Origin of the sequence: Curtobacterium sp. MCPF17_002 (genome assembly GCF_003234115.2) — a bacterium.
Classification (GTDB): Bacteria; Actinomycetota; Actinomycetes; order Actinomycetales; family Microbacteriaceae; genus Curtobacterium.
In genome coordinates this window covers 114,612-170,354 of sequence record NZ_CP126251.1, presented here as the reverse complement: position 1 = coordinate 170,354, position 55,743 = coordinate 114,612, and the positions used below count along the sequence as shown (strand labels likewise).

Sequence of the window (55,743 nt, the reverse complement as noted above, 5' to 3'; positions counted from 1 at the left end):
TGGGGCGACCCGACCATTTCTGCTCACGACGCAAGCGCTGGCGACACGGCGCGCGGGGCGCGGCGCGGCGCCCGCTCAGCGCGCGGCGAGCACCTCGGCCAGGGTGCCGATCGCCAGGCGGACCTCGTCGTCGGTGACGACGAGGGGCGGGGCGAAGCGGATCGTCGACCCGTGCGTGTCCTTCACGAGCACACCGCGGTCAGCGAGGTCCTCGGAGATCGCCTTGCCGGTGCCGAGCGCGGGGTCGATGTCGATGCCGGCCCAGAGCCCGGCGACGCGGTGCGACACGACGCCCTTGCCGAGCAGGTCGTCGAGCAGCCCGCGCAGGAGCGGTTCGCCCTCGAGCGCCCGCTGCTGGAACGTGCCCTCGCCGAGCATCGCCACGACCTCGGCACCGACGGCCGCGGCGAGCGGGTTCCCGCCGAACGTGGAGCCGTGCTCGCCCGGACGGAGGACCCCCAGGACGTCGCGCGACCCCACGACGGCGGACACCGGGACGATGCCGCCACCGAGCGCCTTGCCGAGCGTGACGAGGTCCGGTCGGACGCCCACCCGCTGCACGGCGAGGGTGTGCCCGGTGCGACCGAGTCCGGACTGGATCTCGTCGGCGACGAAGAGCGCGCCGAACTCGTCGCAGATCGACCGGACGTCCGGCAGGTACGAGGCGGGCGGGATGACCACGCCGCCCTCGCCCTGGATCGGCTCGAGCAGCACGGCGACGACGGTCTCGTCCATCGCCTCACGGAGGGCAGCTGCGTCGCCGTAGGGCACGGTGCGGAACCCTGGCGTGTACGGCCCGAAGTCGTCGTGCGCGACGGGATCGTCCGAGAACGAGATGATCGTCGTCGTCCGGCCGTGGAAGTTCCCGGACGCCACGATGATCGTCGCCTGCTCGGCCGGGACGCCCTTGACGCGGTAGCCCCAGGCGCGGGACACCTTGATCGCGGACTCGACGGCCTCGGCGCCGGTGTTCATCGGGAGCACCATCTCGGTCTCCGTCAACGCAGCCAGCTCCGACGCGAAGGGCCCGAGCTGGTCGTTCACGAACGCGCGCGAGGTCAGCGTGACGCGGTCGAGCTGCGCCCGCGCGGCGTCGAGCAGCCGGGGGTTGCCGTGGCCGAAGTTCACCGCCGAGTACGCGGCGAGGCCGTCGAGGTAGCGCTTGCCGTCGACGTCGGTCACCCACGCGCCGTCGCCCGAGGCGATGACGACGGGCAGCGGGCCGTAGTTGTGGGCGAGGGCACGGTCCTCGACGGCGAGCGCCGCCGCGGTGTTCGTCCCGAGCGAGGCTGCCGCCGACATCACGACACCCCGAGCGAACGCACCACCGAGGTGCCGGTGCCGACCGGGTGCAGGTCGAGCGTGCAGCACTTCACGCCGCCGCCGCCGAGCAGCAGCTCGGACAGGTCGACGCCGATGGGGTTGTAGCCCTTCTCCCTGAGCTGCGACGCGAACGTGGTGGCGCGCGAGGCGATGACGATGTTGTAGCCGTCGGAGTACGAGTTCAGGCCGAGGATCGCGGCGTCCTCCTCGGTCGCGATGATCGCGTCCGGGAAGCGCTCGCGGAGGATCGTGAGCGACGCCTCGTCGAACGCGCTCTCGAGGTACGCGATGTTGCTCGTGCCGTCGGCGGCGGGCTCGGGGTCGAGCACCGCGATCGCCGTGTCGAGGTGGTAGAAGCTCGGGTTGATGAGCTTGAGGGTGACGACCTCGCGGCCGTAGATGCGGGCGAGTTCCTCGTGCGACGTGCTGTCCGAGCGGAACCCGGTGCCGGCGAAGATCGTGTCGCCGACGAGCAGGAAGTCACCCTCGCCCTCGTTGGTCTCCTCGGGCACGGCGACGGTCAGGCCGGCCTGGCCGAACCAGTCCATGTACGCCGGGCCCTCGGGCTGGCGCTCGGGGTACTGGAACTTCGCGCCGTAGGCGATGCCGTCGAGGACGAACCCGCCGTTCGCGGCGTAGACCATGTCCGGCAGGCCCTCGACGGGCTCGATGTACTGGATGTCGAAGCCGAGCTGCTCGTAGACGTCGACGAGGGACTGCCACTGCTGGACGGCCTTCGACGTGTCGGTCGGGTCCTCGGGGTGCATCCACGGGTTGATCCGGTAGCTGACCGTGTAGTGCGTCGGCTTGCACATGAGGATCGAGCGCTTCGTGGCCGTGCGGGTCAGCGCGGTGCTGGCTTCGGGGGCGGGTGCGGTGTTCGACATCAGTCCTCCTGGAGGGACCGGGGCCCGAGCCTGCCAGGAACCACCACTCTGGATGACGTGCTCCGGCGAGATGCAGGCTCACTCGCCGTAGCGGACCAGGTCGACGCCAATCCGAAGTCTGGCACGAACCGTCCAGCAAGTGCAGCACCGCGGGCGATCGGACCTACCACCCATTCGGGTGACGCACGTTTCGTGCGCGGAACCCACCAGGCGTGCAAGAAGTCGGCGTAGCATGGGTGCAATGGATTCGCTCGACCACCGCATCCTGGACCAGCTCCGGGAGAACGCCCGCGCCGGCTACGGCGACATCGGGTCGGTGGTCGGACTCTCGGCCTCGGCCGTGAAGCGTCGCGTCGACCGGCTCGTCGCGGACGGCGTGATCCAGGGCTTCACGATCAAGGTCGACCCCGCTGTCGAGGACCGTGGCACCGAGGCCTGGGTGGAGCTCTACTGCCGCGGCACGGTCTCCCCCGACGAGCTCCGCTCCCTGCTCGACACCGTGCCCGAGGTCATCGACGCGGGCACCGTCACCGGCAGTGCCGATGCCGTCGTGCACATGCGCTCGAAGGACCTGTCGGCACTCGAGGAAGCACTCGACAAGGTCCGCCTCGCGCCGCAGGTGGACCACACACGCTCTGCGATCGTGCTCTCCAAGCTCGTCAGTCGCGAGACCGCGTAACGTCCCGCACATGGGACGGAAGGCGACGGCCTGGAGGCGCGTGGGGCCTCCCGCCGGATCGGTGACCGCCCGGCGTCTGGTCACCGCCGCGACCGTCGCGTACGTCGCGAACTGCCTGTGGGGCACGGCCGTCGCGGTCCGGCTGATCCGGACGAAGAAGCTCCGCGTCGTGCACCACGGCCTGTTCGTCGTCACCGCCACGCTCACCGGCGTCGCCGCGACCACCCCCGTCTGGACGCGGGACCGCACGGCGCTGTTCCTGCTGCCCGCACTGGTGCCCCTCGCGGCCGCACCACGCACGAACCCGCGCTCCGGAGCACACTGGAGAGTCGCGGTCGCCGCTGCACCGTCCTACCTGGGGGCGCTGCTCGCACGGCGCTGACCGCGACGACGAGACACGAGGGAAGCAGTGGAGCTCTTCGAGGCCATCCGACGCCGACGCACGACCAACGGGGCATTCCTGCCCGATCCGGTCTCCGAGGAGCACCAGCGGCTCCTCGTCGAGCTCGCCGGTCGGGCGCCGTCCCAGCTCAACAGCCAGCCGTGGCGGTTCGTGCTCGTCGAGGAGCGGCCGACGATCGACCGCGTCGCGGAGATCAGCGGCAGCTCGATGACCCGCACGATGGCGGAGGGGACCTTCTTCCAGCGCTACAAGCCGTACTTCCGGTTCTCGAAGGCCGAGATGGACGAGCGCCGCGACGGGATGCTCTTCGACAAGCTCCCCGGGCCGCTCCGACCGTTCACCCGGCAGGTGTTCACGAAGCGCGGGCAGATGCTGATGAACACGCTCCGGGTGCCGCAGACCCTCGGCGAGGAGAACCGGAAGCTCGTCGCCGGCTCGCCCCTGCTGCTCGGGGTGATGCTCGACCGCCACGAGTACCGGAAGGAGGAGCTCTCCGGCTTCTACTCGGTGTTCAGCATGGGTGCCGCGATGGAGAACATCTGGCTCGCCACCACCGAACTCGGGCTCGGCATCCAGTTCGTGTCCTTCCCGATGGAGACCCCGGGCGCGTGGGCGGAGATCGAGGAGCTCCTGCGGGTGCCGGCGGAGCTCGAGTTGATGGCGGTGTACCGGATCGGGTACCTGCCGCCCGAGCGTCGGCGCCCCGCGATCGACTGGACGTCGAGCGAGCGGAAGCGGCCGTCGCAGTTCGTGTTCCGCGGGACCTGCGACACCCCGCAGCAGGGGTGGGACGACGCGCCGGTGGCGGGGCACATCGCCCCTGAGGCGACCACCCCGTGACCGCCGCGGAGCCTGTCGGGGGCACCCCGCCGACCTCGCAGGCTCGGTCGGCGCGTTCCGCGCGCCGCTCCGCGACGCCGCCGAGCGGAACGCGCCAGGCAGTGGCCCCTGCACTCACCGGACGTCCGTGGATCGAACAGGCGTGGCGGGACGTCGTCTTCGCGCACTGGCGGGTGGACGTGTCCGCGGTCGCACCGCTCCTGCCGGCCGGGACCCGTCCGGACACCCTCGGGGCGGACGGCGTCGACGACGGCGTGACCACCTGGGTCGGACTCATCTGCTTCCGGTTCACGGACACCCGTTTCCCACCGGTCTCGGTCGGTTCGATCGGGGACTTCATCGAGGTGAACGTCCGCGTCTACACGGTCGACGAGCGCGGGCAGCACGGCGTCGTGTTCCTGTCGCTCGACGCGGGCAAGCTCGCACCGACCGTCGGCGCTCGCGTGGCGACGGGTCTGCCGTACAAGTGGGCCGTGGCGGAGCAGCGACGGCCCGCGCCGGACCGTGTCGCGTACGCGATGCGGCGGCACGGAACGCACCTCCGGTCGCTGCTGGACGTCCGGGTCGGGCCTCCCGTCGAGGAGCCGACCGCGCTCGAGACCTTCCTGACGGCACGTTGGGGCATGCACGTGCGACGGCTCGGCCGGACCCGGTTCTGGCCGAACGAGCACGAGTCGTGGCCGTTGCACCGTGCCTCGGTGGTGTCGCTGCGGGACGACCTGGTGGGGGCCGCTGGGCTGCCGTTCGGGTTGACGGAGCTCGAGCCGGACTCGGTGCTGTACTCGCCGGGCGTCACGACGCGGTTCGGTCGGGGGCGCTGAGCGGATCGTTGCCCGGCGGCTCCGGTCCCGGTTCCGGGTGCAGACCGCCGAAGTCCGGCTCCGCCCCGTCGAGGTCGGGGTCGGCCGTCTTCGACGCGGCTCGCCAGTTCAGCACCGCGACGACGACAGCGACCGGGATGACCAGGATGCTCCACCCGATCCACCGCGATGACTGCGCTTCGTCGACGACCGGGACTGCCAACGCCACGACCGCGTACACGGCCGCCACCACCGAGACGGCTGCCGACGCCACCGCACGACCACGCCGCTCGAATCGCGTCGGTTCGTCCCGCCGCATCGTGTAGAGACCCGTCGCGGCGACCACGTACCCGATCAGGAGCGTCTGCGCTCCCACCGCGAAGGCGAACACCGCCAACGCGACGCCGACCGCGTTCCACACGACGACCCGGGTGCGATGCAAGTCCCAAGCCGCCGCGCGACTCGGGTACCAGTACGCCCGTCGTCCGGCGACCGCGAGCATGACCGCACCGGCCAGCCCGACGGCACCGACCGGGATCATCACGGGCAGGGCGGGACGCTGCAGCCAGATGCCGATCGCCACGACCGCCATCGCCCCGACTGCCAGAGCCGTCGGCGGACCCCACCACTGCTCGGGGAGGATCGGCGTCCGTCGGATCCAGCGCGGCTGCGGCTCCGCGTCCGGCTCGGGTTCCACGGGGTCGTCTCGCGTGTCCACGCTGCCATCATGCGCGCTCCGCCGCGTCGGGGGACAACGGCTGAGTGGTGCACGGCCACGCGCCGGTACAAGGGAGCCATGACTCGAGTGGCAGTGGTGACCGGTGGATCCGCGGGACTGGGACGGGCGACCGTCCGTGAACTCGCGGCTCGTGGGTGGGACGTCGCGGTCATCGCCCGCGGGCAGGACGGTGTCGACGCCGCGGCCGCCGAGGTCGTGGCCGCCGGGCGCCGCGGGCTCGCGCTCGTCGCCGACGTCTCGGACCGGGAGGCCGTCGAGGCCGCTGCCGACCGGGTCGAGCAGGAACTCGGGCCGATCGACCTGTGGGTGAACGGCGTGATGGTCGGCGTGTTCGGCCGCTTCCTGGAGACCGCGCCCGAGGACTTCGAACGAGCACTGCACGTGACGTACCTCGGCTTCGTGAACGGCACCCGCGCCGCCCTGTCCCGGATGGTCCCGCGCGACCGCGGTCAGGTGATCCAGGTGGGCTCGGCCCTGGGCTTCCGGGGCATCCCGCTGCAGGCCGCGTACTGCGGGGCGAAGCACGCCATCGTGGGGTTCACCGAGTCCGTCGTCTCCGAGCTCATCGAGCAGGGCAGCCACGTGCAGGTGTCGCGGGTGGACATGCCGGCGCTCAACACGATCCAGTTCCAGTGGGTGAAGTCGAAGCTCCCGCACCACCCGCAGCCGGTCGCACCGATCTACCAGCCGGAGGTCGGTGCCCGTGCTATCGCGGCCACCGCCGAACGGCCCCGCCGCCGCACCTGGGTCGGCGAGTCCACGGTGTACACGATCCTCGGCAACCGGATCAGCGGCCGGTTCGCCGACTGGTACGCCGCGAAGACGCTGGTGTCCGGGCAGCAGAACCCGGACAAGGACGGCCTGGAGCTCCGGGACAACCTGTACGAGCCGGTGCCGGGCGACCACGGGGCGCACGGGGTGTTCGACGAGTCGGCGCACGCGTGGTCCCCGCAGACGTGGTGGGTGGAGCACCGGCGGCTCGGCAACGGGCTCCTCGGAGCGGTCGTCGGCGCTGCCGGAGCGGTCGGCGCGGCGGCGCTCGCGGCGGGACGTCGACGATGAGCCGGCCGGACCGGGCGGTGACGGCAGGCCGGACGGTGGAGTTCGTGCGCGCCGGGCTCGGCGTCTGGCACCTCGTCCGCGCGCTCCGCTCCGGCGATGCCCACCCGGCGCTGGACCGGGTGCTCGGCGTGCGGCAACTCGCACAGGCGGTCGCCGTCGCACGTGCCGGCACGGCTGACGCGCACACGCTCAGCGCCCTGGTCGACGCGGCCCACGGTGCGACGATGGTGCCCCTGGCGCTCCTCGACCCCCGTCGCCGTCGGTTCGCGACCGGGCAGCTCTGGATCGCGTCGGCCCTCACGGTGGCCGAGGTGGTCGTGGTCGGACGAGGAGGCCGGCACTGACCCTGGCAGCGGGCTGCCCGTCGGCCTGTCGGCGGTCGTCGGTACCGTCCGGGCATGGCCACCACCTACTCCGTCGCCTCCTCGCTGGACGGGTTCGTCGCCGCCCCCGGTGACGACCTCGACTGGCTGCTGCAGTTCGGGTTCGAGCCCTTCCAGGAGCACTACGACGCCTTCTTCGCGGGCGTCGGTGCGATCGCGATGGGGTCGACCACGTACGAGTGGCTCCTCGCCCACGACGACACGTGGGCGTACCCGGCCCTGCCGACGTGGGTGTTCACGTCACGCGAGCTGCCCGTGCCCGAGGGTGCCGAGGTGCACTTCGTGTCCGGGGCGGTCGCGGACCACCAGCGGACGCTCGAGCACGCCGCCGGGGAACGCGACGTCTGGGTCGTCGGCGGCGGGCTCCTCGCCGCGCAGTACCAGCAGGCCGGACTGCTCGACGAGCTCCGCGTGACGGTGATGCCGATCGCGCTCGGCGCCGGGGCTCCGCTGCTGCCCGTGGCCGCACCGACACCGGTGTTCGAGCTGGTCGGCATGACGCCGTTCGGCGGCGGGGCGGTCGAGCTGCACTACCGATCCGCGCACGCGCGGACCCGTTTCCCGAGCACCTCGGCGTAGCGTCCGTGCCATGAGCGACAACGAACAGACCGAACCCGTCATGGACGGCGCCACCGACGCGACGAACCACGAGAAGCTCCGCGGACTCATCGAGCAGGTCGACCACGACCACCACGGCGAGGGTGCCGGCGCGATGGCCGACCACCTGCGCGACCGGATGGACGAGACCGGCGTCGAGGACGAGGACGCGGGCGACGCGCAGGACTGAACCGACGCGTCAGGTGACGGGCGCGCGGAAGGTGCGCAGGGCCTCCAGGTCGTCAGCTGCGAGACCGGACCGCTCGACGAACCGGGCCACGTCGAAGCCGTCGAGCGCGGCGCGGAAGGCCCCCGCGACCGTCGTGCCGTGCTCGGCGCACAGGGCCTCGATCTTCCCCTCGTTCGACGGCACCCCGATCGACGCCAGGAGCGCCGGCGCGTTGTCGACCGTGACGAGGTGGTCCGCGACGATCGCCTCGGGCTCGACGCCGGCGATCGTCAGCAGTGCGAGCGCGACGATCCCGGTGCGGTCCCGTCCGCCGGCGCAGTGGAACAGGACCCCGCCGGACCCGGCCTGCGCGATCGCCCGCAGCGCCGCGCCGGTGCGCTCGGGGAGTTCCTCGAGGTGCGGCCCGTAGTACAGCGGTGTGCCGACGAGGCCCGTCTCCCAGTAGGCCTGCCAGAAGGCCGGCGCGGCGTCGAGTCCGTCGTGGTCGACGACGACGGTCGTGAGCCACTCCGGTCGGACGCCCGTGTCCTTCGCGGTCTCGGACGGCGCCCGGAGGTCCACGACGGTCCGGATCCCCGCGTCGTGCAGCGCTGCCCAGCCGTCCGCCGTCAGACGGTCCACGCCCTCGGAGCGGAACACCCGCCCACGCGGAGTGGTCCCGCCACCGCGCACCGGCAGCCCGCCGAGGTCGCGGCCGTTGAACAGCCCGTCGGCGACCAGGGTGCGCCGGCCGGCAAGGTCGTCAGACATGCAGCTCCGAGAAGTCGGGGTCGAGGTCGCCGAAGCGGTGCGCCGTGATCGACACGGACTGCTCACGGAGGAACGGCAGCATCTCGATGATCCCCGCCTCGACCACGGGGGCGTCGTGGATCGCCACGTCGACGCTCGCGCCGAGGGCCTCCTCGAGCGCCAACGGGTCGCCGCCGACGAGGCGGATCCGGGCACCCGGACCGCCGAACGCGGTGTGCGCCGGACGCTCCTGCCCCTGCGACAGCACGGTCTCGAGGGCATCCTGCGGCTCGTCGTCGCCGTTCGACCAGGCCTGGCGGAACACGTCGCCGGACGCTGCACGGCGGAGGAACTCGTCGTCGGACTCGACGAGGTGGTCGACGACGTCGAGCGGCGACCGACTCGAGGCGAGCAGCTGCGTGAGCGGGCCGGGCAGCGGCCGGGCGCTGCTCAGCAGGATGTGGGCGCGAGCGGCGGTCGCGGCGACGAGCACGCGGACGAGGTCGCCGATGCTGGCGCCCTCGGCCTGCCGGACGATCACGGACTGAGGTCGCCAGCGCAGCACGTTCCGCTGCACCACGAGCGCGGACGGGTCGTGGGACACCCCGAACTCGGTCTCCCGCGCCCGCACGTCGCTGAGGGCACCCGCGCGGACCTGGTCGAACTCCTCGAACGACAGGCCGCTCCGGGCGGCTTCGATCACGGCGGTCACGCGGGGCGGCAGCCCGTGCAGCTGGATGCTCTTGTGGACGGTGCGCGGGATCGGCTCCCAGCGGCCGAGCGTCGCGACGTACATCGACCCGCCGGCCTTCGTGCCGGTGCCCACCGCGGAGCGCTTCCAGCCGCCGAACGGCTGGCGGCGGACGATCGCGCCGGTGATGCCGCGGTTGACGTACAGGTTGCCGGCCTGGACGCCGGCGATCCACTCGGCGACCTCGTCGACGTCGAGCGAGTGGATCCCCGCCGTCAGCCCGTAGTCGGTGCCGTTCTGGATCGCGAGCGCCTGCTCGAGGGTCTCGGCCCGCATGACGCCGAGCACCGGACCGGAGTACTCCGTCTGGTGGAAGTCGCTGCCGGGGCGCACACCGTCACGGATCCCCGGCGACCACAGCCGCCCGGAGTCGTCGAGGGGTACCGGCTGCACGAGCCAGGACTCCCCCGGACCGAGCTCGGTGAGCCCTGCGCGGAGCTTGCCCGACGGCTCGGCGATCACCGGCCCGACCTGCGCGGTCGGGTCGTCCGGCCAGGCGACCCGGAGCGTGCGGGTGGCGTCGACGAGCTGCCGGCGGAACCGTTCGCTCTCGCCCACCGAGCCCACGAGGATCACCAGGGAGGCGGCGGAGCACTTCTGCCCGGCGTGGCCGAACGCCGACTGGACGATGTCCTGCACGGCGAGGTCGAGGTCGGCGGAGGGCGTGACGACGATCGCGTTCTTGCCGCTCGTCTCCGCCGTCAGGGGCAGCCCGGCCCGCCACCAGCGGAAGGACCGCGCGGTGTCGGCCGACCCCGTGAGGACGATCCGGTCGACGGCCGGGTGCGCGATGAGCTCACGGCCGAGTTCGTTCTCGTCGAGGTCGACGAGCTGCAGCAGGGAGTGCGGCACCCCGGCGTCCCAGAGCACGTCGGCGAGCAGGGCGCCGCAGCGTCTCGCCTCGGGAGCGGGCTTCAGGACGACACCGCTGCCCGCGGCGAGCGCGGCGAGCACCCCGCCGGCCGGGATCGCCACGGGGAAGTTCCACGGCGGCACGACCACGGTGAGGCGCGGCGGCACGTACCGGGCGCCGTCGCCGTCCATGTCCGTCAGGCGTCGGGCGCTCTCGGCGTAGTGGTGGGCGAAGTCGATCGCCTCGCTCACCTCGGTGTCGGCCTCGGCGAGGGTCTTGCCGGTCTCGGACGCCATCACCTCGACGAGGTCGCCCCGGCGCGTCTCGAGCTCGTGGGCGATCAGGTCGAGGAGCTCGGCACGGTCGGACGGGTCCTGCCGCCCCCAGTTGACGCCGGCCTGGGCGGTACGGGCGACGATCCGCTCGAGCGTCGAGCGGTCGGTGATCCTCGCGCCGCGGATGGTCTGCGCGCCGAGCTGGGATCGGGGCACGCGGCGGAGGACGTCGAGCGCCCAGGAACGGTTGGCGGCGACGGCCGGGTCTGTGTCGGGGACGTTCCGGAACGCGTCGCGGTGCACGGGTTCGCCGATCGCCGCGCGGCGGTCCTGCGTCCGGTTCGTCGCCGGGACCGGTTCGTCGAGTGCCTGCACCGATGCGGCCCACCGGCCGTGCTCCCGCTCGAAGACGTGCTCGTCGTGGTCGATCTCGGCGACGCTCGCGATGAAGTTCTCCGGGCTGGCGCTCTCCTGCAGCCGTCGGGCGAGGTACGCGATCGCGGAGTCGAACTGGTCCGGCTGCACGACGGGTGTGTAGAGGAGGATCTGCCCGACGTCGGCGCGGACGGCATCGGCGTGCGCCGTCGCCATGCCGAGCAGCATCTCGACGTGGACCCCGTCGGTCACCCCGCGTCGCTGGGCGAGCACCCACGCGGTGGCGAGGTCGAAGAGGTTGTGTCCGGCGACCCCGATCCGGACCGCGTCGATCCGCTGCGGCGTGAGCGCCGCGTCGAGCAGTCGGAGGTACGCGGTGTCGGTCTCCCGCTTCGAGCCCCACGTCGCCAGGGGCCACTCGTGCAGGATCGCGTCGACCCGCTCCATCGCGAGGTTCGCGCCCTTGACGAGCCGGATCGTGATCGGTGCGCCCCCGCGGGCACGTCGGTCCTGCGCCCAGCGGGTCAGGGACTCGAGGGCACCGGCGGCGTCGGGCAGGTACGCCTGCAGCACGACACCGGCCTGGAGCCCGAGGAACTCGTCACGGTCGAGGAGCGCCCGGAACACCGCGAGCGTGACGTCGAGGTCGCGGTACTCCTCTGTGTCGAGGTTGATGAACTTCGGGACGGGCGAGGACGCCGCCAGCCGGTACAGCGGCACGAGGCGGTCGACCACGCGCTCGACGGTCTGGTCGAACGCCCACATCGACATCTGCGGCACGACCGAGCTCACCTTGATCGAGACGTGGTCGACGTCATCCCGGGCGAGGAGGTCCATCGTGCCCTGCAGCCGACGGTCGCTCTCCGCGCTGCCGAGGACGGCCTCGCCGAGCAGGTTCACGTTGAGTCGCGTGCCGGCTCCGCCCACCTTGGCGAGCGCCGGACCGAGCTTCGCCGGGGTCGCGTCGATGACGAGGTGCCCGGTCATGCGCCGGAGGATCTTGCGTGCGGTGGGGACGACCGCCCACGGGGCCATCGTCGCGAAGCCGCCGCCGAGCGTCACCGCGCCGCGGAGGTACCAGGCGAGGAACTCCGGGACGTCGTGGCCGACCTTCTCGAGGTTCTGCGCCGCCACCCGAGGGTCCTCGGGGCGGATCACCTTGTCGACGAACCCCCGCGTGAAGTCGAGTCCCTGCTCGTCGCGCAGGACCCTCGCGAGACGGGCAGCGCCGGGGTCCGGCTTCACCCCGGCGGACGCCGCCAGCCACCGGCGCACGAGGGCGACGGCGTCGTCGGTGCAGTCCTGCAGTCGAGCGCTCGGCATGGACCGATCGTATGCCGAGCCACCGACCGCACCTCGGAGTGAGCCGTGCGCGCCCCCTGAGTCATCCGGACGGATGATCCTCGTCGACTCCAGGTCGGAGGTGGATACGCTGGCGGCATGTCGAACCCGGGCGCCGAAGGCCATGACTGGGCCACGTGGGACGCCTACCACGACGTGTGGCGTCGACTCGATCGCGCGTTGGACCACGCCGTGCAGGAGGGCGCCGGGATCTCGATCCCGGAGTTCGAGATCCTGATCGGCCTGCACCGCGACCCGGACCACCGGTTGCGGGTGCGCGACATCGCCGCGGGCATCGGGTGGGAGAAGTCACGTGTCAGCCACCAGGTCACGCGGATGGTCTCCCGCGGCCTGGTGGAACGGGCGGACTGCCCCACGGACGGTCGCGGCAGCTGGGTGGTGATGACACCCGACGGGCGTCGCGCGGTGCTCGCCGGCATCCGCGCGCACACGGGTGCGCTCGAGGACCTGTTCTGGAGGCCCGTGGGGACCGACGCGGAGACGCTGCGGTCCGTCTCCGCGCGCCTCCAGGACGCGATCGGTCCGGACGAGCCGGACACGACCCCCGACGACTGACCCGCCGGACGACGCGGCTGGTCGACCGGGCTGGTCCGAGCGGGCTGGTTCGACCGGGCTACAGGTCGACGCCGGCGAGCACCCCGCTCGCACCGCGGAGCCGCACCTGCACGCTCGCGATGTCCGCCCGCGGGATGTCGGTCGACGCGGACAGCCCCTTCGCGTCCGCACCGGCTGCCGTCCAGGACGCCACCGTCTGGTCGGTGCCGTCGGTCCGGACCACGACGAGGTCGTACATCACCGAGCCGTCCGACGCCCACGTCCTGCCGCCGTACGAGCACCCCCAGTCGAACCGGGTCCCCCACGACTCCCCGCTCACCGCGAGGTCGACGTCGAGCCCCTGCTCGCCGACCATCGCGTACCGGTCGGCGACGGCACTCGCTGACGGGGTCACGCCGGCCTCGACGGTGTTCCGGTCCGCGGCCGTGCCGACGGCGAGTCCACCGAGCACGGCTGCGACGACCGCCAGCCCCGCGGTGGCGGCGACCCACACCCGGCGACGGAGGCGACGGTGTCGAACCCGGTGCGCGACGGAGGCGAGGGTGCTCTCGGAACGTGTGTCGGGCCTCCCGTCCGGTTCTGCGATCTCGACCGCCTGGTCGGCCGGCAGCTTCCCCAACAGGCCGGGCAGACCGACCAGCTCGGCGACGGCGGCCGCACAGCGGTCGCACGTCTCGAGGTGCCGCTCGTACTCGAGCCGCTCCTCCGGGGGCAGCGAGCCGAGGACGTACGCGGCGTCCCAGTCGGCGTACCGGTCGTCGGTCATCGGGTCACTCCTCGTTCCTGCAGTGCAAGCCGGAGGGCCCGCAGTCCGTAGTGCAGCCGTGACTTGACGGTGCCCTCCGGGACGTCGTGTCGTCGTGCGATCTCCGGGACCGTGTGTCCGAGCCAGTAGGCGTCGACGACCACGCGGCGGTGGTCGGGGCTCAGCGACGCGAGCGCGTCGGCGACCACGATCCGGTCGAGCACCGCGTCCGTGCGGTCAGCCTCGACCCGATCGACCTGGTGCTCGGTGCCGTGCTCACGCCGGCTGCGTGCCGAACGCGCGTCGTCGACCACCAGGTTCCGCGCCACCGTGAACAGCCACGCACGCGCGCTGTCCGGCGTCCGTTCCAGCACCGCCGGCCGCTGCCAGGCACGCACCATCGTCTCCTGCACGACGTCCTCGACCATCGAGCCGTCCCGCGTCAGGTGCCGGACGTACCGGGTGAGCGCGTCACCGTGCTCGCGGTACAGCGTCGCGAGCAGCTCGTCGGCGGACCGGCTCGTCACGGTCACTTGCCGAGGTCGAGGGAGAACTCGACCGCGCCCTTCCCGTCGACCGTGACGAAGCCGAGCGACGGGGCCTCGACGCCGTAGTCCGCGAAGGTGATGGGCACCGAGCCCGCGACCTGCACGGTCCCGCCCGCGCCGACGGCGACCTGGGCGTCCGCGGTCACGGGCTGCTCGACGCCGTGCAGGTCCATCGTGCCCGTCAGGGTGACGTCCTGCGTCGCGCCGTCGAGCGCCCCGGACACGTCCACCGGCTTCGTCAGCGTGAACGTCGCCGTCGGGAACCGGTCGGTCTGGAGCGCGGTGGAGCGGAAGTACTGGTCGCGGGCCGACTCCGGCGTGCTGATCTTCGCGACCTGGACCGTGACGGTCGCCTTCGTGAGCGAACCGCCGTCGACCTCGGCGGTGCCCGTCACGTCCTTCGTGCGTCCGACCACGTTCACATCATTCCCCTGCAGGACCTCGTGCACCCGGTACCCGGCGAAGGACGTGCCCCTGCTGGTCCAGGTGCCGTCGGCGTCGGTCGCGTCCAGGCTCGCGGACGAGGACGCCGACACGGAGGGCGCGGCGGCGGCCTGACCGTTGACGGTGTTCGCGTAGATGACCGGCCCGGCGATGGCCGCGGCGGCGGCGATCACGACGACGCCGGCGGAGATGCCGATGATGACCTTGGTGCGTGTGCGGAGTCCCATACCCCGACGACGAGGTGGCGGGGCGGATCGTTCACCCGGGGTTGCGCAGGGGGCGGGGCGCGGCCGGCTTTGCGGTGCGGCGGCGGGCGGCTTTGCGGCGGCGGGCGGCGGGGGGGGGGCGGCGGGTTTTGTGGCGCGGACGCGGTGCACAACGGAAGTCACCCCGAGCCGCGGCGATGCGCGGTTCGGGGTGACTTCGGTTGTGCGCGGGGCTCAGCCCTCGACGCCGGGGACGATGAGGACCCGGTAGTCGGCGGCCGCCTGCCGGTGCGGGAGTGCCGCCTGGTAGGCGGGGCTGTGGTACCAGTCGAGGGCGTCCTGGACGGTCGGGAACTCGTTGACGAGGATGCCGTCGACGGGCGTCCCCTCGAGGGTGGTGACCTCGCCGTACCCGATCACCGGCGTGATCGGGTGGCCGGAGCGGGCTGCACGGGCGGCCGTCGCGTACGTGTCGAACTCGTCCTGGTCACGGAGGGCCTCCCGGATCATCACGACGTAGGCGCTCATGCGGTCAGCGTCCCGAGCTTCGTGAGCAGTGCGTCAGCCGCGGATGCCGACGAGGCCGGGTTCTGGCCGGTGATGAGCAGGCCGTCCTCGACGACGTAGGGCTGCCAGTCGCCGATCTTGCTGTAGTCGCCACCGAGGCCCCGCAGCTCGTCCTCGACGAGGAAGGGCACGACGTCCGTGAGGCCGACGCCCGCTTCCTCGGAGTTCGTGAAGCCGGTCACGCGACGACCCTGCACGAGCGGGGTACCGTCCTCGTTCGTGACGTGGCGCAGGACGCCGGGCGCGTGGCAGACCAGCGCGATCGGCTTGCCCGAGCGCAGCGTGTCCTGGATGAGGCGGACCGAGTCCTGGTCCTCGGCGAGGTCCCAGAGCGGACCGTGTCCGCCGGGGTAGAAGACGGTGTCGAAGTCGGCGACGTCCACGCTGTCCAGACGGACGGTGTTCGCGAGCGCCTCGAGCGCCGCCGGGTCGTTCTCGAAGCGGCGGGTCTGGTCGGTCTGGTTCGCCGGCTCGTTGCTCTTCGGGTCGAGCGGCGGCTGTCCGCCCTTCGGCGAGGCGAGGACGATCTCGGCGCCGGCTTCGACGAACCGGTAGTACGGCGCGGCGAGCTCTTCGAGCCAGAAGCCGGTCGTGCGGCCGGTGTCGCCGAGCTGGTCGTGCGACGTGAGGACGAGGAGGATCTTCATGGTGGTTCCTTCGCTAGTAGACCGGTCAGTTATAAATGGATGCACTGCTGGCAGGCCATTTCGGGCCGTGCCAGTCAGGCGTGCAGGAGCTGGGCCGTCATCGCGAGGGCATTGTCCACCGGTGCCGTCCGGCGGTGGATCTTCGCCATCACGCTCGCCCCGAGCCAGAGGTCGTACAGGGTCTCGGCGGTGGTCGCCGGGTCACTGCCGACCGCGAGCGACCCGTCCGCCTGCCCCGCGGCGATCATCGTCGCGATGCGTTCGGTGATCGCGGTCGTGCCGTCCTTCAGCGCCAGGCGCATCGGTTCGGACAGGTCCGCGACCTCGGCGCCGAGCTTCACGGCCAGGCACTTGCCCTGGCAGTCGTCGAGGCTCTGGGTGTCCCGCCACTGCCGCCAGTACTGCATGAGGCGCTCGGCGGCGGGGACGTCGTGCTGGGCGAAGATGCCGTCCATGTCCGCCACGTACTCGCGGAAGTACTCCTGCATCATCGCCTCGCCGAAGGCGTCCTTCGAGGGGAAGTAGTAGTAGAACGACCCCCGCGGAACGCCGGAGACCTTGAGGATCTCGTTGAGCCCGACCGCGGCCCATCCCCGGTGGGCGATGGTCCGCTGCCCGGCGTCCAGGATGGCCTGGCGGGAGGTGGTCTCGGTGGGCATGTGGAGACCGTAGCACACTAGTAGACCGATTGGTTATCGCTCCGTTGTGGTGAGCGCAGCCGCCGTCGCCGCTTCGACGAACCGGCGCTTCACCGGGTCCCGGTCGCCCGGGACGAACGCGATGGACACCGAGCTCGGCGGTGAGTCCACGAGCGGGACGAACCGGATGGCGGGGTGGATCGTGCGCTGCGCGGCGAGCGCGGAGACGACGCCGACGCCCCGGCCCGCCGCGATCGACTCGAGCCACTCGTCGTAGTTGGCGGTCTCGACGAAGGTCGTCGGGCCGTCCCCGTCGGGCCACGACCACGGACCGACCGTCCCGGAGACGGCGTTGAACACGAACGGGTGGTTCCGGAGCCCGCTCCACGGCACCGGCTCGTCCTCCTCGATGCCGGACCGGACGGAGCAGATCAGCACGCGCTCCTCGTGGAGGAGCGGGAGGACGCGGACACGGTCCGGGACATCGCGGGGCTCCCGGAGGACCGCGACGTCGACGTCACCGCGGAGCAGCGCGGCGATCGGCTCGTCTGTCCGCACGAGTGCCACGGAGCCCTCACCCAGGCGCTCGTACTCGGCGATGGCGTCCTGGGCCCACGGCGTCGGGAGCAACCAGGTGAAGGCCAGCTGCAGCGGGGTCGGCGTCCGCACCGACGAGACCGCCCGGTCGACGGCCCCGACCGCCGACTGCGCCTGCTCGAAGAACCGCTCGCCGGCCTCCGTCAACCCCACGCGGCGGGTGTCCCGGTCGAGCAGGCGGACCTCGAGGAGGTCCTCGAGCTGCTTGATCGTCCGGGTCAGCGCCGGCTGCGTCACGAAGAGCTGCTCGGCCGCCCGGGTGAAGGACAGGTGCCGGGCGACCATCAGGAACGCCCGCAGGTGGCGCAGTTCGACGTCCATGACCGCCAAGCATAAGTCCGCCGTGTCCGGCAATTCCGCTCCTGATCGACCACTCGTAGCGTCACTGCTGCAGCCGGAACCGCTGCTCCACCGGACCACCGACAGACGGGAACCCCATGGCCATCACCGCCACCCACACGATCTCCCTCCCGTCGCTGCGGGTGCTCTCGCCCGCGATGGTCGTCCTGCAGGGCGCCGCGGCACTGGCGGCGAGCACGGGCATCGCCCGGTTCGTCTACACGCCGATCCTGCCGCTCATGCAGACCCAGGCCGGCCTGTCCGTCAGCGACGGCGCGGGTCTCGCCACCGCCAACTACGTCGGCTACCTGCTCGGCGCGCTCCTCGGCATCGGGGTGCCGGTCCTCGTCCGGTCGCAGTGGGTGATGCGGGTCGCGATGCTCCTCACGATCGTGACGCTCGCACTCATGCCGGCAACCTCGGACGGCACCTGGTGGACGGCCCTCCGGTTCGTCGCCGGCGCGACCAGCGCCCTGGTGTTCATCTACGCCACGTCGTCGATGATCTCCCAGCTCCGAGCGGTCGGGCCGCACTTCGTCGGGTGGGGCTTCGGCGGCATCGGCACCGGCATCGCGCTCTCCGGCATCGTCGTCCTCGTCGTGCGGGTGACGTCCACCTGGCAGACCGCGTGGTTCATCGCAGCCGGACTCACCGCGGCCCTCACCATCGTCGCGTGGGGGCTCCGTCCGGCGACGGTCGCGCCTCGGGTCGCCGCGTCCGACGGAGCCCCCCTCCCGCCGACGGGACACCGGTTCGCCGCGCTCGTGGTCAGCTACGGGTTCGAGGGCATCGGCTACATCATCGCCGGGACGTTCCTCGTCGCCGCTATCGGGCAGGACGGGCCCGCCTGGGTCGGGGACGGCGCCTGGGTCGTCGTCGGCCTGGCCGCCATGCCCGGGGCAGCACTGTGGACCGCGCTCGGACGCCGGTGGAGCCGCCCCACGCTCCTCACCGTCGCGCTCGGCGTGCAGGCCGTCGGTGTCGCCCTGACCGGGGTGCTCCCCGGGAGCGTCAGCGCCCTGGTGTCAGCGGCGCTCTTCGGCGGCACCTTCGTCGGCATCAGCTCGCTCGCCCTCGCCCTCGGTGCCCACCTGCAGGTCCCCCGGGCCGTGGCGCTCCTGACCACCGGGTACGCCGTCGGTCAGATCCTCGGACCGGTGCTCTCCCGCCCGCTGCTCACCGCCGGGTACAGCGGACCCCTGCTGCTCGGTGGAGCGGTCATCGCGGCCGCGGCCATCGCCGGACTCGCCGTGCGCTTCCGGTTCCCGCACCGCGTCGGCACCGCGATCGAGCCCTCGCGGTCGGCGCGCTGACACCGACTGCACGACCGCGACCCCGACCGGACGCCCGTCCGGTCGGGGTCGGCCGCGGCATACTCGGGGCATGCCAGCCGAGACCGTCCGACCGACCGACCACCAGCGCGGGACCGTCGTGATCGCCGGCTGCGGCGACCTGGGCACCGAGGCCGGGCTGCGGTTCGCCGAGCGGGGCCACGACGTGATCGGCCTCCGCCGCCGCGCCGAACTGGTCCCCGCACCGCTCATCGGCCGGAGCACCGACCTGCGGCGCGACGTGCCGGAGATCCCGGACGACACCGCGGTGGTCGTCGTGGCCCTCGCCGCCGGCAGCCGCGACGTCGACGAGTACCGCGCCACCTACGTCGACGGGCTGCGGAACGTGCTCGACGGGGTCGACGCCTCCGGCGCGAGTCCTCGGCTGCTCGTGGTGTCCTCGACCGCGGTCCACGACGTCGACGACGGCAGCGTGGTCACCGAGGAGACGCCGGCTCGTGCGGGTACCCCCACCGCCGGGGTCCTGGTCGAGGCCGAAGCGCTGCTCCGCGACCGCGCGCCCGACGCCGTGCTCGTCCGGCTCTCCGGGGTGTACGGCCCGGGCCGCGAGCGACTCATCGACCAGGTCCGATCCGGGTCGGCTCGTCTCGCGCCGGACACGTCGCCGCACACGAACCGGATCCACCGCGACGACGCCGCCGCGGCACTCGTGCACCTCGCGACGGTGCCGGACCCCGCGCCGCTGTACCTCGGCACCGACGACGAGCCTGCTCGCCTCGACGACGTGCTGCGGTTCCTGGCCGACGAACTCGGACTGCCCGAGCCGGTGCGGTGTGGAGGCGACGCCCGCCAGGCCGGGGGCGACAAGCGGCTGTCGAACGCGCTGCTCCGGTCGACCGGTTGGGCCCCGAGGTACCCGACGTTCCGCGAGGGGTACCGGGCCGTGCTCGCGGGCGACGGCACCCGCCACCCCTGACGCGCACGTCGCACTTGACGCGCACGTCCCGCCTGACGCGCGGGCGCAAGCGGCCAGAGCGTGCACGCTCAGGCGGCCCTGCCGGTCCTCCGTTCCTCCCGACCACGCCGGCGCGGCAGGAACGTCTCGTCCCGCAGCGACTGCTCGATCTGCTCGAGGGACTTCCCCTTCGTCTCGGGCACCCGGAGGAACACGAGGACCCACCCGAGCACGTTGAGGGCGGCGTAGACGAGCATCGTGCCGCCGAGCCCGATCCACCCGGTGAGCGTCAACGCCGTCGAGGTCACGAGCAGGTCGGCGGCCCAGAGCACCATCGCGTGCAGGCTCGTGGCGGCCGCTCGGATCCGCAGCGGGTACATCTCGGAACCGACGAGCCACCCGACGACCTGGATGCCGCCCGCCTGGAAGAACATGAACGCCAGGATCAGCACGATCGTGACCACCGGCGAGGGCTTGCCGTCCTGGATGAAGAACAGCGCGCCGAAGAGCCCGATGCTCAGCGCGGCACCGGGGAGCATCAGGAGGGTCAGACGACGCCGTCCGATCCGGTCGACGACCCGTGACCCGACGAAGGTCATCACGAGGTACACGACGCCGACGCCGACGTTCGCCCACAGGGAGTAGACGTGCGGGAACCCGGCGTCCGTGAGGATCGTCGGCGTGTAGTAGATCATCATCTCGAGCCCGGTGAGCTGCGTGAAGGCGGCGACGATGAGACCGGCGACGAGGGCGGGACGGACCCACGGCTTCCGCAGCTGCGCCCACTGCCCGGCACCGGCGTTCGGCTCGGCCCGGTCGAGCTCGCGGATGTCGTCCAGCTCGTCCTCGGCGGCACGGTGGTCCGGCCGCAACCAGCGGAGCACGCGACGTGCCGGGCCGATCCGGTCCTGCGCGACGAACCAGCGCGGGCTCTCGGGCAGTCGCAGCATCCCCAGCAGGAGCACGATGGCCGGCGCGACCGCGACGCCGATCATGAAGCGCCAGGACACGACCCCGTTGAGGGTGACCCCGACCAGGGCTGCGGCGAGGATCCCGACCCCGATCGCGCAGTTGAAGACGGTGACCAGGCTCCCTCGGCGGGGGCCGGGGGCGATCTCGGCGATGTACGTCGGGATGGTCTGGGTCGATCCGCCGACCGCCAGTCCGAGGAACAGGCGGCTGAGGATGAGGAACACCGGGCTCGGGGACACGGCGGCGAAGAGCACCCCGAGGGCGAAGACGGCGGCGATCACGAGGATGGTCCGGCGTCGGCCGATCTTCGCCGAGATCGGTCCCGTGGCGAACGCGCCGAGGATCGCGCCGACCAGGATCGACGCCGTGATGAACTCCTTGACGCTGGAGTCGATCGAGAACTCCTTGCCGATCTCGATGAGCGTCCCGGAGATGACGCCGGTGTCGTACCCGTAGAGCAGTCCACCGAGGGCGGCGACGAACGCGACCCGGGTGACGTGCCGCTTCGTCCTGCGGGCGGTCTCGGCGGAGCCGGTGTCGTCCGGGATCGCGGTGGGGACGCCGGGAACCTGCTCGTCCTCGTCGGTGGTCGTCGTCATCGCGTCCTCTCCTGCCGGGCACACCCCGGCCGGCGTCACGGTAGACGTCCGTGAGCGGGTGGCCGTTGAGGAAGCCCCAAGAACGCAGGAACACCGGAACGCGGGAACGCGGGAACGCAGGAACGCAGGCCGCTCAGTGGAAGCGGTGGTCCTGGATCGTCATCCGCGGCCCGAAGGCCGGCTTCCGGAAGCCCGAACCGCCGATGAGCCGCACGACGCGCTCCCGGTGCCCCCGCCACGGCTCGAGGAGCTCGAGCATCCCGTCGTCGTCGACCGGCCCCCCGGCGAGCGCCCACCCGACGAGCGCCGGCACGTGGAAGTCCCCGACACTCGGGGAGTCCGGGTCGCCGTGGGAACGCTGCGCGGTCTCCGCCGCGGTCCACTTCCCGATGCCGGGGACCGACTGCAGGCGCGCCGAGACGACCGAGCCGCCGCGACCGAGGGCCAGCGTGCGTTCGAGGGCGGGGGCGACGCGGAGCGCCCGCATCACGGTGGCCGAGCGGCCGGGCTCGATGCCGGCCTTGTGCCACTCCCAGCTCGGGATCCTCGCCCACTCGTCAGCGGTCGGGGGGACGGTCATCCCGGCGGGCGCCGGCCCCGGCGCGGGCGTGCCGTAGCGCCGGACCAGGTACCGCCAGGCCCGCCAGGCCTGGCGCGAGGTGACCTTCTGCTCCATGATCGCCGGCACGAGCATCGCGACGACGGTGTTCGTCCGCAGCAGCCGGAGCCCGGGCTGACGGTGCCGGGCCGCGGCGAGGAACGCGTGCCCGGAGACGTCGAGGTCGGACCAGTCGTCGCCGCGGCCGAGGAGGTCGGGTGCGTGTTCGACGGCCCACGACGCGCCGGTCCCCCACGAGGAGATCGCGATCGTGTCGCCGCTCCGCCGGATCGCGACGGACGCGGGCCCCGTGGGCGTGCGGAGCGCGAGCCACACGACGGAGCCGGCCACGGCGAACGCGGGGTCGCCGGACCCGCGCTGCAGGGGCCGCAGGGTCGACGCGACGTCCACCGCGCCTCCAGGCCGGTACACCGTGTCGACGCGAGCCGCGTCGACGGACGCACCAGGCGCACCCAGCGCGTCCGACGCACCCGACGCACCCAGCGGTTCAGGCGCACCAGGCGACGAGGCGGAAGCGAGCAAGGACACACGGGGATAGTAATGCGGAACCACCGTCAGTCATGATGGGGCTTGTCCCCACCCGACGACGCCAGCTCCTGTGAAAGAAGGCCCCATGCGCATCGGCATCCTCACCTCCGGAGGCGACTGCCCCGGCCTGAACGCGGTCATCCGGGGCATCGTCCTCAAGGGCATCGCCATCTACGGACACGACTTCGTCGGCTTCCGGGACGGCTGGCGCGGCGTCGTCGACGGCGACATCGTCCCGCTCGGCCGCAAGGACATCCAGGGGATCGCCAAGCAGGGCGGCACCATCCTCGGGACCAGCCGGACGAACCCGTTCGAGGGCCCGAACGGTGGCGTCGAGAACATCTCGAAGACACTGGAGCGGCACGGCATCGACGCGATCGTCGCGATCGGTGGCGAGGGCACGCTGGCCGCTGCGAAGCGCCTCACGGACGCGGGCCTGCAGATCGTCGGCGTCCCGAAGACGGTCGACAACGACCTCGGCGCCACCGACTACACGTTCGGGTTCGACACCGCCGTGGCGATCGCGACCGAGGCGATGGACCGTCTCCGCACGACGGGCGAGTCGCACTCGCGCTGCATGGTGGCCGAGGTGATGGGCCGTCACGTCGGCTGGATCGCGCTGCACTCGGGGATGGCCGCGGGCGCGCACGCGATCCTCATCCCGGAGCAGAAGACGAGCATGGAACAGATCGCGAAGTGGGTGCAGGCCGCCTACGACCGCGGACGTGCCCCGCTGGTCGTGGTGGCCGAGGGCTTCGTCCCGGACCACGAGGACAACGCGCACACGGAGCGTGGACTCGACGCCTTCGGACGCCCGCGACTCGGTGGCATCGGCGAGCGCCTCGCGCCGCTCATCGAGGAGATGACGGGCATCGAGACGCGTGCGACGACCCTCGGCCACATCCAGCGCGGCGGGACGCCGACGGCGTACGACCGCGTGCTGTCGACGCGCCTCGGCCTGGCGGCCATCGACGCAGTGGTCGAGGAGCGGTGGGGCCGGATGGTCGCGCTGAAGGGCACCGACATCGTGCACGTGTCCTTCGAGGACGCCCTCGGTGCGCTGAAGACCGTTCCGCAGAGTCGGTACGACGAAGCCGCCATCATGTTCGGGTGAGCAGGAGCGCGCGTCTCGCGGGCACTGCGCACATCGGCCTGGAGGCGCGGGTAGCGTCCGACGCGTGACCCGCGCAGTCCTCGTCTCCAGTTCCACCGCCCCCGCCGTCACCGAGATAGACGTCCCGGATCCGCGAGAGGGCGAGGCCCTCGTCGACGTCGCCTACTCGAGCGTCAACTACAAGGACGGGCTCGCCCTGGCGGGCGACCCCGGTGTCGCGCGCGTCGACCCGCTCGTCCCCGGCATCGACGTCGTCGGCACGGTGGCGGCGCTCGGTCCGGGTGTGCACGACGTCCGGATCGGCGACCGGGTGGTGCTCAACGGCGCCGGTTCGGGCGAGACCCGGCACGGCGGCTGGTCGGCGCACGCCGTGGTGCCGTCCGCCGCACTGGTCGTGCTGCCGGAGTCGATGCCGGAGGACTTCGCCGCCGCGATCGGCACCGCCGGCTTCACGGCGGCCCTCAGTGTGCTGGCGTTGTCGCGCTTCGTCGGTCCGTCCGACGGGCCGGTGCTCGTCACGGGGTCGTCGGGCGGGGTCGGCTCCGTCGCGATCCCGCTGCTGGCTGGCCGCGGGTACCGGGTGACGGCGTCGACCGGCCGGACCGAGCACGCGGACTCGCTCCGCACGCTCGGGGCGACGGACGTCGTCGACCGGGCCACCCTCGCGGAGCGCGGCAAGCCGATGCAGAAGGCGACCTGGGCCGGGGCGGTGGACAGCGTCGGGGGTGCGACCCTCGCGAACCTCCTCGCGTCGACGCGGTGGGGTGGTGCGGTGACGGCGTGCGGGCTGGCGCAGGACGTGCAGCTGCCGACGACGGTGCTGCCGTTCATCCTGCGCGGGGTGTCGTTGCTCGGCATCAACTCCGTGGACGCACCGCTCGGGCTCCGGCAGCAGGCGTGGGACCTCCTCGCCGCCGAGCTCGACCCGACCCTGCTCGCCGGTGTGACCCGCACGGTCGGTCTCGAGGGCGCGATCGAGGTCGGTTCGGAGATCGTGGGCGGCGGGGTGCACGGACGCACCATCGTCGACACGTCACATTGACGTTCTGGGATACTGTTGTTTCACAAGCGCTTGCATATTGACACGTTAGGATTGCAGTGCCAAACGCCCGTCATGTGAGGAGCCCTGGATGCCGGTCCCGAAGTCCACCGTCGAGAACTCCCCCCGGAAGCTCCTGCGCGACGTCGTCTACGACAAGATGCTCGCCGCGCTCCGCGACGGCACGCTCCAGCACGGCGAACGCCTCAACGACGACGAGCTCGTGCAGTGGCTCGGCGTCAGTCGCACCCCGATCCGCGAGGCCATCGCGAAGCTCGTCGACATCGGACTCGTCGAGATGGAGGCGAACCGGTACACCCGCGTCGCCACCCCGACGATCGACGACTGGGTCATCGCCACGCGCGCGATGGCCGGTTTCTTCGAGCTCAGCCTGCGCTGGGGCGTCCCCGACTACGCCGACGCCGACGTCGCGACGCTCGAGAAGCTCCTCGACCGCGCCGACGGACTCCGCCGGGTGCGCGACCACGGCTTCAGCGGCGCCGTCACCGAGATCGTCGAGTTCGCGATCGCCCACTCCGGCAACCCGCTCGTGCAGGTCGCGGGCGAGGGTGCGCTCGAGCGCGTGCGCTTCACGCTGAACCCGACGCCGGCGTTCGAGCAGTACGAGTCCGAGGCGTTCTTCTCGATCCTCCGCGAAGCCCTCGGCGAGCGTGACGGCGAGACCGCGGCCGAGGCCGGCCGGGCACTCACGCGCAACTTCGAGCAGCACATCGAGACGGTCCGCGCCGCGCGGAGCTGACCGTGGGTGACGCGAACTCGGGCGAGGGCCGGCGGCCCGTGTTCGACGACGCGTTCACGATCGTGCTCGCCGGGGTCCGGGACGGCACGCTCCGCGAGGACACCGCCTACGAGCTGCTCGAGCTCTGCGAGCGGTTCGGCCTGCACCCGCCCGTGCTCGAGGGCGCCCTCCAGCGTCTCGCCGACATCGGCCTCGCGCGGATCGACCCCGCCGACCTCGTGCGGTTCACCAAGCTCGACGCCGTCACCTGGGCCGAGGGCTCCTGGCTGCTCGTCGGCCTCGTCGAGGTGGCCATGCGCGCCCTCGCCCCCGTCGCGGACGACGCCGACGTCGCGCGCTACGAGGAACTCGTCACCGCGGCACGTCGCGCGGCCGCGGAGCGCGGCGACGAACTCGACCCGGCCGTCCTCGCCACCGTCGACTTCTGGGCCGAGCGCACGCCCGAGTCCTTCACCGGCCGGCTCCTCGTCCGGACGCTGCAGCAGATGCGGTACGGCCTGCCGGTCCGTCCGGTGTGGACCGTCACGGACGTCGAGTCGTGGCTGGCGTCGTCCCTGCAGTCACTCCGACTCCGGCAGACCAGCAGTGCGCAGCGCGCCGCACACGTATTCGGACGGCTCTGGCGCCGGTACCTCGAGGCGAGCGCGCCCGCGCTCGGGGTCGCTCCGGACGCGCTGCTGCACCCTGCCGGCGCCGCCTCCGGTGACCTGTACTGGGCCGACTGGCGGGCCGACGACGACTGGTTCGAGGTCCTCGGCTCCCTCCGGGACGGCACGCTCCGGCCGGGCCACGAGTACCCGCTGCGAGCGCTCACCGCGAGGTTCCGCGTCCCGCTCCGTCGCCTGCTGCCGATGATCCGGCGGCTCGAGGTGATGGGCCTCCTCGAGGCGGGGCCCGACCGCGACGGTAGCGTCCTCGTCACCGCCCCGACGGTCGACGAGTGGGCCGAGACCATCAGCCTCCTGCTCGGGCTGCAGGAGATGTGCGCCCGGTCGTGCATGCCCACGCTCACCGACGACGACGTCGAGGGACTCCGTTCACTCCTCCTACGAGCGCGGCGCGAGGGCCGTGTCCGGGACTACGCGTACACGAGCACTCTGCTCGAGATCACCCGGTTCCTGGCGGTGCGTACCCCGAACCGGGCGATGCGCCAGACGACCACCGTCGTGATCGCGCGGCTGGCGTACATCCTCCCCGAGCCGCCGACCGTCCGGCAATGGCAGGTCGAGGACTTCCTGCAGCTCATCGAGGAGGCCGCCGAGGCCCGCGACCCCGAGACCGCTTCGGAAGCGTGCCACGCGCTCGCCCTGCACTTCGACGCGCACGTCGTGGACGTGCACGCCCGGTACGGCACGATGGAGTCGTGAACGACGTCCTCATCAACGCGTCCGGCGTCCGGGTGACCCGGTCCGGCCGAGACCTCCTGCACGACATCGACCTGACCGTCCGGCGTGGTGAGCACTGGGCGCTCCTCGGGCCGAACGGCGCCGGCAAGTCGACCCTGCTCGCGGTCCTCGGCGCGACCGGACACCCGAGCGCAGGATCGGTCGAGGTCCTCGGCCGCCGCCTCGGACGCGTCGACGTCCGCGAGCTCCGGACGCACATCGGGCACGTCGACCCGCGCCACCGGATGCTCTCGCCGCTCACCGTGCTCGAGACCGTGCTGACCGGGCTCACCGGCACGACGGACCTCATGATGCGGTGGGAACCCACTGCCGACCAGATCGCCCTCGCCGAGCAGCACATCGCCGACGTCGGTCTGAGCGCCCGACGGGACGCCCGCTGGCCGGTCCTGTCGCAGGGCGAGCGGGGGCGCGCGCTCATCGCCCGCGCCCTCATGTCCGAGCCGCAGCTGCTCCTGCTCGACGAGCCGGCGACCGGGCTCGACGTCGCGGCCCGGGAACACCTGCTCGAGACCGTGGACGCGCTCCGGCACCGGCACCCGGAGCTCGGCAGCGTGATGGTCACGCACCACCTGGAGGACCTGCCCGCCTCGACCTCGCACGCCATGCTGCTCCGCGACGGTGTCGCCGTGGCGCAGGGCACCTCGGACCAGGTCATCACGTCGTCGGCGGTGTCGCACGCGTTCGACTTCCCGCTCGCGATCCTGCGGGCCGAGGGCCGCTGGGCCGCACGGCGCGCGTCGTAGCCGTCGTAGCCGTCGTAGCCGTCGTAGCCGTCGTAGCCGTCGTAGCCGTCGTAGCCGTCGTAGCCGTCGTCCCCAGGTTGCAGAAGGCGACTTCTGTACGGACCTTCAGGCGGGCTATCCTCGGCCCGTGACCGAAGCGGAGACGACCGAGACCGGCGCGGCGCCGGACGCCGATCGGCTGCGCGCCGATCGGGCGCGAGCCCACCAGCTGCGCGCCTTCCACCAGGTCCTCGTCAACACCGCCGTGGCGAACATCACGACCAGCTTCCTGTGGTTCGGGCTGACCTTCTGGGCGTACCTCGAGACCCGCTCCGTGCTGGCCACCGGCATCATCGGCGGCACGTACATGCTGTTCGTCGCCTTCTTCGGCATCCTGTTCGGCTCGATCGTCGACCGGCACCGCAAGCACCGCGCGATGGTGCTCTCCGGCGTGGTCACCCTCGTCGCGTTCACGATCGCCGGGGTCATCTACCTGTCCGCGGGACAGGACGAGATCGCCGACCTCGGACGCCCGTGGTTCTGGGTGTTCGCGGCGGTGATCCTCGCCGGGTCCGTGGTGGAGAACCTCCGCAACGTCGCGCTCTCGACCACCGTGACGCTCCTGGTCCCCGTGGAACGCCACGCCAATGCGAACGGCCTGGTCGGCACCGTGCAGGGCGTCGCGTTCATCGTGACGAGCGTGTTCTCGGGCCTGGCCATCGGACTGCTCGGCATGGGCGGCACCCTGCTCATCGCCCTCGCACTCACCGCCGTGGCCTTCGTGCACCTGCTGACGATCCGGATCCCCGAGTCGCAACCCGCGCGCGAACCCGGACGGGTGCGCGTGTTCGACCTCGCCGGCAGCCTCCGGACCGTCCGAGCCGTCCCTGCGCTGTTCGCGCTCATCGTCTTCTCGTCGTTCAACAACCTCATCGGCGGCGTCTACATGGCGCTCATGGACCCGTACGGCCTCACGCTGTTCTCGGTCGAGGTGTGGGGCATCGTCTTCGGGGTGGCCTCGACGGGGTTCATCGTCGGCGGGCTGCTCATCGCGAAGTTCGGGCTCGGCCGGAACCCGATCCGGACGATGCTGTTCCTCGTGATGGTGATGGGCGCGCTCGGCAGCCTCTTCACCATCCGCGAGTGGTGGTGGCTCTACGCCGTCGGCATCTTCCTGTACCTCGTGCTCATCCCGGCGGTCGAGGCGGCGGAACAGACCGTCATCCAGAAGGTCGTGCCGTTCGAGCGCCAGGGCCGGGCGTTCGGGTTCGCCCAGGCGTTCGAGTCGGCGGCGGCGCCGATCACCGCGTTCCTCATCGCCCCGCTCGCGGAGTTCTGGATCATCCCGACGCTGCGCTCCGACTCCGGAGCCGCCGCGTGGGAACCGCTCCTCGGCACGGGCGAGGCACGGGGCATCGCCGTCGTGTTCCTGTTCGCCGGCATCGTGATGATCATCGCGGCGGCGGTCGCCTTCGCCACCCGGTCGTACCGGACGCTGTCGCGCGAGTACGTGACATCCGTCCCGACCGAGCCCGAGCCCGCGTAGCCACGTCAGCGCGCGCCGCCGCGGGTGCCGCGGCGGGAGCGGGAACCTGGTTGAATGGCGCGCGCCAGGTGTCCGCGGCGCGTGTCGGGGGAGGGCTCCGGCACCGCACACCGGTGCCCGCCGCGGACCGCAACGAGGGGGAACCACCATGACCAACACGCCGCCGCCGTACCCGGGCTCCGGACCCGACCAGCAGCAGGGCAGGCAGCAGGGCGGGCAGCAGGGCGCTCAGCCGTTCGTGCAGCCCCAGCCCGACGGTCAGTTCGCGCCCGCCGGCATGCCGTACGCGCCGCCGCCGAAGCAGTCCCGCGTCAAGCGCGTGCTGATCAGCCTCGTCGGCATCGTCGTCGCCGTGGTCGTCGCGTTCCTGGTCCGCCAGGCGATCAGCGGGGTGTTCGGTGGCTCCACCGAGGACAAGGTGTCGAAGGCGGTCGAGCAGATCCGGGAGCAGAGCGACCTCCCGAAGCAGGTCGACTCCGTGACGACCTGGACCGGCATCGAGGCCGAGGGCTCCGCGATCCACTACGACTACACGGTCTCGGACTCCGTGGACCCGGCGTCGATCACCACCGCAGCGGTCCGCGACGCGGTCGGCCCGACGCTCTGCTCGACGAAGTCGACGAAGGACCTCCTCGACGACGACGTGGACATGCGGTACACCTACGCGTTCGACGGCTCCTCGAAGACGCTCGACGTGACGTTCACGAAGGCCGACTGCTCCTGACGTGATCGGAACCGGGAACGGAACCGGAGCCGGGAACGGAACCGGAACCGGGAACGGGAACGGAGCCGGGCGGGCGCACGGCCCAGCCCGGCTCCGCCGCGCTCACTCCGACGCCGCTGCCGCCGCCTTCGCCGCGGCCGGCAGCGCGTCGAGCACGCGTCCGACGGCACGGTCGTCGTGGGCGGCCGTGACGAACCACGCCTCGAACACGCTCGGCGGCAGGGTCACCCCGGCGTCGAGCATCGCGTGGAAGAACGGCGCGTAGCGGAAGGCCTCCTGCGCCCGGACGTCGTCGTAGTTCCGGGGGGCGGTCTCCGTGAACGCGAAGGAGAACAGGTTCCCGGCGTGCTGCACGGTGTGGGCGACGCCCTCGGCAGCGAGCGCCTCGCTGGTGGCGGTCGCGATCGTCGCCGCGGTGCGGTCGAGGTGCGCGTAGACGTCGGCGGTCGCGGCCCGGAGCGTCGCGATGCCCGCGGCGACCGCGAGCGGGTTCCCGGACAGCGTGCCGGCCTGGTAGACGGGGCCGAGCGGCGCGAGGAAGTCCATCACCTCGCGGCGACCGCCGAGCGCGGCGAGCGGCATGCCGCCGCCGATGACCTTGCCGAACGTGACGAGGTCGGGCTTCCAGCCGGCGCCGTCGGGGACGACCTTCGACGCCTCGAGTCCCCACCAGCCGGCGGAACCGACGCGGAACCCGGTGAGGACCTCGTCGACGATGAGCAGCGCACCGTGCGACTGGGTGATCTGCGCGAGGGTCCGGTTGAACCCGCGGTCCGGCGCGAGGACGCCCATGTTCGCGGCGGCGGCCTCGACGATCACGGCGGCGATGCGCTCGGAGTGCTCGTCGAACGCGCGACGGACGGCGTCGAGGTCGTTGTAGGGCAGCACCAGGGTCTGCGCGGCGGTCTCGGCCGTGATGCCCGCGCTGCCGGGGAGTGCCAGGGTGGCGACGCCCGATCCGGCCTCGGCGAGCAGGGAGTCGGAGTGACCGTGGTAGTGCCCGGCGAACTTCACGAGGAGGTCCCGGCCGGTGTAGCCGCGGGCGAGGCGGATCGCGGTCATCGTCGCCTCGGTGCCGGTGGAGACCATGCGGATCTTCTCGATCGGACCGTCGCCGTCCACCGACACCCGCTGCTTGACGAGTTCGGCGAGCTCGGTCTCACCTGGGGTGGACGCCCCGAACGACAGTCCGCGCGCGGCCGCCTGCTGCACGGCCTCGACCGTGCCGGGGTGTGCGTGCCCGAGGATCGCGGGACCCCAGGACGCGACGAGGTCGACGTACTCGCGGCCTTCGGCGTCGGTGACGTACGCACCCTTCGCCGACGTGAGGAACCGGGGCGTCCCGCCGACGGACCCGTAGGCGCGGACCGGCGAGTTCACCCCACCGGGGATGCTGTTCTTCGCCCGGCTGAAGAGCTGGCCGTTGGTGGAGGCTGCTGCCGTGGTGGTCATTCGGGGGCCTTCCCGGTCGAGGCGATGCCGGCGACGCCCGCCGTGCTGCCGGAGGTGCGGAGTCCCGCTTCGTCGTTGAGCTTCCGTGCGATGTCGACCGCGAAGTAGGTCAGGATCGCGTCGGCGCCGGCACGCTTGATGCCGACGAGCGACTCCATCGCCGCGGCGTCACGGTCGATCCACCCGTTCTGCGCGGCTGCCGTGATCATCGCGTACTCCCCCGAGATCTGGTAGGCCCACACCGGCACCGGCGAGGTCGCCGCGGTCTCGGCGAGGACGTCGAGGTAGCTCATCGCCGGCTTCACCATGACGACGTCGGCGCCCTCCTCGATGTCGAGCGCGACCTCGCGGAGCCCCTGACGACCGTTCGCCGCATCGATCTGGTACGTGCGGCGGTCACCGACGAGCGAGGACGACACCGCTTCGCGGAAGGGGCCGTAGAACGCGGAGGCGTACTTCGCGGCGTACGCGAGCAGCGCGGTGCCGGTGTGCCCGGCGCCGTCGAGCGCGTCGCGGGCGGCGGCGATCTGGCCGTCCATCATCCCGCTCATGCAGACGAGTTCGGCCCCCGCCTCGGCCTGCACGACGGCCATGTCCCGGTACCGCAGCAGGGTCGCGTCGTTGTCGACCGAGCCGTCGGCTGCGAGGACGCCGCAGTGGCCGTGGTCGGTGAACTCGTCGAGACAGAGGTCCGCCTGCACGACGAGTGCGTCGCCGACCTCTTCCTTCGCGATCCGGATGGCGACGTTGAGGATGCCGTCCGGGTCGGTCGCACCGGACCCCTCGGCGTCCTTCGACGTCGGGACACCGAACAGGTTCACGCCCCCGATGCCCTGGGCCGCGGCGTCGCCGAGCGCCCGACGGAACGAGTCGAGCGAGTGCTGCTGGACGCCCGGCATGCTCGAGATGTCGACGGCGTCGGTCGCCCCTTCGCGGATGAACATCGGCAGCACGAGCTCGGCGGGGTGCAGCCGGGTCTCGGCGACGAGGCGTCGCATCGCGGGGGTGGCGCGGAGTCGACGGGGGCGGACCTGGGGGAAGCGGCCGGTCACGGTTGGCCTTCCTGTTCGGGGACGGATGGGTCGAGGGACTCGACGACGGCGTCGAGCAGGGCTGCAGCGGATCGGGAGCGTGCGACCACGTGCACGGGCAGTCCGGCGGCGCGGGCCTCGGCCGCGGTTCCGGGGCCGATGCACGCCACCGCGGTGCGGGGGTCGAGCGGGGCCATCCGGCGCACCACCTGACGGGCGACGCTGCCGCTCGTCACGAGCACGGCGTCGGGCGGGGGATCGAGGGTGATCGGCTCGTCGCCGGTCCCCACGGTACGGTACGCGACGACGTCGTCGACGTCGATGCCGCGTGCGCGCAACGCGCCGACGAGGGTCGGGGCGGCGAGGTCGGAGCGGGGGAACAGGACGGTGCCGTCGGTGTCCGGCAGGGCGGCTGCCAGCGCCGCCGCCGATGCGTCGGCGGGGACGAGGTCGACGACCCAGCCCGCCTCGTGCGCGGCCAGGGCGGTCGGCTCGCCGACCGCTGCCACGCGCAGGTCGGACGGGAGGCGCGTCACCCGTTCCGTGATCACGCGCACCGCCGTCGCACTGGTCACCACCAACCACGCATAACCGGCCATGGGGGTTCCGTCACCGACGGCGGGTGGCGAGTCGCGCCTCCCGGCCGGTGCGGAGGCGACCAGACGACGGACCGCGGCGTCGAGTGCCGAGGGGTCCGCGGGCGGAGCGTCCGCGATGAGCGGGACGACCACCGGGTCGAGGCCGCGCTCCCGCGCGGCCGCCGCGACCCGGTCACCCCACGCGCCGCCCCGCGGAACGAGGACGACCGCGGGTCGGGCCCCGGCGGCTCGCGCCCCGGCAGCCCGTGCCGTTTTTTCCGCGCGGTCGGTGATCGGGTCCGTGGTGACCGTCCTACTCCGCCGGGGTGGCCAGACCGGGGCCGGCCGTGTGCGGGCCGTCCGTCGTGTCCTCGGCGACCGAGGTGGCCAGGTCGGCGAGGTCCGCTGCGCCGTTCTCGAGGAGTTCCTCGGCCACGCGGCCGCCGACCTCGAGCGCCTCGTCGAGGCGGTCCTGCGCGGAACCGTCGAGCACGGCCGCGTGGGAGGCGGTGCGGTACTCGGAGCCGTCGGGCCGGTAGACCGTGGCGGAGACGAGCAGCATCTCCGCGTCGACGATGGCCGTGGCGCCGATCGGGGCGGAGCAGCCGGCCTCGAGCTTCGCGAGCACCTCGCGCTCGGCTGACACCGTGAGCCGGGTGGGCGCGTGCTCGATCTTCTTCAGTGCCGCGAGCAGGTTCCGGTCCGTCTCGTCCGCACGGGTCTCGATCGCGAGCGCCCCCTGACCCGGCGCACTCGGCCAGAAGCCGAGGTCCAGCATCTCGGTGGCCGCGCCCAGCCGGTCGATCCTGCCGAGGCCGGCGGCGGCGAGGACGACCGCGTCGAGGTCGTCGTCCACCCGTCCGAGGCGCGTGTCGATGTTCCCGCGGATGTCGACCACGTCGAGGTCGGGGCGCTTCGCCTTGAGCTGCGCGACGCGACGGGGCGACCCCGTGCCGACCTTGGCGCCCTCGGGGAGGGTGTCGATGGTCGCGGCGTTCCGGGCGACCAGGACGTCACGGGCGTCGGCGCGCTTCGGCACCGCGGAGATCGTGAGCCCCGGGTACGGCGCGGTCGGCAGGTCCTTGAGGGAGTGCACGAGGACGTCGACCTCGCCCGCGACGAGGGCTTCGCGCAGCGCGCTGGCGAACACGCCCGTCCCGCCGAGGCTCGCGAGCGATGCACGGTTCGTGTCGCCCTCGCTGGTCACCGTGACGAGCTCGACCGTGCGTCCCGAGGCCTTCGCGAGGCGGTCGGCGACGTCCTGCGACTGCGCCACGGCGAGCCGGCTGGCACGGGTGCCGAGCCGGATCGGTGCGGGCGTGCTCGACGCGTCGGTCACGGTGCCAGTCCGGCCGCGGCGGGCTTGAACCCGGCACGCACGTTCTCGCAGCAACCCGGGCGGCACACGTCGTACCAGGGGCCGATGTCGGTCATGTGCGGACGCTCGGCCGTCGGGGTGCCGTTGACCCGCTCGAGCACGAGGTCCACCAGGCCGGCGACGTACGCCGGGTCGACGCCCGGCGTCTGCGTGCGGAGGGACCAGAAGCCGAGCTCACCGGCGGTCTCGGTGGCCTCTTCGTCGAGGTCCCACATGACCTCCATGTGGTCGCTGACGAAGCCGAGCGGGACGATGAGCACCGCGCGGGTCGGGCCGCCCTTGAGGTCCTCGTTCATGTAGTCGTTGATGTCGGGCTCGAGCCACGGCTGCGACGGGGGGCCGGAGCGCGACTGGTAGACGAGCTTCCACGCCGGCTTCGACGTGCCCTGCAGTGCCGCGTGCTCCGGCTGTTCGAGGAGCTCGGCCCACGCCTGGTCGAGGACGACCTGGGCGACGGCCTCGTGCTGGGCCTCGTACGCGCCGTGCTCGTCGAAGCCGCGGTAGTCCGGACCGGACTTGGCAGCGTCCGTCGAGGGGATCGAGTGCGTCGAGAAGAGGACCTGCAGCTCGGTCGCCACGTCGAGACCGTCGTTCTCGGCGATGGCCGTCGCCAGGCCGTCACGGACGCCGTCGATGAACGGACGGACGAACCCCGGGTGGTCGAAGAACTGGCGCACCTTGTCGATCTGGATGGTGTCGATCAGGCCCGTCTCGTCGAGGACACGGGCGTAGTCCTCGCGGTACTGCCGGCAGCTCGAGAACGACGAGTACGCGCTCGTGGCGATCGCGATGAGCTTGTTGTAGCCCTTGTCGGCGGCCTCGGTGAAGGCCGTCTCGAGGTAGGGCTCCCAGTTGCGGTTGCCCCACAGCACGGGCATGTCGATGCCGCGCGAGGCCAGCTCGGTCTGGAGCGCGGCCTTCAGCGCGCGGTTCTGCGCGTTGATCGGGCTCACGCCGCCGAAGTGGCGGTAGTGGTGGGCGACCTCTTCAAGCCGCTCGTCCGGGATGCCGCGGCCCCGCGTGACGTTGCGGAGGAACGGGATGACGTCGTCCTGGCCCTCGGGGCCGCCGAAACCGGCGAGCAGGATCGCGTCGTACGCGGTCGGGACCTCGACGTGCTCCGGCCCCGACGCGGCGGCGGCCGTGGCGGCGAGGACGAGCTGGCCGTTCGTGATCTGGCTGGTGTCGGTCACGACAGCACCTCCGGCAGTTCGGCGGTCGTCACCCGACGACCGGTGAAGAAGGGGACCTCTTCGCGCACGTGCATGCGCGCCTCGGTGTAGCGCAGGTCGCGCATCAGGTCGACGAGGTCCACCAGGTCCGGGCTCTCGAGCGGCAGGATCCACTCGTAGTCGCTCAGCGCGAAGGTGGCGATCGTGTTCGTCAGGACGCGGCGGTACTTCGCGCCGGCGACACCGTGGTCGCGGAGCATCGTCGAGCGCTCTTCCTCGGGCAGCAGGTACCACTCGTAGGAGCGGACGAACGGGTAGACCGTGATCCACGCCTCGGGGTCCTTGCCGCGCAGGAAGGCGGGGGTGTGCCGCTTGTTGAACTCGGCTTCGCGGTGCATCGCCATCGCGTGCCACACCGGTTCGGCGTCCTGGAAGAGGCCCGTACGACGCACCTCGCGCAGCACGGCCTGGATGGCCTGCGCGTCGTCGCCGTGCAGCCAGATCATGACGTCGGCGTCGGCGCGGAAGCCGGAGACGTCGTAGAACCCGCGGATGGTCACGCCGCGCTCGGCAGCGGCGGCGACCACTGCGTCGAGCTCGGCCACGGCGTCGTCGCCGACGCGGTGGATCGGACCGAGCGGCCGGCGGAACACCGCCCAGAGCGCGTACGCGGTCAGCAGGTTCGGGTCGATGCCGGAGGACGGGTCCGTCTCGTGGACGGGTGCCGGCGCGGGTGTGGACGGCGCGGTGGAGCTCATGGAATCCATTGTCCTATCGGTTGCCAGGGGAAAGACTTCGACCCCCTCTGCCGAGGGAGTTCGCACTCCTCACCGGCGACCACCGATCGGGCGGTCTACCGCCGTCGGAGCACCGTCACGACGATACCCCCGACCACCGCCACGCCCGCTGCGAGCCCGGCCAGGTACGGCACCGGCTTCTGGTCGATCCCACGCTTGACCTTCGCCGCCGCGATGCCGATCTGCTTCGGCACGTTGAGCTTGTCCTCGATCGCGTCGAGGGTGTCGAACAGCTGGGCTCGGGTCGCCGCGACGCGGTCGGCCAGGTCGTCGTGCTGATCGGTCACGTGGTTCCTCCGGAGGTGATGGGTTCGCCGGTCGCACGGAGCGACCGCCGGCGTCTAGAAACGGCCGCCGACGTCCGGCTTGCGGGAGCCGTACTGGGTCGGCGGGGTCGGCTTCTTGCCGAGGCCCTTCACCGCGTTGACGTCGTTCTTGACGCTGTCGATCGTGCGCTTCGGCGTGAGCGGGAGGCCCTTCTTGAAGCGCTTCCAACCGACGAGCCCGAGGATGCCGGCGATGATGAGCATCACCACGGCGATGACGAGCGCGGCGAGCCACGCGGGCATCACCGTCGCCAGACCCATCACGGCCGCGGTCAGCAGCACGCCGATCGCGTACAGGACGATGACGAGCGCGCCCACGAGCAGCCCTGCGGCGAGACCGAAGATCTTCGCCTTCGTCAGCATCTCGGCCTTGAGCAGGTTCAGTTCACCGGTCACCAGCTCCTTGACGAGCTTGGGGACGTCACCGACCAGGCCGAACAGCGAACGCGGCTTGCGGTCGCGGGTGTCCGTCATGAGGTCTCGCTGTCCTTCTTCTGCCCGACCTTGCGGACGACCTTCTTCGTCTGCTCACCGACGAACTCGGCGACGTCCGGGGTCTTGTCGGCGATGAAGTCCTCGGCGACGTGGACGCCCTTCTGGACGCCGTTGCTGTTCCAGATCTTGCCGCTGACGGTCTTGATCTGCTCGTACCGCGCCCGTCCGGCTCGCGATCCCAGGACGTACCCGAGTGCGGCGCCGGCGACGAACAGGAGCTTGCCTCGCATGTGCGATTCCTCCGTTGGGTCAGTGTGCGGTGGTCATGCGCCGAACGGAATACGTCCGGCGTTCCTGCAACAGTAGCCCTCCGCCCCGGTGCGGTCCGCTCAGGAATCCAGGATGCGTCCAGCAGCAGCGCGTGACGCCGACACGATCCCGGCCAGACCCCGACCCGATGACGCCTCGCCGATCCCGACGACCCCCTCGGCCAGACCGGCCGCGGTCGCGTCCGGGCCGTTCCAGCGGACCCGGGCAGCACCGACGACGTCGCCCGGGGTGATCGGGACGCCCAGCAGGGCGGACGCATCGCGGGTGGCGCGGGTCCCGGTGGCATCCGCGGGGTCGACCGGGAGGCTGGTGGCGGTGTCCGCCCCGTCGCTCGCGTCCGCCCGGTAGCTGAGTCGCAGGACGTGTCGGCCGGCGGCCGCCTCGGCGAGCCACGGCCACTTCACGGTGGCGTGCGTGATCGCCTTCGCCGCGACGCTGCTGGCATCGGGGTGCACGAGCATCCCCGTCCCGCGCGGAGCGGCGTCGAGCCCGGGCTGGTCGACCACGAGCGTCACGAGCTCGATGCCCGTCCGCGACGCCGGGGTGGTGCGGGTCGGGTCCGGCGTCGACGCGAGGACGTGCTCGGCGGGGAGCCGTTCGGTCTCGCCGTCCGCGGTGACGACCTCGACCGCGTGCTGCTCGATCGCCGTCGCCCGCGTGTGCAGCCGGACGTCGACCCGGTACGTGTCCAGGTCGGCGACGAGTTCGTCCACGAGCCGGACGATCCCGCCGCGGATTCCCTGCACGGCCGAGCCGGCGGTGGCCCGGGCACGGAGCGCGAGGACCGCCCGCGCGAGGGAGCCGTCGCGGAGGAGCGCCGCCCGCAGCCCGGGTGCGACGCGGTCTGGGTCGAGGTGATCGGGGTGCGTCGAGTGCACGCCGGCGACGATCGGCACGACCAGGTCGTCGAGGACCCGCTCCCCCATCCGCTTCCGGACGAGCTCGCCGAGCGAGGTGGCCTTCGCGCCGACGACGGAGGGCAGGAGGGAGTCCATCTGCGCGCGGAACGCCGCCTTCTGCCCGACGACGGCCAGCACGTCCGCCGCCATCGGGGAGCCGGGGATGCCGAGCAGGCCGGTCTGCGGGATCGGGTGGACACCGCCGTCGCGGGTCATCAGCCAGGCGCCCCGCGGGTCCGGCGTCGTGATGTCGTTGCCGAGACCGAGCTCGATCGCCAGCCGACCCACGGCGTCGTTCCGCGTGGCGAACGAGTCCGCCGCCATGTCCAGGTCGAGACCGGCGACGGTGTGCCGGCGGACCATCCCACCGAGCACGCCGGAGCCCTCGACGAGCACCACGTGCGCGCCGCCCTTCGCCAGGTCCCTGGCGGCGACGAGGCCGGCGACCCCGCCGCCGACCACGACCACGTCGGTCACGCGGCGGCTCCGGGGAGCCCGTCCGCGCCGTGCGAGGCGTCCGCGGCGCCGGTGCCGTCACCGAGTCCGTGGACCAGCTCCACGATCCGGGTGAGCACCGTCGGGTCGGTCTCCGGCGGCACCCCGTGCCCGAGGTTCACGACGTGCGCGCGTGCCTCCCCACCACGGCGGACCACGTCGCGCACGTGCGCCTCGAGGACCGGCCACGGCGCCGACAGCATCGCCGGGTCGATGTTGCCCTGCAGGGTGACACCCGTGCCGACGCGGCGGACGGCCTCGTCGAGCGGCAGTCGCCAGTCGACCCCCACCGCGTCGACGCCGACGGTGTCGGTGCCGAACGTCGTCATGTCGTGCAGGACCTCACCGCTGCCGACGCCGAAGTGGATGCGCGGCACGTCGAGGTCGGCGACGTGGGCGAGCGCCGCCGCCGAGTGCGGGGCGACGGACTGCACGTAGTCGGCGCGGGAGAGCGACCCCACCCACGAGTCGAAGAGCTGCACGGCGGAGGCCCCGGCGAGCACCTGGGCGCGGAGGAACGCCCCCGACACCTCGGCCGCCCAGCCGAGCAGCCGCGACCAGGTCTCCGGCTCGGCGTGCATGAGCGTGCGGGCGCGGATGTGGTCCTTCGACGGGCCGCCCTCGACGAGGTACGCGGCGAGGGTGAACGGTGCCCCGGCGAACCCGATCAGCGGGGTGTCCCCGAGCTGTTCGACCGTCCGTGCGACGGCGGCGCTGATCGGGGCGAGCGCCGCCGGGTCGAGCGCTTCGAGCGCCTCGACGTCCGCCGCCGAGCGGATCGGGGAGCCGAGCACCGGACCGCGACCGGGGACGATCTCGACGTCGACGCCCGCGAGCTTGATCGGCACGACGATGTCGCTGAAGAAGATGCCCGCGTCGACCCCGTGCCGGCGCACCGGCTGCAGCGTGATCTCGGACGCCATCGCGGGGTCGAGGCAGGCGTCGAGCATGGCCGTGCCGACGCGGAGCTCTCGGTACTCGGGCAGGGACCGCCCCGCCTGGCGCATGAACCAGACCGGCAGCGTCTCCGGCCGGTCGCCGCGCAGTGCCCGGACGAGCGGCGAACCCGCCGTGCGCCCCGAGACGAGCGGGTGCGAAGCGGGCAGGGAGGTGGTCGGTGCGTCGGTCACCGGACGATTCTCCCATCGGCGAACAGGGCGTATCCCGAGCACGCACGATGCGAACAGGAGTCGGAGCCGATGCGAGTTACCATGGAAGACGTGCTCATCTGTCTCACGGCGTCGCACCGCAACGCCAGCTTCGACCTCCTGGAGCGACTGAGCATCGGCGCACCGACCGCCGCGAGCCGTCTCGTGACGGACTCCGACGTGCTGGACGGGGCCGTCGTCCTCGCCACGTGCAACCGCTTCGAGGCCTACCTCGACATCGCGGGCGACGACCGCGACTCCGCCGTCTCGGCCACCGTCGATGCCGTCGCGACCGCCAGCGACCTCGACCCGACCGAGGTCCTCGACTCCGTGCAGGTGCTCGGCGGCAAGGACCTCGTGCAGCACCTCTTCGCCGTGTCGAGCGGCCTCGAGTCCGTCGTCGTCGGCGAGACCGAGATCTCCGGGCAGGTCCGTCGCTCGCTCGAGGACGCCCGCACGAACGGCACCACCACCTCCGAGCTCGAGCGCCTCTTCCAAGAAGCCGCGCACACCTCGCGCGGCGTGAAGACGCGCACCCGCATCGGTGCCGCCGGCCGCTCGCTCGTGCGCCTCGGCCTCGAGCTCGCCTCGTCGCGCATCACCGACTGGGGGCACACCCGCGTGCTCCTCGTCGGCACCGGCAGCTACGCCGCCACCACGATCGCCGCCCTCCGCGACCGTGGCGCCACGAACATCCAGGTCTTCTCCCCCTCCGGCCGGGCCCAGTGGTTCGCCGCGAAGCACGACCTCGTCGCCGCCCGGGACCTGCGCCAGGCCATCGGCATGAGCGACGTCCTCATCACCTGCACCTCGAGCGAGGTCCCGGTCGTCGGAGCGGCCGACCTCGACGACGGCGTCCGACGCATCGTCATCGACCTCGGACTCCCCCGCAACGTCGCCCCGGAGGCGGCGGACGTCGACGGCGTCGAGCTCCTCGACCTCGAGACGATCAGCATCCACGCGCCGGTCGCCGAGCTGAACGCCGAGTCCGAGGCACGCGCGATGGTCGACGACGCGGTCTCCCGCTTCCGCGCCCAGGCCCTCGAACAGTCCACCACCCCGGCGCTGGTGGCCTTCCGGAAGCACGTGTTCGACATCCTCGACGACGAGATCGACCGCGCGAAGCGCCGCGGTGATGCCGACGGCGAGTCCGTCGAGCAGACCGAACGCGCGCTCCGGCACCTCGTCGGCGTCCTGCTGCACCGTCCGTCGGTCCGCGCTCGTGAACTCGGCCGTGCCGGTCGCGGCGAGGAGTTCGTCGGAGCGCTCGATGCGGTCTTCGGTGTCCGTCCCGAGCCGGAGGCGGAGCTGCCCGCGCCCGTCGTGCCGCTCGCGGAGCGCACCGCGCCCGACCGGGCCGTCCCGGAACGTGACGACGAGGCGGACGCGAGCTGAGCCTCCCGGCCGTCCCGCCCACCCTGCGCGTCAGTGCACTGCTGCTGGTGCGTGACCGACGGGTCCTGATGGTGCGCGCGCGTGCGCGCGACGTCCTCTACCTGCCCGGCGGCAAGGCCGAGCCGCACGAGACCGACGTCGAGGCGGCGATCCGCGAGGCCTTCGAGGAAACCGGCCTGCGACTCAGCGCCGACGACGTCGACGCGTTCGGCACCGTCACCGAGCCCGCCCACGGGCAGGCGCCCGGCACGATGGTCGCGATGGCGCTGTTCCTGGTCCGGCCTGGAGGCGCGCTCGACTCCGCCACGCCCGTTGCCTCGGCCGAGGTGGACGAGGTCGAGTGGATCACCTCGCGAGACGCGGACCGGTGCCCGCCCGCGGGTGTCGAGACGCTCCGCCGCCTGGTGGCGGCGGAGCTCATCGACTAGGCCTCAGCCGAGCGAGGGCGGCAGTGCGGGGACGCGACGCGTCGGCGGCACCAGCGCCGTGTCACCGACCGGCGACGCCAGCCGACGCTCCAGCAGTGTCAGTGCCCCGATGACGGCATCTGCCTCGAAGACCCGGTTGCGCCGCCCGATCGAGCGCTGCACGAGGATCCCCCGCTCGACGAGCACGCGCAACGCGGTGTTCGCAGCTTGCTCGCTCTTACCCGTCGCGGCGGCGAACGTGTGCATCGTCATCACCGGCATCCGGGGCGCGACGTCGAGCACGGACCAAGCCGCCGAGTCGGATCGCACGCCGACGAGTGCTTCCCGCCACCCGCTCCGGATCGTCGTGAGTTCGGTCTCGAACCGGTCCATGCGATCGACGACCTCGGCCATGGCCTCGGCGAACAGCCGCACGAACTGGCCTGCCGCCGCCCGCCCTGTCTCGGATCCTGGTTCTTCGGTGGTCCGGTAGCGCTGCAGGGCGCCTTCGTACTCGCCGGCACGCGTCGCGAGGACGAGCGACACCGGTGGTGCCGACTGCGCGGTCAAGCCCCTGGAGCGGAGCACCGCGTGGATGAGAGCCCGCCCGATGCGCCCGTTCCCGTCCGCGAACGGGTGGATGGTCTCGAACTGCGCGTGCGCGATCGCGGCGATCGCGATGGCCGGGAGCGTGCTCGTGTTGACGAACTCCACGAGGTCGTCCAACAGTTCCGGAACCCGCTCGGGCACCGGGGGCACGAACGCGGCGCTCGTCGGCGTCGGTCCGCCGATCCAGTTCTGCGCCCTCCGGACCTCGCCTCCGTACTCCGGCGTCGTGCTCGCCGCCATGAGTCGGCGATGCGCTTCGAGGAGCACCTCCAGCGTGACCTCGTCCCCCGGGTCGACAGAGTCCGAGAGGAAGGTCATCGCATGGATGTTGCCCAGCACCTCTCGTGCGGTACTCCACTGCGCGGCACCCTCGGGAGCCCTCGCCTCTTCCTCGAGGAGCCTGCGCGGGGACACTTCGAGTCCCTCGATCATCGAGGACCCCACTGCTTCGGCGCGGAGCAGCATCCGTCCGAGGGCGTCGCCGCTGCCCAGGACCGTGGAGCGCGCCTCGATGGCGGCCACCGCCGTCGTCGCGTCGAGGATCGCCGCGCCGTCGATCCCGTCGAGGGCGAAGGTGCGCCCCATCAGCACATCCGGGACGTAGGCGTTGAAGACCATCGGCGACCGGAACGGTCGCGATGACGCCCCGGGATCGCCGGGGCGACGTACCGTCTCGTACGATCCCATGCGGCGATCATCCCATGATCAAGCTTGTGCACACAAGCTTGATCATGGGATGCACGTGATCAGGCCTGGTCGCGGTCCGTGTAGTGCCCGACCTCGCCGTCAGGGGTCGGCTCGGCCTCGCCCGGGATGTCCGACTCGACGTACTCGCCCTCGGCAGCAGCGCCACCCTCGGGACGGGTCTCGCCGGGGATGTCGCTCGACACGAACTCGCCCGCGGGCTCGTTCGTCCCGACGGGCGTCTCGCCCGGGATCTCGCTGTCCGTGAAGGCTCCGGCGCGGGGTTCGACGCCGTCCGCGCGACCGTCGTCGCCGCGTGCCTGTTCGTGCTTGCCTGCCATGTCGACCTCCGTTGCTCGAGCGCTCGCGCGCGTGCTCCGGAGTGTGCTCGTGGCGGCTGAGCGCCACCCGAATCGTGTACCCCGGGGCAGGCCGGCGCGCACTGGTCAGGACTCGGGGTCGTCCATGAACTCGCGGACCTCCTGGGCACAGCGGCAGGCCTCCGCGAACCTCGCCGCCCACCGCAGCGCCTCGGCGCGGGTCGGCAGGTCGAGGATGCAGAACCCGCCGATGAAGGTGTCCTTGCCCGGACGGGTGGCCGGATCGTGGACGGTGCCGTCGGTGTCGACCAGGGCACCGAGCGACGCCTCGGGCAGTCCGCCGCCGAACACCCAGACACCGGCGTCCTTCGCGTCGCGGACGACCGCGTGGGTGGCCTCGGACACGGCCGGCAGCTCGGCCACCGGGAACACCATCGTCCCCTCGTCGAAGGAGATCAGGTAGTTGCTCACGGGCGTGACAGTACGCTCGTCGCCGTGCTCCAGCCCACCACCACCGCCCTCGTCGACGCCGCTGCCGGGTTGCTCGGTCGGCCGCTGACCCTGGCACGCGAACTCACCGGCGGGCAGCACGCCCGCACCCTGTTGGTGGACGACGGCGACGCCCACGTGGTGGTCCGGATGTTCCCGCGCGCGGACGACTCGGTCGCGCGCGAACTCGAGGTGCTCCGCCGGCTCGGACCGCTCGGCCGACTGGCCCCGCGCGCGCTCGCCCACGGGGAGCTCGAGGGGCACGGTGTCATCGTGACCGAGGCGGTCCCCGGCGGACCGCCGTCACCGACGCTCGACCCGGTCGTCATCGGCGAGCAGCTCGGTGTCGCCCTCGCGGCAGTCCACCGGCTGGACCCGACCGGGCTGCCCGACGACGCCCGGGAACCGACGACGCGGGCCGGGCGCCTCGCCGCCAGCGCGCAGGAAGCGTGGCGCGAGGCCGACCTCGACCGGGTGCTCACCCACGGCGACTTCTGGAGCGGGAACACCGTGTGGGACGGCGATCGGCTCACCGGCGTCGTGGACTGGTCCGGCGCGCGGTCCGCCCCGCGCGGCGTCGACCTCGCGTGGTGCCGGCAGGACCTCGTGCTGCTCGGCTCCCCCGTGGCGGCGGAACGGTTCCTGGCGGCGTACGAAGCGGCGTCCGGTCGTCGGGTCCTCGACGTGCACGCCTGGGACGTCGTCGCCGCGGCCCGAGCCGACACGTACGTCGAGACGTGGGCGCCGAACTACGCCGGCATCGGTCGGCCGGAGGTCGACGCGCGGGTGCTCCGCGAGCGCTTCGACGCCTGGGTCGGCGCGCTGATCGGGAGCCGCACCGCCCGCTGATCGGGAGTCGCACCGCCCGCTGACCGCTAGCGGTGCGCGGGGACGTGCACGGCTTCGAGCACCTCGGTGCCCATCGTCCGCAACGCCTCGACGACGGCGAGGCGTCGCTGCAGTGAGGCGTCGTCGAACGTCACCGTCACCGCGTAGCTCACGGACGAACCGGGCCCGCGGAGGATCCCCGCCTCGGCCCGCACCCCCGTGCTCGAACCCGTCACCGACACGACCTGCAGGCCGTGGTCCAACGCCCGGTGCGCGAGCGGGTCGAGTCCGAAGGCCCCGGCGACGAGGGTGAGGTCGCTCGCCAACGACAGCCAGCCGAGCACCCGGTTCGACACGGCCTCGTCGACGACCTCGCCGAGCGCCAACCCGCGCATGAGCCAGCTGAGCTCGCCCGTCGGCGCCACCGAGGTGTCCGGCGCGTCGTCCGGGCCCCGGCGGTCACGTGCCCGGTCGATGAGCGCGGTGCGCTCGATCCCGAGCGACTCCGCGCGTTCCCGGACGGCGTCGATGCCGACCGTCGACAGCAGCGCGTTCATCGCCCAGGCGTCGGCGGTCGCACCCACGAGGGTCGCGAGGTCGGGTACCTGCATGGTCGGCTCCTGCAGGAACTGCCACAGCCCCGCACCGGTCGCGGTGTCGCGTGCCATCCGCTGCAGGCGGTCGCCGTGCAGGCGCCCGTCCTCGAGCCGGGCCGCGACCTCGACGAGGAGCAGCACCCGGCCGAGGCTCGCGACCGGCTGCACGAGGGTGTCGTCGACCCCGAGCAGGGCCTTGCCGGTCGAGGTGTCGATGACGGACGCACTGACGGACGCACCGTCCCTGGCGATCGTGCCCAGCGCCTCCAGGGTGGCTGCGAAGCGTTCGTCGGCACCGCCGCGGTGCCGACCGTGCGCACGCCCGTCGGCACCGCCGACGTGCTGTCGTCGACGCGACCGTCGAGCCGCTCCCGGCTCCGGTGACGGAGCCGCGTCCGGCTCGGTCATCACCAGATCGCGACGCGCTCGACCGGGTCGAGGTACATCGCGTCACCCTCGGTCACGCCGAAGGTGTCGTAGTAGACGTCGATGTTGCGGACGACCTGGTTGCACCGGAACTCGGTCGGCGAGTGCGGGTCGATGCTGAGCAGGCGCGCGGCCTCCTCGGGACGGATCGCCATCCGCCAGGCCTGCGCCCAGCTGAGGAAGAAGCGCTCGGCCCCGGTCAGGCCGTCGACCACCGGGGGCTCCTGTCCGCCGAGGGACAGCAGGTACGCCTTCCACGCGATGGACAGGCCGCCGAGGTCGCCGATGTTCTCACCGATCGTCAGCGCGCCGTTGACGTGACCGTCCGGCACCTCGGTCGGCACGAGCGCGTCGTACTGCGCGATGAGGGCCTTGGTGCGTTCCTCGAACGCGGTCCGGTCGGCCTCGGTCCACCAGTTCTCGAGACGACCGTCGCCGTCGTACTGGGAGCCCTGGTCGTCGAACCCGTGGCCGATCTCGTGGCCGATGACCGCGCCGATCGCGCCGTAGTTCGCGGCGGCGTCACGGCCGGCCTCGAAGAAGGGGAACTGCAGGATGGCCGCGGGGAACACGATCTCGTTGAAACCGGGGTTGTAGTAGGCGTTGATGGTCTGCGGGGTCATGAACCACTCGTCGCGGTCGATCGGCTTGCCGATCTTCCCGAGCTCGCGGTCGACCTGGAAGGACGCGACGGCGCGGACGTTGCCGATGAGGTCGTCGGCGGAGACCGGGAGCGCCGCGTAGTCGCGCCACTTCACCGGGTACCCGATCTTCGGCGTGAACTTGTCGAGCTTGTCGAGGGCGCGTGCGCGGGTCTCGTCGGTCATCCAGTCGAGCGCCGTGATGCTCTGCCGGTAGGCCTCGACCAGGTTCGCGACGAGGTCGTCCATCGTCGCCTTGGACGTCTCGTCGAAGTGCTCCTGCACGTAGATGCGACCGACGGCCTCGCCCATCGCGCCCTCGACCAGCGAGACGCCGCGCTTCCAGCGGTCACGCTGCTTCGGCGCACCGGTCAGTGCGGTGCCGTAGAACGAGAAGTTCGTCGCCGAGAAGGTGCTCGTCAGGTACGGCGCCGAGGCACGGACGACCTGCCAGCGGAGCCAGTCCTTCCACATCTCGAGCGGTTCGCCGCGGAGCAGCTCCGCCAGGCCGGTGACGAACGACGGCTGCCGGACGACGAGGGTCTCGAAGGCCCCGGCGGGCGCGTCGATGGCCTCCCACCAGTGCTGCAGGTGGATGTCGGCGGCGAGCGCCGCGACCTCGGCCCACGGCAGCTTGTTGTAGGTCTTCTGGCTGTCGCGCGTGGTGACGTTGTCCCAGTGCTTCGACGCCAGGGCGGTCTCGAGCGCGATCACGTTGTCGGTGCGCTCCCCGCCGTCGGCGAACCCGGCGAGGGGGAACATCGCGGCGACGAACTCGCGGTACTTGGTGCGGATGTCGGCGAAGCGCTCTTCGCGGTAGTACGACTCGTCGGGCAGGCCGAGGCCGGACTGCTCGAGGAAGACGACGTAGGACTCCGGGTCGCCCGGGTCGTTGTCGACGAAGAGCTGCAGGAAGGTCGGCAGCCCGAGGCGCTCGAAGCGTCCGACGATCCGGACGACCTCGTCGACGGTCTCGATCGCGCCGATCTCGGCGAGCAGGGGTTCGATCGGCGCGGTGCCGAGCGCCTCGAGTCGTTGCTCGTCGGCAAATGAGGAGAAGAGGTCCCCGACCTTCCGCTCCTCGGTGCCCGGCGCGGCCTGCTGGGAGCGCTCGATGATGTCCCGCACCGCGATCTCGGCGGCTTCGGCCAGGACGGTGAACGAGCCGTACCGCGCCTTGTCGTCGGGGATCGGTGTCGCGTCGATCCACGAGCCGTTCACGTGGCGGTAGAGGTCGTCCTGCGGGCGGACCTCGGCGTCCAGCTCGTCGGTGTGGATCCCGGAGGTGCTTGCGACGTCGGTCATGCGGTCCACGATAGCCACCGCCACCTTGGTCCCGGGCCGCTCGGGGCCGTGACTGCCGGTACGGTCATCGCATGGGACTTCCGTGGAAGCTGCACGGAGACGGCAAGACCGTCTCGGCGACGACGATCGTGGCTCCGGACGAGCGCCTGACGTGGGGACGGACGGTCGGCCTCGGCGTGCAGCACGTCGTGGCGATGTTCGGTGCGACCTTCCTGGTCCCGCTGCTCACCGGGTTCCCGCCGGCGACGACGCTGCTCTTCAGCGGCATCGGCACGATCCTGTTCCTGCTCATCACGGGCAACCGGCTGCCGAGCTACCTCGGGTCGTCGTTCGCCTTCATCGCCCCGATCGCGGCGGCGACGAAGATCGGCGGCATCCCCCTCGCACTCTCCGGCATCATCGTCGTCGGCGCGCTGCTCGCGGTCATCGGCGCCGTCGTGCACCTGGCCGGCGCCGGCTGGATCGACCGCCTCATGCCCCCCGTGGTGTCCGGCGCGATCGTGGCCCTCATCGGGTTCAACCTCGCCCCCGCCGCACGTGACAACTTCACGAAGGCGCCGGTCGTCGCCGTCATCACCCTCGGCGCGATCATCCTGGTGACGGTCCTGTTCAAGGGGCTCCTCGGACGCCTGTCGATCGTCATCGGCGTCGTGGTCGGCTACGTCGCGGCGCTCATCGCCGGCGAGGTCTCCTTCGATGCGGTGCACGACGCGGCCTGGGTCGGCCTGCCCACCTTCACGGCGCCGGCGTTCGACCCCGGCCAGCTCGCGATCTACCTCGGCTTCGTGCCGGTCGTCCTCGCGCTCATCGCCGAGAACGTCGGACACGTCAAGGGCGTCGGACAGCTGACGAGCCGTGACCTCACCCCGCTCACGGGGCGCGCGCTCTTCGCGGACGGCATCTCGACGGTCCTCGCGGGCCTCGGCGGCGGCTCGGCGACCACCACCTACGGCGAGAACATCGGCGTGATGGCCGCGACCCGGGTGTTCTCGACGGCGGCCTACTGGGTGGCCGCGATCGTCGCCGTCCTGCTCGGGCTGTCCCCGAAGATCGGTGCGGTCATCTCCTCCGTGCCGCCGGGGGTGCTCGGTGGTGCGACGACCGCGCTGTACGGCCTGATCGGCGTCATCGGCATCCGGATCTGGGTGGAGAACCGCGTCGACTTCGCGAAGCCGAAGAACCAGCTCACCGCGGGCATCGCGCTCATCATGGGCATCGCGGACTTCACCTTCACGCTCGGTGGTGCGAGCTTCGGCGGCATCATCGTCGGCACCGTCGCGGCGATCGTCGTCTACCACCTGATGGACCTCGTCGGCCGCGCACGCGGCACGGACGAGCCGACACCGACCGTTTCCGACGAGGCGCACGCGGCCACCGGGGCCGTCCCGGCCGAACCCCGCGCCGACTGACGGGGGCCCACCCAGGTGGGGCACCCGCCTGAGGACGTGGGACCACCGGACTGGAGGCACGTGGCCGCGCCCGCCACGGGCCTCCAGTCCGACCTGTCCCCGGTTCTCCGGCGCACGCGGCCCACGCGGGATCCGCATCGCCGCCAGAATGGGCCGGTGCCCCGACTGACGCGACCCGCTGTGACCGCTGAGCGGCGCGCGGTCGACCGCGACATCGTGCGGCTGGCGGTGCCGGCGCTCGGAGCGCTCGTGGTCGAGCCGCTGTTCCTGCTGACGGACACCGCGCTCGTCGGGCACCTCGGGGCGACGCCGCTGGCAGCCGTCGGGCTCGCGAGTGCCGTGCTGTCGACCGTGACCGGCCTGCTGGTGTTCCTGGCGTACTCGACGACCCCGGCCGTGGCGCGGGCGCTCGGTGGCGGGAACCGACGCGGCGCCGTCCACGCAGGTATCGACGGGATGTGGCTCGCGCTCGTGCTGGGGGTGGTGCTGGCCCTGGTCGGGTGGCCGCTCGCCGGGCCGCTCGTCGACCTGTTCGGTGCCTCGCCCGAGGTGTCGACGGCAGCGACCGCGTACCTGACCATCTCGCTGATTGGGCTGCCCGGCATCCTGGTCGTCACCGCCTCGACCGGACTGCTGCGCGGGCTGCAGGACACCAAGACTCCGCTCGTCGTCGCGACCATCGGGTTCGTCGCGAACGGGCTGCTCAACGCCGTCCTCATCTACGGTGCCGGCTGGGGCGTCGAGGGATCCGCCGCCGGCACCGTCATCGTGCAGTGGGTGATGGCGATCGTCTACGTCCGGATCGCCGTCCGAGCGGCCCGGACCTCGGGTGCGCCGCTGCGTCCGGGTGCCTCCGGCGTCGTGCGCGCCCTCCGGTCCGGCGCGTGGCTGTTCCTGCGGACCGCGTCGCTGCGCGTGGCGATGCTCGCGACCGTCGGCGCGGCCGCCGGACTCGGGACGGCCGGGCTCGCGACGACGCAGGTCGGGCTGACGGTGTTCTCCACCCTGGCGTTCGCGCTCGACGCGCTGGCGATCGCCGGGCAGGCGCTGGTCGGTCACGGTCTCGGAGCGCGTGATGCGCCGCGGGTGCGGTTGGTCACGCGGCGGCTCGTGCTGCTCGGGATCGCGGGCGGTGCCCTGTTGGGCGTGCTGACCCTGGCCGTCAGCGGGGTGCTCGGCCCGGTGTTCTCGGACTCTTCCGTCGTGCGGGACGCACTGCCCGTCGTGCTCGTGCTCATCGCGGTGGGGATGCCGGTCGCCGGGTACGTCTTCGTGCTCGACGGGGTGCTGATCGGCGCCGGGGACGCGCGGTACCTGGCGATCGCCGGCGGCGTGAACCTCGTCGTGTACCTGCCGCTGCTGTGGTGGGTCGGCGGGACGCTCGCGGGACTATGGGCGGCGTTCGCGCTCGGGTACATCGGGGTCCGGGCGGTGACGCTCGGGGTGCGCGCGCACCGGCGCGGCTGGGTCGAACAGGCGTTGGCGCGGTGAGCGGTCCTTCTTCTTCTTCTTCTTCTTCTGCTGGGCGTTCTTCTTCCGTGGCGTCGTCGTCTTCGGTGGCTTCGTCGGCCGTGCTCGCCACGGTCGGCATCGGGGTGCAGGGCGTCGCGAAGCTGCTCGTGACCGTCGTCGTCGGCCGGGTGTTCGGCACCGAGACCCTCGGGCAGACCACCGCGTTGCTGTCGCTCTCGGTGTTCGTCGCCCTGCTCTGGCCGAACGCCGCGGGCAACACCGCGTCGCGGTTCCTGGCGATCGCGCTGCGGGGTCGGCGCTCGGATGCCGCGGTGAACCGGCTGCTCGGGCTGTCGATGCTGGTGTCGAGCGCGGTGCTCGCCGCGGTCACCGTGCCGGTCGCGCTGGCCTGGGGCAACGGCCCCGGGATGGTTCTGGGCGGGGCCGCGGTCGTCGTCGGCTACGGCCTGTACTGCTACGCCCGCGGCGCACAGCTCGGCTACGCCCGGGCACCCCGGGTCGCGCGCTGGGACTCGGTGACGAGCGTGCTGGCGCTGGGGCTGCTCGTGTTCGCCTGCGTCGCCCGGCTCGAGCCGTTCGTCCTGCTGCCGCTCGCGATCGGGTACACGGTGTTCGCGATCGCGTGCTGGCCTCGAGGGAACGGCTTCGCGCCTGCTTCTCGCGAGCCCGCTGCCGGGGTGCTCGGGTTCGCGGCGTGGAACGTGCTGGCGGTGGTGACCTCGAACGGGTTGCTGCAGTTGACGATGATCTCGGCGCAGGTGACGTCCTCTGCGCACGACGCCGGTGTCTACGCCGCTGCGTTCACCCTGGCGACGCCGGCGTCGATGCTCGGGCAGGCGTTGGGGCAGGTGCTCGTGCCGGCGTTCGCGCACCGGACCGACGGCGGATCGCTGCGCTCCCGCGGAGCGCTGCTGCTCGTCGTCGGGTTCGCCGCTGCTTCGGCCGTCGTGTTCGGTCTGGTCGCGCTGCTCGCCGGATGGTTCCTGCCGATCGTCTACCCCGCCGAGGGTGCCGCCGCCGTCGCCGACCTGCGGTACCTGATGGTCGCGGTGTGGGTGTTCACCGTCGGGCTCGTGCCGGCGGCGTTGCTGCTCGCCGCCGGACGCTCACGTCAGGTCGCCCTGGCTTCGGTGGCCGGGTTCGTCGTCGGCGCTGGGCTCATGGCGGTGCTCGGACCGGTCGCAGGAGTTGCTGGCGGCACCACGGGATTCCTCGTCGGGAGTGCGGTGAACCTCGTCGCGGTGGTCGTGGTCGGGGTGCGGCGGCGGCGCTGACTGACGGCGGTCTCAGACAGTGCGGTCCAGGCACCGACGTACACGTGCAACTGCTGTTGCAAATCTGCTCGTCCAGCCACGCTGCCGCGAACACGCGATCCGAACTCCTCCCAATCGCAGCCAAGTCCTCGCCTCGAGCGTCAGCAGCGCTGTGGACAACTCTGATCGCCCCAAGGCACCGACTTCGCGATGCCCTGTTATGCAACCCCTGCTTCATAACAAACGATCGAGAACCCCGATGCATCCGAGCCCCTGCACACCAGGCGAGATCGCCCGAACGGTCCCCGGTCGCGTCCAGCGGATCGCGGAGGTCGACGAGCGGCCATCGACACGAAACGGCGCCGATGGGAATCGGCGCACGGACATGATGCGGTCGCGAGGGACCCGCGTCGAGAACAGGGAGTCCCGTACCACCAGTTCACAGGGGGCTGGTGGTGATCACCACCAACCCCCTGCTTGTCGTTACTTCCGAACGAGGACTTTGAGGCCCTTGATGTTGTTCGTTGTCGGCTTGGTGAACTTGATCTCCGAGTTGCGGCCAAACACCGGAGTGGTGGAGGACGCGCCGCTGTTGTTGACCGTGTAAGTAAGCTGCCCACCCCAGGTGTTCGACTTCATCGTCCCTCGCCACTCCCAGGCCCCCGTGTAGGTGCCCGCGACGGAAAAGCCGAAGTTCGCGTACGGAACCTGGGCCGCCTGCCAGCAGAGCGCACCAGATGCGCACCCATTTGTGACTCCCCTCAGCTGCGCGGCCTCCGTTGTCTCCGTGACCGACTCGACGACGTTCGTCGAGGGGTCAATCGTGATGACCTTCGGAGTCGCGCTCTGCTCGAACGCGGTGAGTTGCGCTTGGGTCGTGATCGCAGTCGTGGAGGACACGGTCGTCTCGCCGATCGTCGTGACGTGATTGTCGTCGTCAATCGGAGCCGCCGACGCGGCGACCGCCGGAGTACCAAAAGCGAGAGCCCCTGCGATGGTTACAGCTACCAACGTGCTGGCCGTAACGCGCCGTGATGGCTTGAACATCTCATCTCCTTCGAGGGGCCTCTCCGGCTACACCCTGCAACCAACCCCGCGGTAAGCATGTCGTGTTTGATATACCACGACAAGTCGCTTGATGAGATTGATTCGTGCTCGACCTCAACGAAGCGGCTGGCGAGCTGACCCAGGCGCACCTCGCTCATGAGGAGATCGTGCCGAGGAGCCGGACCAAAGGGGGAGCGAGGTCATCGACACGCCATCGGAGGCAATCAGCGGAGAAGGGCGATCGCGCTCGGCTCGTCGTTGGTCAGGCAAACGAGCGGAGCGCTTCAGCGTAAGCATCGGGGGCTTCTCGTGTCGGCGCGGTGACGAGGAGCGCGTGGTCGCCGACACGACGGGTGAACGTCCCTCGGCAGGGGATCTCGATGATCTTCGTGAGACCTGCTTGCCACGCGCCCACCAGATCGCGAAGGCAAAGCTGTTCGGGGCTCTTCTGCACCGCGCCGGGGGAGGTCCGCTCTGCGAAGCGACCGCGGTTCCACTCCTCGTACTGTTCAGTGAAGACGGCATCGCCGAACGAGTCCTGCCACGATGGCCCGAACAGGCGTGCGAGCAGCTCGCGCCGTTCATCTGCCTCGGTCGATGTCAACGCCAACTGATCGAACACGAACGGGTCCCGTTCCTCGCCGGCGTGGGCAAGGCACGCGCGCCAGACCTCGGGCCAAGCATGCGACCACACGCGACGCTGCTCGTCGTCTGACACAGGCTCCGACACCGGGGAAAGGCTGAGATGCGGGGGAAGATCATCTCCTGACGTGGCAAGCTGCCGCGCTTCTCGAATCCAGAGCAGGTCGAGCAGCGAATGAACATCGTCCTCGATCGTGATGACCATGTCATGCGGCCACGGATTTCCCGGGACCGGTGTGGATGAACGCATCGCTCTCCCTCCTCGGGCCAGCGAAACACGTCCGCACCTGCTCGGCAAGGGCGCAAGCACCCGGTGCGGCGGTCGAGCACCGACGTCAGCGCGCGTTCGCGGTGCGCACGGGGCCCGTCGTGTCCCCGACACGCAGCTCGGACCGGAACGCCGCCGGCACCGGCTCGTCCCCCTCGAGCATCGCGAGCGCGGCACGAGCGGCAGCGCGGCCCTTCTGCTCGAACGGCTGCACCAACGTGGTGAGGTGCCGGATCGGCGTCCGGTGCAACAGGCTGTCGTCCACCGTGATGCCGTCGAAGCCCACGACGCTGACGTCCTCCGGCACCCGGAGCCCGGCATCGAGAGCGGCCGAGATCACGCCAACGGCGAGCAGGTCGCTCTGGGCGACGACCGCGGTGGGCACGGTGGAGCCCGGGGCGAAGAGTGCTTCGCCGGCGATGCGCCCCTCTTCCACGGAGCTGCCTTCCGTCTCGATCGCGACGGCGTCCGGGAAGACTTCGCGCACGCCCCGCAGTCGTTCGAGGGTGGTGTGCGCGACGCCGGCGGCTTCCCGTGCGGCATCGACGGGGCCCCGGCGCCGCGCGGCATCGAGCGAGAGCGTGACGATCGTGACGGAGGAGTGCCCGAGGTCGCGCAGGTAGGCGGCGGCCCGAGCGGAGGCATCGCGGTTGTCGAGGTGGATCGGCACCGCACCCTCGATGTCGTCGGCCTCGATCGCGACGACGGGGATCTGTCGACGCCGGAGCACGGCCACGGCGGGGTCGATCCGGACGTTGCACCCGACGAGGACGACGGCGTCCATCGGGGCATCGACGATCGGCCCGGCGCCGAGTTCGTCGTCGAGGGGGCTCCGGACGAGGAGCAACGAGGCGCCGGCAGCACCGGCGACCTCGGCGATGCCGTCGAGCGTCAGGACGTTGACCGGGTCGCGGAAGGCATCGCTGAGCCGTTCGTCCATGACGACCCCGATGACACCGGAGCGGCCACGGCGGAGCGAACGGGCACGCGGGTCGGGTCCGCCGTAGCCGAGCTCGGCGGCGGCGGCGAGGACGCGGGCCTTGGCGTCCTCGGAGACCGGGCCGCTGCCGCTGAACGCGAGGGACGCGGTGGACGGGGCGACACCGGCCGCGCGTGCCACGGCGGCGAGCGTCGGGCGCACGGCGCGGATCGGGCGCGACGGTGCCGCGACGTCGACGCGGGAGTGGTCCGTCCGCGACGCGCCGGGTCCTGTTGCCGGTTCGTCCATCGCCCGTTAGCGTAGCCGGAACGAGCAGTCGAATCGATTCGACAGTCGGAAAACCAGCACCAACACGCATCAGAACGCGCAGCACCAAGCGCACCGCAGCACGATGGGAACCACCATGACGACGCCGTCCACCCGCACCGTCCCGACCACGAAGGCCTGGATCATCGCGGTGTTCGTGGTGTTCACGTTGTCTGGGCTCGACATCGCGACCTGGCTCGGCCGGATCCCGAGCGTCCGCGACTCCCTCGGCGCGAGCACGTTCGAGATGGGCCTGCTCGTGCTCGGCATGGCGGTCGGCTCGATCGGTGGCCTGACCTTCGCCGGGCACATCGTGGCGAAGCTCGGTGCCCGCCGTGGTGTGCAGGTCGCCGCAGCGTGCCTGGCGCTCGGCATGGTCTTCGCCGGGGTGGCAGTCACGCTCGGTTGGGGCTTCGCCGCCATCTGGATCGCGCTCATCGCCTTCGGCTTCGGCAACGGCCTCTGCGACGTGTCGATGAATGTCTCCGGTGCCGCCGCCGAGAAGGCCGGCGGGCGCACGATCATGCCGCTGTTCCACGCCGCGTTCAGCCTCGGCACGCTGGCGGGAGCGGGCCTCGGTGCGCTGGCCGAGCGGTTCGAGATCCCGGTCGCATGGCACTTCATCGTGCTGGTCATCGTCACGAGCGCCGCGATGCTCGTCGCCGTCACGAAGTTCCAGGACGAGCACCGGTTCGATCAGCCCGTCTCGACGGACACCAGCCCGGTCGCGACGCCGCTCACGCGCTGGCAGGTCTGGGCGCAGCCCTCGACGCTGCTGATCGGTGTGATCGTGCTCGGCATGGCGCTGGCCGAGGGCTCCGCCAACGACTGGCTGCCGCTGGCGATGATCGACG

General features: G+C 71.9%; 58 protein-coding genes (1 of these 58 cut by a window edge). 25 read left to right on the top strand and 33 right to left on the bottom strand.

Translation table 11 applies throughout. The annotated features are described in order from the left end of the window. Window positions 1-75: 75 nt before the first annotated feature. Both rocD and ddaH read right to left on the bottom strand, forming a co-directional pair. On the bottom strand, window positions 76-1,302 hold the full coding sequence (rocD, locus tag DEJ28_RS00775; RefSeq protein WP_111114083.1) for an ornithine--oxo-acid transaminase: 1,227 nt from the start codon (window positions 1,300-1,302) through the stop codon (window positions 76-78). Further along, complete coding sequence (ddaH, locus tag DEJ28_RS00770; protein WP_111114082.1) at window positions 1,302-2,210, bottom strand: dimethylargininase; 909 nt, start codon at window positions 2,208-2,210, stop codon at window positions 1,302-1,304. The genes rocD and ddaH overlap by 1 nt, the downstream gene beginning before the upstream one ends. A 241-nt stretch (window positions 2,211-2,451) precedes the next feature. Here ddaH and DEJ28_RS00765 point away from each other — a divergent pair, with 241 nt between their 5' ends. The 4 genes from DEJ28_RS00765 to DEJ28_RS00750 all read left to right on the top strand — a co-directional run bounded on the left by DEJ28_RS00765 (window position 2,452) and on the right by DEJ28_RS00750 (window position 4,953). After that, window positions 2,452-2,889 (top strand): Lrp/AsnC family transcriptional regulator, encoded by a 438-nt coding sequence (locus DEJ28_RS00765; RefSeq protein WP_111114081.1) that lies wholly within the window; start codon window positions 2,452-2,454, stop codon window positions 2,887-2,889. A gap of 10 nt (window positions 2,890-2,899) precedes the next feature. Beyond that, window positions 2,900-3,271, top strand: coding sequence for a hypothetical protein (locus tag DEJ28_RS00760; protein ID WP_146248770.1), 372 nt, complete (start codon window positions 2,900-2,902; stop codon window positions 3,269-3,271). A 27-nt stretch (window positions 3,272-3,298) separates the two neighbouring features. Beyond that, window positions 3,299-4,132, top strand: coding sequence for a nitroreductase family protein (locus DEJ28_RS00755; protein ID WP_111114079.1), 834 nt, complete (start codon window positions 3,299-3,301; stop codon window positions 4,130-4,132). A 101-nt stretch (window positions 4,133-4,233) separates the two neighbouring features. Next, entirely contained in the window at window positions 4,234-4,953 is a 720-nt protein-coding gene (locus DEJ28_RS00750) for a YqjF family protein (protein WP_111114078.1), read from the top strand. On the opposite strand, the gene DEJ28_RS00745 is transcribed toward DEJ28_RS00750, so the two are convergent. Beyond that, window positions 4,925-5,650 carry a hypothetical protein gene (locus DEJ28_RS00745; RefSeq protein WP_146248769.1) on the bottom strand — a complete coding sequence of 242 codons (726 nt, stop codon included), beginning with the start codon at window positions 5,648-5,650 and terminating at the stop codon, window positions 4,925-4,927. The genes DEJ28_RS00750 and DEJ28_RS00745 overlap by 29 nt on opposite strands. Before the next feature lie 78 nt (window positions 5,651-5,728). Here DEJ28_RS00745 and DEJ28_RS00740 point away from each other — a divergent pair, with 78 nt between their 5' ends. The 4 genes from DEJ28_RS00740 to DEJ28_RS00725 are packed head-to-tail and all read left to right on the top strand — an operon-like array spanning window position 5,729 to window position 7,903. Continuing rightward, entirely contained in the window at window positions 5,729-6,733 is a 1,005-nt protein-coding gene (locus DEJ28_RS00740) for an SDR family oxidoreductase (protein WP_111114076.1), read from the top strand. Beyond that, complete coding sequence (locus DEJ28_RS00735; protein WP_111114075.1) at window positions 6,730-7,077, top strand: hypothetical protein; 348 nt, start codon at window positions 6,730-6,732, stop codon at window positions 7,075-7,077. The genes DEJ28_RS00740 and DEJ28_RS00735 overlap by 4 nt, the downstream gene beginning before the upstream one ends. A 54-nt stretch (window positions 7,078-7,131) precedes the next feature. Beyond that, a complete protein-coding gene (locus DEJ28_RS00730) occupies window positions 7,132-7,695 on the top strand; it encodes a dihydrofolate reductase family protein (RefSeq protein WP_111114074.1) in 564 nt (187 codons plus the stop codon). Window positions 7,696-7,705: 10 nt separating this feature from the next. Then, a complete protein-coding gene (locus DEJ28_RS00725) occupies window positions 7,706-7,903 on the top strand; it encodes a hypothetical protein (RefSeq protein WP_111114073.1) in 198 nt (65 codons plus the stop codon). Between the two features lie 9 nt (window positions 7,904-7,912). Here DEJ28_RS00725 and DEJ28_RS00720 read toward each other — a convergent pair whose 3' ends face one another. Both DEJ28_RS00720 and DEJ28_RS00715 read right to left on the bottom strand, forming a co-directional pair. Continuing rightward, window positions 7,913-8,653 carry a tyrosine-protein phosphatase gene (locus DEJ28_RS00720; protein ID WP_111114072.1) on the bottom strand — a complete coding sequence of 247 codons (741 nt, stop codon included), beginning with the start codon at window positions 8,651-8,653 and terminating at the stop codon, window positions 7,913-7,915. Further along, window positions 8,646-12,209 (bottom strand): bifunctional proline dehydrogenase/L-glutamate gamma-semialdehyde dehydrogenase, encoded by a 3,564-nt coding sequence (locus DEJ28_RS00715; protein WP_111114071.1) that lies wholly within the window; start codon window positions 12,207-12,209, stop codon window positions 8,646-8,648. The genes DEJ28_RS00720 and DEJ28_RS00715 overlap by 8 nt, the downstream gene beginning before the upstream one ends. A gap of 117 nt (window positions 12,210-12,326) precedes the next feature. Here DEJ28_RS00715 and DEJ28_RS00710 point away from each other — a divergent pair, with 117 nt between their 5' ends. After that, on the top strand, window positions 12,327-12,803 hold the full coding sequence (locus tag DEJ28_RS00710; protein WP_111114070.1) for a MarR family winged helix-turn-helix transcriptional regulator: 477 nt from the start codon (window positions 12,327-12,329) through the stop codon (window positions 12,801-12,803). A gap of 58 nt (window positions 12,804-12,861) precedes the next feature. On the opposite strand, the gene DEJ28_RS00705 is transcribed toward DEJ28_RS00710, so the two are convergent. From DEJ28_RS00705 to DEJ28_RS00675, 7 genes are all read right to left on the bottom strand, one after another. Next, window positions 12,862-13,569: an anti-sigma factor gene (locus tag DEJ28_RS00705; protein WP_111114069.1), complete on the bottom strand. Its 708-nt coding sequence runs from the start codon at window positions 13,567-13,569 to the stop codon at window positions 12,862-12,864. Then, entirely contained in the window at window positions 13,566-14,075 is a 510-nt protein-coding gene (locus tag DEJ28_RS00700) for a sigma-70 family RNA polymerase sigma factor (RefSeq protein WP_220034579.1), read from the bottom strand. The genes DEJ28_RS00705 and DEJ28_RS00700 overlap by 4 nt, the downstream gene beginning before the upstream one ends. A gap of 2 nt (window positions 14,076-14,077) precedes the next feature. Next, complete coding sequence (locus tag DEJ28_RS00695; RefSeq protein WP_111114371.1) at window positions 14,078-14,767, bottom strand: YceI family protein; 690 nt, start codon at window positions 14,765-14,767, stop codon at window positions 14,078-14,080. A gap of 213 nt (window positions 14,768-14,980) precedes the next feature. After that, window positions 14,981-15,274, bottom strand: coding sequence for a DUF1330 domain-containing protein (locus tag DEJ28_RS00690; RefSeq protein WP_111116678.1), 294 nt, complete (start codon window positions 15,272-15,274; stop codon window positions 14,981-14,983). Beyond that, the gene (locus DEJ28_RS00685; RefSeq protein WP_111116677.1) at window positions 15,271-15,960 is read right to left on the bottom strand and encodes a type 1 glutamine amidotransferase domain-containing protein; all 690 of its coding nucleotides are present in this window, start codon (window positions 15,958-15,960) and stop codon (window positions 15,271-15,273) included. The genes DEJ28_RS00690 and DEJ28_RS00685 overlap by 4 nt, the downstream gene beginning before the upstream one ends. Window positions 15,961-16,034: 74 nt before the next feature. Then, window positions 16,035-16,619: a TetR/AcrR family transcriptional regulator gene (locus DEJ28_RS00680; RefSeq protein ID WP_111116676.1), complete on the bottom strand. Its 585-nt coding sequence runs from the start codon at window positions 16,617-16,619 to the stop codon at window positions 16,035-16,037. A gap of 33 nt (window positions 16,620-16,652) precedes the next feature. Continuing rightward, window positions 16,653-17,516, bottom strand: coding sequence for a LysR family transcriptional regulator (locus DEJ28_RS00675; protein ID WP_220034651.1), 864 nt, complete (start codon window positions 17,514-17,516; stop codon window positions 16,653-16,655). A 116-nt stretch (window positions 17,517-17,632) separates the two neighbouring features. On the opposite strand from DEJ28_RS00675, the gene DEJ28_RS00670 reads away from it, so the two are divergent. Continuing rightward, window positions 17,633-18,847, top strand: a complete 1,215-nt coding sequence (locus DEJ28_RS00670; protein WP_111116674.1) for a YbfB/YjiJ family MFS transporter — start codon at window positions 17,633-17,635, stop codon at window positions 18,845-18,847. A 70-nt stretch (window positions 18,848-18,917) separates the two neighbouring features. Continuing rightward, window positions 18,918-19,802 (top strand): NAD-dependent epimerase/dehydratase family protein, encoded by an 885-nt coding sequence (locus tag DEJ28_RS00665; protein ID WP_111116673.1) that lies wholly within the window; start codon window positions 18,918-18,920, stop codon window positions 19,800-19,802. A gap of 68 nt (window positions 19,803-19,870) precedes the next feature. On the opposite strand, the gene DEJ28_RS00660 is transcribed toward DEJ28_RS00665, so the two are convergent. After that, complete coding sequence (locus DEJ28_RS00660; RefSeq protein ID WP_111116672.1) at window positions 19,871-21,352, bottom strand: sugar porter family MFS transporter; 1,482 nt, start codon at window positions 21,350-21,352, stop codon at window positions 19,871-19,873. 133 nt (window positions 21,353-21,485) lie between these two features. Further along, window positions 21,486-22,499, bottom strand: a complete 1,014-nt coding sequence (locus DEJ28_RS00655) for a DNA-3-methyladenine glycosylase family protein (RefSeq protein ID WP_349774942.1) — start codon at window positions 22,497-22,499, stop codon at window positions 21,486-21,488. An 85-nt stretch (window positions 22,500-22,584) separates the two neighbouring features. Here DEJ28_RS00655 and DEJ28_RS00650 point away from each other — a divergent pair, with 85 nt between their 5' ends. From DEJ28_RS00650 to DEJ28_RS00620, 7 genes are all read left to right on the top strand, one after another. Then, window positions 22,585-23,613 (top strand): 6-phosphofructokinase, encoded by a 1,029-nt coding sequence (locus DEJ28_RS00650; protein ID WP_111116671.1) that lies wholly within the window; start codon window positions 22,585-22,587, stop codon window positions 23,611-23,613. A gap of 64 nt (window positions 23,614-23,677) precedes the next feature. Beyond that, window positions 23,678-24,655: an MDR family oxidoreductase gene (locus tag DEJ28_RS00645; protein WP_111116670.1), complete on the top strand. Its 978-nt coding sequence runs from the start codon at window positions 23,678-23,680 to the stop codon at window positions 24,653-24,655. Between the two features lie 88 nt (window positions 24,656-24,743). Next, window positions 24,744-25,412 (top strand): GntR family transcriptional regulator, encoded by a 669-nt coding sequence (locus DEJ28_RS00640; RefSeq protein ID WP_220034650.1) that lies wholly within the window; start codon window positions 24,744-24,746, stop codon window positions 25,410-25,412. A 2-nt stretch (window positions 25,413-25,414) separates the two neighbouring features. Then, on the top strand, window positions 25,415-26,779 hold the full coding sequence (locus DEJ28_RS00635; protein WP_111116669.1) for an FCD domain-containing protein: 1,365 nt from the start codon (window positions 25,415-25,417) through the stop codon (window positions 26,777-26,779). After that, window positions 26,776-27,561, top strand: a complete 786-nt coding sequence (locus tag DEJ28_RS00630) for an ABC transporter ATP-binding protein (RefSeq protein WP_111116668.1) — start codon at window positions 26,776-26,778, stop codon at window positions 27,559-27,561. The genes DEJ28_RS00635 and DEJ28_RS00630 overlap by 4 nt, the downstream gene beginning before the upstream one ends. A gap of 127 nt (window positions 27,562-27,688) precedes the next feature. Continuing rightward, window positions 27,689-29,086 carry an MFS transporter gene (locus DEJ28_RS00625; RefSeq protein WP_502866938.1) on the top strand — a complete coding sequence of 466 codons (1,398 nt, stop codon included), beginning with the start codon at window positions 27,689-27,691 and terminating at the stop codon, window positions 29,084-29,086. A gap of 148 nt (window positions 29,087-29,234) precedes the next feature. Then, window positions 29,235-29,810 (top strand): hypothetical protein, encoded by a 576-nt coding sequence (locus DEJ28_RS00620; RefSeq protein WP_111116667.1) that lies wholly within the window; start codon window positions 29,235-29,237, stop codon window positions 29,808-29,810. A gap of 102 nt (window positions 29,811-29,912) precedes the next feature. Here the strand turns inward: DEJ28_RS00620 and hemL are convergent, their stop codons facing one another. From hemL to hemE, 11 genes are all read right to left on the bottom strand, one after another. After that, window positions 29,913-31,262: a glutamate-1-semialdehyde 2,1-aminomutase gene (hemL, locus tag DEJ28_RS00615; RefSeq protein ID WP_111116666.1), complete on the bottom strand. Its 1,350-nt coding sequence runs from the start codon at window positions 31,260-31,262 to the stop codon at window positions 29,913-29,915. After that, the gene (gene hemB / locus DEJ28_RS00610; RefSeq protein WP_502866937.1) at window positions 31,259-32,314 is read right to left on the bottom strand and encodes a porphobilinogen synthase; all 1,056 of its coding nucleotides are present in this window, start codon (window positions 32,312-32,314) and stop codon (window positions 31,259-31,261) included. The genes hemL and hemB overlap by 4 nt, the downstream gene beginning before the upstream one ends. Beyond that, entirely contained in the window at window positions 32,311-33,165 is an 855-nt protein-coding gene (locus DEJ28_RS00605; RefSeq protein ID WP_111116665.1) for a uroporphyrinogen-III synthase, read from the bottom strand. The genes hemB and DEJ28_RS00605 overlap by 4 nt, the downstream gene beginning before the upstream one ends. Window positions 33,166-33,184: 19 nt before the next feature. After that, on the bottom strand, window positions 33,185-34,210 hold the full coding sequence (hemC, locus tag DEJ28_RS00600) for a hydroxymethylbilane synthase (RefSeq protein WP_111116664.1): 1,026 nt from the start codon (window positions 34,208-34,210) through the stop codon (window positions 33,185-33,187). After that, on the bottom strand, window positions 34,207-35,442 hold the full coding sequence (locus DEJ28_RS00595; RefSeq protein ID WP_111116663.1) for a ferrochelatase: 1,236 nt from the start codon (window positions 35,440-35,442) through the stop codon (window positions 34,207-34,209). The genes hemC and DEJ28_RS00595 overlap by 4 nt, the downstream gene beginning before the upstream one ends. Continuing rightward, the gene (gene hemQ / locus DEJ28_RS00590; protein ID WP_258368172.1) at window positions 35,439-36,179 is read right to left on the bottom strand and encodes a hydrogen peroxide-dependent heme synthase; all 741 of its coding nucleotides are present in this window, start codon (window positions 36,177-36,179) and stop codon (window positions 35,439-35,441) included. Before hemQ ends, DEJ28_RS00595 begins: the two co-directional genes overlap by 4 nt. A 95-nt stretch (window positions 36,180-36,274) precedes the next feature. After that, a complete protein-coding gene (locus tag DEJ28_RS00585; protein WP_111116662.1) occupies window positions 36,275-36,505 on the bottom strand; it encodes a DUF3618 domain-containing protein in 231 nt (76 codons plus the stop codon). Between the two features lie 54 nt (window positions 36,506-36,559). Further along, window positions 36,560-37,018 carry a phage holin family protein gene (locus tag DEJ28_RS00580; protein ID WP_111116661.1) on the bottom strand — a complete coding sequence of 153 codons (459 nt, stop codon included), beginning with the start codon at window positions 37,016-37,018 and terminating at the stop codon, window positions 36,560-36,562. Continuing rightward, window positions 37,015-37,269, bottom strand: a complete 255-nt coding sequence (locus tag DEJ28_RS00575) for a hypothetical protein (protein ID WP_111116660.1) — start codon at window positions 37,267-37,269, stop codon at window positions 37,015-37,017. The genes DEJ28_RS00580 and DEJ28_RS00575 overlap by 4 nt, the downstream gene beginning before the upstream one ends. 99 nt (window positions 37,270-37,368) lie before the next feature. Beyond that, entirely contained in the window at window positions 37,369-38,685 is a 1,317-nt protein-coding gene (locus DEJ28_RS00570) for a protoporphyrinogen/coproporphyrinogen oxidase (protein ID WP_258368171.1), read from the bottom strand. Further along, the gene (gene hemE / locus DEJ28_RS00565; protein ID WP_111116659.1) at window positions 38,682-39,833 is read right to left on the bottom strand and encodes a uroporphyrinogen decarboxylase; all 1,152 of its coding nucleotides are present in this window, start codon (window positions 39,831-39,833) and stop codon (window positions 38,682-38,684) included. Before hemE ends, DEJ28_RS00570 begins: the two co-directional genes overlap by 4 nt. A gap of 90 nt (window positions 39,834-39,923) precedes the next feature. On the opposite strand from hemE, the gene DEJ28_RS00560 reads away from it, so the two are divergent. Together DEJ28_RS00560 and DEJ28_RS00555 are read left to right on the top strand one after the other, a co-directional pair. Beyond that, on the top strand, window positions 39,924-41,246 hold the full coding sequence (locus tag DEJ28_RS00560) for a glutamyl-tRNA reductase (protein ID WP_111116686.1): 1,323 nt from the start codon (window positions 39,924-39,926) through the stop codon (window positions 41,244-41,246). After that, window positions 41,243-41,674: an NUDIX hydrolase gene (locus tag DEJ28_RS00555; RefSeq protein ID WP_258368177.1), complete on the top strand. Its 432-nt coding sequence runs from the start codon at window positions 41,243-41,245 to the stop codon at window positions 41,672-41,674. Before DEJ28_RS00560 ends, DEJ28_RS00555 begins: the two co-directional genes overlap by 4 nt. Window positions 41,675-41,677: 3 nt before the next feature. Here the strand turns inward: DEJ28_RS00555 and DEJ28_RS00550 are convergent, their stop codons facing one another. The 3 genes from DEJ28_RS00550 to DEJ28_RS00540 form a co-directional block, all read right to left on the bottom strand. Then, a complete protein-coding gene (locus DEJ28_RS00550) occupies window positions 41,678-42,949 on the bottom strand; it encodes a Fic family protein (protein ID WP_220034649.1) in 1,272 nt (423 codons plus the stop codon). Window positions 42,950-43,008: 59 nt separating this feature from the next. Further along, a complete protein-coding gene (locus DEJ28_RS00545) occupies window positions 43,009-43,287 on the bottom strand; it encodes a hypothetical protein (RefSeq protein WP_111116656.1) in 279 nt (92 codons plus the stop codon). Between the two features lie 105 nt (window positions 43,288-43,392). Beyond that, window positions 43,393-43,737, bottom strand: coding sequence for a YciI family protein (locus DEJ28_RS00540; RefSeq protein WP_111116655.1), 345 nt, complete (start codon window positions 43,735-43,737; stop codon window positions 43,393-43,395). A 24-nt stretch (window positions 43,738-43,761) separates the two neighbouring features. On the opposite strand from DEJ28_RS00540, the gene DEJ28_RS00535 reads away from it, so the two are divergent. Then, entirely contained in the window at window positions 43,762-44,604 is an 843-nt protein-coding gene (locus DEJ28_RS00535; protein ID WP_258368169.1) for a phosphotransferase family protein, read from the top strand. Window positions 44,605-44,630: 26 nt separating this feature from the next. Here DEJ28_RS00535 and DEJ28_RS00530 read toward each other — a convergent pair whose 3' ends face one another. Beyond that, window positions 44,631-45,587, bottom strand: coding sequence for a serine hydrolase (locus tag DEJ28_RS00530; RefSeq protein WP_258368168.1), 957 nt, complete (start codon window positions 45,585-45,587; stop codon window positions 44,631-44,633). Continuing rightward, on the bottom strand, window positions 45,587-47,551 hold the full coding sequence (locus DEJ28_RS00525; RefSeq protein ID WP_111116654.1) for a M13 family metallopeptidase: 1,965 nt from the start codon (window positions 47,549-47,551) through the stop codon (window positions 45,587-45,589). The genes DEJ28_RS00530 and DEJ28_RS00525 overlap by 1 nt, the downstream gene beginning before the upstream one ends. Before the next feature lie 71 nt (window positions 47,552-47,622). Between DEJ28_RS00525 and DEJ28_RS00520 the strand changes: the two genes are divergently transcribed. The 3 genes from DEJ28_RS00520 (at window position 47,623) to DEJ28_RS00510 (ending at window position 51,707) form a co-directional block, all read left to right on the top strand. Further along, window positions 47,623-48,960 carry a uracil-xanthine permease family protein gene (locus tag DEJ28_RS00520; RefSeq protein WP_111116653.1) on the top strand — a complete coding sequence of 446 codons (1,338 nt, stop codon included), beginning with the start codon at window positions 47,623-47,625 and terminating at the stop codon, window positions 48,958-48,960. Window positions 48,961-49,116: 156 nt separating this feature from the next. After that, window positions 49,117-50,451, top strand: coding sequence for an MATE family efflux transporter (locus DEJ28_RS00515; RefSeq protein WP_284180763.1), 1,335 nt, complete (start codon window positions 49,117-49,119; stop codon window positions 50,449-50,451). After that, on the top strand, window positions 50,448-51,707 hold the full coding sequence (locus DEJ28_RS00510; RefSeq protein ID WP_284180762.1) for a lipopolysaccharide biosynthesis protein: 1,260 nt from the start codon (window positions 50,448-50,450) through the stop codon (window positions 51,705-51,707). The genes DEJ28_RS00515 and DEJ28_RS00510 overlap by 4 nt, the downstream gene beginning before the upstream one ends. Before the next feature lie 462 nt (window positions 51,708-52,169). On the opposite strand, the gene DEJ28_RS00505 is transcribed toward DEJ28_RS00510, so the two are convergent. From DEJ28_RS00505 to DEJ28_RS00495, 3 genes are all read right to left on the bottom strand, one after another. Further along, complete coding sequence (locus tag DEJ28_RS00505) at window positions 52,170-52,733, bottom strand: hypothetical protein (RefSeq protein WP_111116650.1); 564 nt, start codon at window positions 52,731-52,733, stop codon at window positions 52,170-52,172. A gap of 262 nt (window positions 52,734-52,995) precedes the next feature. After that, on the bottom strand, window positions 52,996-53,580 hold the full coding sequence (locus tag DEJ28_RS00500; protein WP_111116649.1) for a hypothetical protein: 585 nt from the start codon (window positions 53,578-53,580) through the stop codon (window positions 52,996-52,998). Window positions 53,581-53,710: 130 nt separating this feature from the next. Beyond that, the gene (locus DEJ28_RS00495; RefSeq protein ID WP_111116648.1) at window positions 53,711-54,871 is read right to left on the bottom strand and encodes a LacI family DNA-binding transcriptional regulator; all 1,161 of its coding nucleotides are present in this window, start codon (window positions 54,869-54,871) and stop codon (window positions 53,711-53,713) included. A gap of 115 nt (window positions 54,872-54,986) precedes the next feature. Here DEJ28_RS00495 and DEJ28_RS00490 point away from each other — a divergent pair, with 115 nt between their 5' ends. Continuing rightward, a protein-coding gene (locus DEJ28_RS00490) for an MFS transporter (protein ID WP_258368167.1) crosses the window boundary here: on the top strand, window positions 54,987-55,743 show its 5' portion. 620 nt of this gene lie beyond the right edge of the window; 757 of the gene's 1,377 nt are visible here — the first part of the coding sequence; its start codon is at window positions 54,987-54,989; its stop codon lies off the right edge, out of view.

Coding starts and splice junctions, on each gene's coding strand:
- DEJ28_RS00735 (WP_111114075.1), top strand. CDS start 6,730: ATGAGCCGGCCGGACCGGGCGGTGACGGCAGGCCGGACGGTGGAGTTC.
- DEJ28_RS00690 (WP_111116678.1), bottom strand. CDS start 15,274: ATGAGCGCCTACGTCGTGATGATCCGGGAGGCCCTCCGTGACCAGGAC.
- DEJ28_RS00720 (WP_111114072.1), bottom strand. CDS start 8,653: ATGTCTGACGACCTTGCCGGCCGGCGCACCCTGGTCGCCGACGGGCTG.
- DEJ28_RS00505 (WP_111116650.1), bottom strand. CDS start 52,733: ATGTTCAAGCCATCACGGCGCGTTACGGCCAGCACGTTGGTAGCTGTA.
- DEJ28_RS00730 (WP_111114074.1), top strand. CDS start 7,132: ATGGCCACCACCTACTCCGTCGCCTCCTCGCTGGACGGGTTCGTCGCC.
- DEJ28_RS00685 (WP_111116677.1), bottom strand. CDS start 15,960: ATGAAGATCCTCCTCGTCCTCACGTCGCACGACCAGCTCGGCGACACC.
- DEJ28_RS00550 (WP_220034649.1), bottom strand. CDS start 42,949: ATGGGATCGTACGAGACGGTACGTCGCCCCGGCGATCCCGGGGCGTCA.
- DEJ28_RS00680 (WP_111116676.1), bottom strand. CDS start 16,619: ATGCCCACCGAGACCACCTCCCGCCAGGCCATCCTGGACGCCGGGCAG.
- DEJ28_RS00675 (WP_220034651.1), bottom strand. CDS start 17,516: ATGGACGTCGAACTGCGCCACCTGCGGGCGTTCCTGATGGTCGCCCGG.
- DEJ28_RS00710 (WP_111114070.1), top strand. CDS start 12,327: ATGTCGAACCCGGGCGCCGAAGGCCATGACTGGGCCACGTGGGACGCC.
- DEJ28_RS00495 (WP_111116648.1), bottom strand. CDS start 54,871: ATGGACGAACCGGCAACAGGACCCGGCGCGTCGCGGACGGACCACTCC.
- DEJ28_RS00620 (WP_111116667.1), top strand. CDS start 29,235: ATGACCAACACGCCGCCGCCGTACCCGGGCTCCGGACCCGACCAGCAG.
- DEJ28_RS00695 (WP_111114371.1), bottom strand. CDS start 14,767: ATGGGACTCCGCACACGCACCAAGGTCATCATCGGCATCTCCGCCGGC.
- DEJ28_RS00765 (WP_111114081.1), top strand. CDS start 2,452: ATGGATTCGCTCGACCACCGCATCCTGGACCAGCTCCGGGAGAACGCC.
- DEJ28_RS00715 (WP_111114071.1), bottom strand. CDS start 12,209: ATGCCGAGCGCTCGACTGCAGGACTGCACCGACGACGCCGTCGCCCTC.
- DEJ28_RS00500 (WP_111116649.1), bottom strand. CDS start 53,580: ATGGTCATCACGATCGAGGACGATGTTCATTCGCTGCTCGACCTGCTC.
- DEJ28_RS00525 (WP_111116654.1), bottom strand. CDS start 47,551: ATGACCGACGTCGCAAGCACCTCCGGGATCCACACCGACGAGCTGGAC.
- DEJ28_RS00575 (WP_111116660.1), bottom strand. CDS start 37,269: ATGCGAGGCAAGCTCCTGTTCGTCGCCGGCGCCGCACTCGGGTACGTC.
- DEJ28_RS00580 (WP_111116661.1), bottom strand. CDS start 37,018: ATGACGGACACCCGCGACCGCAAGCCGCGTTCGCTGTTCGGCCTGGTC.
- DEJ28_RS00530 (WP_258368168.1), bottom strand. CDS start 45,587: ATGACCGAGCCGGACGCGGCTCCGTCACCGGAGCCGGGAGCGGCTCGA.
- DEJ28_RS00760 (WP_146248770.1), top strand. CDS start 2,900: ATGGGACGGAAGGCGACGGCCTGGAGGCGCGTGGGGCCTCCCGCCGGA.
- hemL (WP_111116666.1), bottom strand. CDS start 31,262: ATGACCACCACGGCAGCAGCCTCCACCAACGGCCAGCTCTTCAGCCGG.
- DEJ28_RS00670 (WP_111116674.1), top strand. CDS start 17,633: ATGGCCATCACCGCCACCCACACGATCTCCCTCCCGTCGCTGCGGGTG.
- DEJ28_RS00650 (WP_111116671.1), top strand. CDS start 22,585: ATGCGCATCGGCATCCTCACCTCCGGAGGCGACTGCCCCGGCCTGAAC.
- DEJ28_RS00740 (WP_111114076.1), top strand. CDS start 5,729: ATGACTCGAGTGGCAGTGGTGACCGGTGGATCCGCGGGACTGGGACGG.
- DEJ28_RS00520 (WP_111116653.1), top strand. CDS start 47,623: ATGGGACTTCCGTGGAAGCTGCACGGAGACGGCAAGACCGTCTCGGCG.
- DEJ28_RS00640 (WP_220034650.1), top strand. CDS start 24,744: ATGCCGGTCCCGAAGTCCACCGTCGAGAACTCCCCCCGGAAGCTCCTG.
- DEJ28_RS00725 (WP_111114073.1), top strand. CDS start 7,706: ATGAGCGACAACGAACAGACCGAACCCGTCATGGACGGCGCCACCGAC.
- hemQ (WP_258368172.1), bottom strand. CDS start 36,179: ATGAGCTCCACCGCGCCGTCCACACCCGCGCCGGCACCCGTCCACGAG.
- DEJ28_RS00705 (WP_111114069.1), bottom strand. CDS start 13,569: ATGACCGACGACCGGTACGCCGACTGGGACGCCGCGTACGTCCTCGGC.
- rocD (WP_111114083.1), bottom strand. CDS start 1,302: ATGTCGGCGGCAGCCTCGCTCGGGACGAACACCGCGGCGGCGCTCGCC.
- DEJ28_RS00545 (WP_111116656.1), bottom strand. CDS start 43,287: ATGGCAGGCAAGCACGAACAGGCACGCGGCGACGACGGTCGCGCGGAC.
- DEJ28_RS00660 (WP_111116672.1), bottom strand. CDS start 21,352: ATGACGACGACCACCGACGAGGACGAGCAGGTTCCCGGCGTCCCCACC.
- DEJ28_RS00665 (WP_111116673.1), top strand. CDS start 18,918: ATGCCAGCCGAGACCGTCCGACCGACCGACCACCAGCGCGGGACCGTC.
- ddaH (WP_111114082.1), bottom strand. CDS start 2,210: ATGTCGAACACCGCACCCGCCCCCGAAGCCAGCACCGCGCTGACCCGC.